The 57,671-nt window shown below is 74.1% G+C and carries 12 protein-coding genes and 1 pseudogene (1 of these 13 only partly in view); 5 read left to right on the top strand and 8 right to left on the bottom strand.

Annotated elements, in window-relative coordinates; translation table 11 throughout:
• From ACWGJM_RS22795 to ACWGJM_RS22780, 4 genes and pseudogenes are all read right to left on the bottom strand, one after another.
• Nucleotides 1-2,496, bottom strand: a pseudogene (locus ACWGJM_RS22795) (type I polyketide synthase); its annotated part reaches 8,718 nt to the left of the window's first position; the annotation flags it as partial.
• Nucleotides 2,497-2,538: 42 nt separating this feature from the next.
• Nucleotides 2,539-13,077: an SDR family NAD(P)-dependent oxidoreductase gene (locus ACWGJM_RS22790; protein WP_453413508.1), complete on the bottom strand. Its 10,539-nt coding sequence runs from the start codon at nucleotides 13,075-13,077 to the stop codon at nucleotides 2,539-2,541.
• 61 nt (nucleotides 13,078-13,138) lie between these two features.
• Nucleotides 13,139-17,983 carry a type I polyketide synthase gene (locus tag ACWGJM_RS22785; protein ID WP_453413507.1) on the bottom strand — a complete coding sequence of 1,615 codons (4,845 nt, stop codon included), beginning with the start codon at nucleotides 17,981-17,983 and terminating at the stop codon, nucleotides 13,139-13,141.
• 62 nt (nucleotides 17,984-18,045) lie between these two features.
• Nucleotides 18,046-28,422 (bottom strand): SDR family NAD(P)-dependent oxidoreductase, encoded by a 10,377-nt coding sequence (locus ACWGJM_RS22780; RefSeq protein WP_453413506.1) that lies wholly within the window; start codon nucleotides 28,420-28,422, stop codon nucleotides 18,046-18,048.
• Nucleotides 28,423-28,969: 547 nt separating this feature from the next.
• On the opposite strand from ACWGJM_RS22780, the gene ACWGJM_RS22775 reads away from it, so the two are divergent.
• Complete coding sequence (locus ACWGJM_RS22775) at nucleotides 28,970-30,613, top strand: MFS transporter (protein WP_453413505.1); 1,644 nt, start codon at nucleotides 28,970-28,972, stop codon at nucleotides 30,611-30,613.
• A 122-nt stretch (nucleotides 30,614-30,735) separates the two neighbouring features.
• On the opposite strand, the gene ACWGJM_RS22770 is transcribed toward ACWGJM_RS22775, so the two are convergent.
• The 3 genes from ACWGJM_RS22770 to ACWGJM_RS22760 form a co-directional block, all read right to left on the bottom strand.
• A complete protein-coding gene (locus tag ACWGJM_RS22770) occupies nucleotides 30,736-31,107 on the bottom strand; it encodes a hypothetical protein (protein WP_453413504.1) in 372 nt (123 codons plus the stop codon).
• Nucleotides 31,104-31,367 carry a hypothetical protein gene (locus ACWGJM_RS22765; protein ID WP_453413503.1) on the bottom strand — a complete coding sequence of 88 codons (264 nt, stop codon included), beginning with the start codon at nucleotides 31,365-31,367 and terminating at the stop codon, nucleotides 31,104-31,106. Before ACWGJM_RS22765 ends, ACWGJM_RS22770 begins: the two co-directional genes overlap by 4 nt.
• A gap of 93 nt (nucleotides 31,368-31,460) precedes the next feature.
• Nucleotides 31,461-32,231, bottom strand: a complete 771-nt coding sequence (locus ACWGJM_RS22760) for a TetR/AcrR family transcriptional regulator (RefSeq protein ID WP_453413502.1) — start codon at nucleotides 32,229-32,231, stop codon at nucleotides 31,461-31,463.
• Nucleotides 32,232-32,710: 479 nt separating this feature from the next.
• Here ACWGJM_RS22760 and ACWGJM_RS22755 point away from each other — a divergent pair, with 479 nt between their 5' ends.
• The 4 genes from ACWGJM_RS22755 (at nucleotide 32,711) to ACWGJM_RS22740 (ending at nucleotide 55,902) form a co-directional block, all read left to right on the top strand.
• Nucleotides 32,711-33,952 (top strand): cytochrome P450, encoded by a 1,242-nt coding sequence (locus ACWGJM_RS22755; protein WP_453413501.1) that lies wholly within the window; start codon nucleotides 32,711-32,713, stop codon nucleotides 33,950-33,952.
• A gap of 14 nt (nucleotides 33,953-33,966) precedes the next feature.
• Nucleotides 33,967-34,179, top strand: coding sequence for a ferredoxin (locus ACWGJM_RS22750; RefSeq protein WP_453413500.1), 213 nt, complete (start codon nucleotides 33,967-33,969; stop codon nucleotides 34,177-34,179).
• A gap of 212 nt (nucleotides 34,180-34,391) precedes the next feature.
• Nucleotides 34,392-50,663 carry an SDR family NAD(P)-dependent oxidoreductase gene (locus ACWGJM_RS22745; protein WP_453413499.1) on the top strand — a complete coding sequence of 5,424 codons (16,272 nt, stop codon included), beginning with the start codon at nucleotides 34,392-34,394 and terminating at the stop codon, nucleotides 50,661-50,663.
• A gap of 7 nt (nucleotides 50,664-50,670) precedes the next feature.
• Nucleotides 50,671-55,902: an SDR family NAD(P)-dependent oxidoreductase gene (locus ACWGJM_RS22740; protein ID WP_453413498.1), complete on the top strand. Its 5,232-nt coding sequence runs from the start codon at nucleotides 50,671-50,673 to the stop codon at nucleotides 55,900-55,902.
• 78 nt (nucleotides 55,903-55,980) lie between these two features.
• On the opposite strand, the gene ACWGJM_RS22735 is transcribed toward ACWGJM_RS22740, so the two are convergent.
• Nucleotides 55,981-57,671, bottom strand: a 1,691-nt coding sequence (locus tag ACWGJM_RS22735) for an NHL repeat-containing protein (RefSeq protein ID WP_453413497.1), incomplete at its 5' end; no start/stop codon positions are given.

The following is a 57,671-nucleotide window of genomic DNA, read 5'->3' as shown; positions in this document are numbered from 1 at the left end:
CAGTGCCGGCACGAAGACGGTTCCCTCGGCGTCGGCGGCCGTCTGTGCGCCGAGCGCGGTGAGGATCGCGTCCGGGCCGAGCTCCAGGAAGGTTTCGACGCCGCGTTCCTGGAGGTGGGTGACCGTGTCGGCGAAGCGGACGGCCTCGCGCAGGTGGCGGGTCCAGTAGTCCGGGGTGCCCCAGTCCTCGGTCACCTCGCCGTGGACGCCCGCGACCACGGGGATGGCGGGCCGCTGGTGGGTGATGCTCTCCGCGACCCGGCGGAACTCGGCGAGGACCGGGTCCATGAGCGGGGAGTGGAAGGCGTGGGAGACACGGAGGCGGGTGGTCTTGCGGCCCTGCTCGGCGAACCGGGCCGCGATCGCGTCCACGTCCGCCTCGACACCCGAAACCACAACGGAGGTGGGGCTGTTGATCGCGGCGATGCCGACCGTGTCGGACAGGACCGGGAGGATCTCCTCCTCCGTCGCCTGGATGGCGGCCATCGCGCCGCCTGCCGGGAGCGCCTGCATCAGACGTCCGCGTGCCGTCACGAGGCGGGCCGCGTCCTCCAGCGAGATCGCACCCGACACATGGGCCGCGGTGATCTCGCCGATGGAGTGCCCGGCGAGGTAGTCGGGGCGGATGCCCCAGGACTCCACCAGCCGGTACAGAGCCGTCTCGACCGCGAACAACGCCGGCTGGGTGTACGCGGTGCTGTTCAGCAGCTCCTCGTCCTCACCCCAGATCACCTCGTACAACGGCCGCTCCAGGTGCGCGTCCACAGCCGCCGCGACCTCGTCCAGCGCGGCAGCGAACACCGGGAACACGGCGCGCAGTTCACGCCCCATCCCCAGCCGCTGCGCACCCTGACCGGTGAACAGGAACGCCGTCCTGCCCTCCCGTACGGAACCCGTGACGACGTCCGGTGACGTCGCGCCCTCGGCGAGCGCGGACAGCCCCGCCAGCAGCTCGGCGCGGGTCTCGCCGACGATCACGGCCCGGTGGTCGAGGCGGGCCCGCCTGGCGGCCAGGCCCCGGCCGGCGGAGGCGATCGCCGTGTCGTCCAGGCCCTCCGCGTACGCGGCCAGGCTCGCCGCCTGTGCCCGCAGGGCGTTCGGGGTACGGCCGGAGACCACCCAGGGCACCAGTGACGGCACGGGCGCGCTGCCCTCGGCGGCGGCCTCCTCGGCGGGTTCCTCGGCCGGCGCCTCCTCGACGATGACGTGGGAGTTCGTACCGCTCAGCCCGAACGAGGACACACCCGCGCGGCGCGGACGCTCCCCCGCCGGCCAGGCCACCGCCTCGGTCAGGAGCCGGACGTTGCCCGCCTCCCAGTCGACGTGCGGGGTGGGCTCGTCCACGTGGAGCGTCTTGGGCAGGACGCCGTTGCGGAGCGCCTGCACCATCTTGATGACGCCGGCGACACCGGCGGCGGCCTGCGAGTGGCCGATGTTGGACTTCAGGGAGCCCAGCCACAGCGGCTTGTCGTCGTCGCGGCCCTGCCCGTAGGTTGCGAGCAGTGCCTGGGCCTCGATCGGGTCACCGAGGGTGGTGCCCGTGCCGTGCGCCTCGACCGCGTCGACGTCGGCGGTGGTGAGGCCGGCGTTCTCCAGGGCGGCGCGGATGACGCGGCGCTGGGAGGGGCCGTTGGGGGCGGTCAGGCCGTTGGAGGCGCCGTCCTGGTTCACGGCGGAGCCCTTGACCACGGCGAGCACGTGGTGGCCGTTGCGCCGGGCGTCGGACAGCCGCTCCAGGAGCAGCACGCCGACGCCCTCCGACCAGCCGGTGCCGTCGGTGGCCGCGGCGAAGGACTTGCAGCGGCCGTCCTTGGACAGCCCGCGCTGGCGGCTGAACTCGACGAACACCTCGGGTGAGGACATCACGGCCACGCCGCCGGCGAGCGCGAGGGTGGACTCGCCGGAGCGCAGCGACTGGGCGGCCAGGTGGATGGCGACGAGGGAGGAGGAGCAGGCGGTGTCGATGGTGACCGACGGGCCCTCGAAGCCGAAGACGTAGGAGACCCGGCCGGAGGCGATGGAGCCGGTGGCGTTGTTGTACGGGTAGTCGTGGTACATCATCCCGGAGTACACGCCGGTCCGGCTGCCCTTGAGCGTGTGCGGGTCGATGCCCGCGCGCTCGAAGACCTCCCAGGACGCCTCCAGCAGCAGCCGCTGCTGGGGGTCCATGATGAGTGCCTCGTTGGGGCTGATGGAGAACAGGGCGGGGTCGAAGCGGTCCGCCTCGTGCAGGAAGCCGCCCTGGTTGACGTACGTCGTGTTCGGGCGTTCGCCGTCGGGGTCGTACAGGCCCTCGGTGTCCCAGCCGCGGTTGCCGGGGAACTCCGTGACGGCGTCGCGCCCTTCGTCGACCAGCCGCCACAGCCCCTCGGGGGAGTCCACGCCGCCCGGGTAGCGGCAGGCCATGCCGATGATGGCGATGGGCTCCCGGGCGGCGGCCGTCAGGTTCCGGTTCTGGGTGCGCAGGCGGGCGGTTTCCTTCATGGACGCCCGGAGTGCGTCGAGGAGCTTCTGGTCTGAATTGGACATCTGCTTCTCTCACATTCCCTGTGTGTCGTCCAGCCCGAAACCGTCGAGCGCCATGCTGATGAGACTCTCGGCGTCCAGGTCGTCGATCGCTTCCTCGTCGGCGACGGCCGTCCCCGGCGCGCTCTCGGCGCCGTCCCCGTCGGCGAGTTGCAGCAGGGTGTCCACGACGCCCAGCTCACGCAGCCGGGCCAGCGGGACGGTCTGCAGCAGCCTGCGGATCCTCGCCTCGTCCTCCGTGCCCGGCCCGTCCGCGCCGTCCGTCCCACTCTCCGGGCGGAGTTCCCCGGCGAAGTACTCGGCGACCGCCGTCGGGTTCGGGTAGTCGAAGACCAGCGTGGGCGGCAGGCGCAGCCCGGTGGCCTCGGCGAGGGTGTTGCGGAACTCGACGGCCGAGAGCGAGTCGAAGCCCAGTTCGTTGAACTCGCGGGTCTTGCCGACGGCGGATGTGGAGGAGTGGCCGAGTACGGCGGCGGCGTGGGCCCGTACCAGGTCGATGAGTTCGTCGGTGCGGGCCTGCTCGGACAGGGCGGCCATGCGGGTGCGGAACGCCGTCGCGTCGGCGGCGGCGGCCTCGGCGCGGCGCCGGGACCGGCTCGGGGCGAGGCCGCGCAGCAGCGGCGGCACGTCCGTGGCGGACCGCAGCGCCCTGAGGTTCAGCCGCAGGGTGACCAGGGCCGCCTCGCCCTCGGTGAGCGCGGCGTCGAAGACCTCGGTGCCGGCCGTCGTGGACAGCGTCTCGATGCCGAGGCGGCCGATCCGGTCGGCGCCGGAGGCGGCCAGGTCGCCCGCCATGCCGCCCGTGCTGTCCTCGCCGGCCCACGGTCCCCACGCCAGGGACTGGGCGGGCAGGCCGGCGGCGCGGCGGTGGGCGGCGAGGGCGTCGAGGAAGGCGTTGGCGGCGGCGTAGTTGGCCTGTCCGGGGTTGCCGAGCACACCGGCCGCCGAGGAGAACAGGACGAACGCCGCCAGGTCGCGGTCGGCCGTCAGCTCGTGCAGGTGCAGGGCCGCCTCGGCCTTCGGGCGCAGCACGGCCGCGACCCGCTCGGGGGTGAGGGAGGCGAGGACACCGTCGTCGATGACACCGGCCAGGTGCAGGACGCCGGTCAGCGGCCGTGCGGCCGGGATGCCGGCCAGCAGCGCCTCCAGGGCCGCGCGGTCGCCGGTGTCGCAGGCGACGATCTCGGCCTCCGCTCCCAACTCCCTGATTTCTTCGGCGAGTTCGGCGGCACCCTCGGCCGCCGGGCCGCGCCGGCTGGTGAGCAGCAGGTGGCGTACGCCGTACCGGGTGACCAGGTGGCGGGCGAAGACCCGGCCCAGCAGACCGGTGCCGCCCGTGATCAGGACCGTGCCGTCGGGGGCGAACTCCGGTGCGGGGGCCTCTGTTTCGGTGGTGGCGCGGGCCAGGCGCGGGACCAGGTGCGCGCCGTCGCGCACGGCGAGCTGCGGCTCCCCGGAGGCGACGGCCACGGCGACGTCGGTGTCCGTGGCGTCCCCGTCCAGCAGGACGATCCGGCCCGGGTTCTCCGACTGCGCGGACCGCACCAGGCCCCACACGGCCGCACCGGCGAGGCCGGGCCGCTCCCCGTCGGCGACGGCGACCGCGCCCCGGGTGCGTACGACCAGGGTCGCGTCCTCGAAGCGGGCGTCCGCGAGCCAGTCCTGGACGGTGCGCAGCGCCGCGTCCACGGACTCCCGTACGGCGGAGGTCTCCGCGTCCCAGACGACGGCGTCCGGTACGGCGGCCTCGGCGGAGGCGGTGACCGACGCCCAGGTACCCACGGTCGGTACGTCGGCGGGCGTGTCGGCGGTCAGCGTCGTCCAGTCCACCCGGAAGAGCGCGTCACGGGCGGCGGACGCGCCGGTGACCTGGTCGGAGGCGGTCAGCGGGCGCAGGACCAGCGAGCCGATCGAGGCGACCGGCGCACCGGAGCCGTCCGCGAGGTCCACGCTCACGGCGCCCTCGCCGTGCGCGGTGACCCGTACCCGCAGCCGCGTGGCCCCCTCGGCGGCCAGGGACACCCCCGACCAGGCGAAGGGCAGCGCGGCCTTGCCGCCCGTCACACCGGACAGCGCCACCGGGTGCAGGGCGGCGTCGAGCAGTGCCGGGTGGACGCCGAACCCGTCGGCGTCGACGCCCTCGGGCAGCGCCACCTCGGCGTACACGTCGTCGCCCGCGCGCCAGGCGGCACGCAGCCCGCGGAACACCGGCCCGTACGCCAGCCCAGCCTCCGCCACCTCGTCGTAGAACCCGTCCAGGTCGATCGGCTCGGCACCCTGCGGCGGCCACACCACGGCGTCGAACTCCCGGGTGGGCTCCGCGACTTCGGCGAGCGTGCCGGTCGCGTGCCGCAGCCACGGCTCGTCCTCGTCACCGCGCGAGAAGAACACCACGGGGCGCCGCCCGGCCTCGTCGTAAGCCCCGACCGACACGCGCACCGCCACACCGCCGCGCTCCGGCAGCACCAGCGGCGCCTCCAGCGTCAGCTCCTCCACCACCGGGCAGCCGACCTCGTCGCCGGCGCGGATCGCCAGCTCGGCGAACCCGGTGCCCGGGAAGACGGCCGCCTCCCCGATCCGGTGGTCGGCCAGCCACGGCTGCACGGCCGCCGACAGCCGCCCGGTCAGCACCACCCCGTCCGTCTCCGGCGAGGAGATGACCGCGCCGATCAGCGGGTGGTCGAGCGTGGTCAGACCGAACGAGGCCGCGTCGCCGGCACCCTGGTTGTCCAGGATCCAGTACCGCTGGTGCTGGAAGGCGTAGGTGGGCAGATCGACGCGCCGGGCTCCCGTGCCCTCGTAGAACGCCGTCCAGTCGACCCCGACGCCCGCGGTGAACAGGCCGGCCACGGCGGTCAGGAGGGTGCGCGGTTCCGGGCGGTTCTTGCGTACGGCCGCCTCGACCACGGTGTCGTCGAGTGTGGCCCGGGTGAGGGCGGACAGGATGGCGTCGGGGCCCAGTTCGAGGAAGCGGGTGACTCCGCGTTCGTTGAGGTGGGTGACGGTGTCGGCGAAGCGGACGGCTTCGCGCAGGTGGCGGGTCCAGTAGTCGGGGGTGCCCCAGTCGTCGCTGATCTCGCCGTGGACGCCCGCGACCACCGGGATGCGCGGGGCGTCGACCGTGATGCTCTGCGCGACCAGGTGGAACTCCGACAGGGCCGGGTCCATGAGCGGGGAGTGGAAGGCGTGGGAGACACGGAGGCGGGTGGTCTTGCGGCCCTGCTCGGCGAACCGGGCGACGATCGCCTCGACATCGGCCTCGACACCCGAAACCACCACGGACGTGGGGCTGTTGATCGCGGCGATGCCGACCGTGTCGGACAGGACCGGGAGGATCTCCTCCTCCGTCGCCTGGATGGCCGCCATCGCACCGCCCGCCGGGAGCGCCTGCATCAGACGGCCACGGGCGGTGACCAGCCGGGCCGCGTCCTCCAGCGAGATCGCACCCGACACATGGGCCGCGGTGATCTCACCGATGGAGTGCCCGGCCAGGTAGTCCGGGCGGATGCCCCACGACTCCACCAGCCGGTACAGGGCCGTCTCCACCGCGAACAACGCCGGCTGGGTGTAGGCGGTGCTGTTCAGCAACTCCTCGTCCTCACCCCAGATCACCTCGTACAACGGCCGCTCAAGATAGGCGTCGACAGCGGAGGCGACCTCGTCCAAGGCTTGAGCGAACACCGGGAACACGGCGTGCAGTTCACGCCCCATGCCCAGCCGCTGCGCGCCCTGACCGGTGAACAGGAACGCCGTCTTCCCGTCCACCCGGCCACCACTGACCGCCGGAGCCGAAAGCCCCTCCAGCAGCTCCTCCCGCGACTCAGCGACCACCACCGCCCGCTGTTCGTGCAGGGTGCGACTGGTCACCGTCGAGAACGCGAGGTCCGTCAGCGACAGCTCCTCGTCGGCCTCCACCAGAGCGCGCAGCCGCGCCGCCTGCTCGGCGAGGGCCTGGGGCGTACGGGCCGTCACCACCACCGGGACCAAGGGCAGTTCGGCGCGCTCCTCGGCCGCCGCAGGCTCCCCGGCGGGCGCCTCCTCCAGGATGACGTGGGCGTTCGTACCGCTCAGACCGAAGGACGACACACCCGCGCGGCGCGGACGCTCTCCGGCGGGCCACTCCACCGCCTCGGTCAGGAGCCGGACGTTGCCCGCCTCCCAGTCGACGTGCGGGGTCGGCTCGTCCACGTGCAGCGTCTTCGGCAGGACGCCCTTGCGCAGGGCCTGCACCATCTTGATGACACCGGCGACACCGGCGGCGGCCTGTGCGTGGCCGATGTTGGACTTGAGGGAGCCGAGCCAGAGTGGCTTGTCGTCGTCACGGTCCTGCCCGTACGTCGCCAGGACGGCCTGGGCCTCGATCGGGTCGCCCAGCGTCGTGCCCGTGCCGTGTGCCTCCAGGGCGTCGACGTCGGCCGTGGTGAGGCCGGCCGAGGCGAGGGCGCTGTGGATGACGCGCTGCTGGGAGGGGCCGTTGGGGGCGGTCAGGCCGTTGCTCGCGCCGTCCTGGTTGACGGCCGAGCCCTTGACCACGGCGAGCACACGGTGGCCGCTCCGGCGGGCGTCGGACAGCCGTTCCACCACCAGGACGCCCACGCCCTCCGACCAGGCGGCGCCGTCGGCCGCGCCCGCGAAGGACTTGCAGCGGCCGTCGCGGGCCATGCCGCGCTGGCGGCTGAACTCGACGAAGATCTCCGGGTCGGACATGACGGTGACGCCGCCGACCAGGGCGAGGGTGCATTCGCCGGAGTTCAGGGCCTGGGCGGCGAGGTGGAGGGAGACCAGGGAGGAGGAGCAGGCCGTGTCGACGGTCATCGAGGGGCCCTCGACGCCGAGGACGTAGGAGATGCGGCCGGAGGCGATGCCGCCGGTGGACGCGTTGTGCGCGTAGTCGTGGTACATCATCCCGGCGTAGACGCCGGTGCGGCTGCCCTTGAGGGTGCGCGGGTCGATCCCGGCGTCCTCGAACGCCTCCCAGGACGCCTCCAGCAGCAGCCGCTGCTGCGGGTCCATGAGGAGTGCCTCGTTGGGGCTGATGCCGAAGAAGCCGGGGTCGAAGTCGCCCGCGTCGTAGAGGAATCCGCCCTGGTCGGTGTAGCTGGTGTCGGGGCGCAGTCCCTCGGGGTCGTGGATGCGGGCGATGTCCCAGCCGCGGTCGGTGGGGAACGCGGAGATGGCGTCGACCTCGTTCGCCACCGCCTGCCACAGGTCCTCCGGGGAGGAGATGCCGCCGGGGTAGCGGCAGGCCATGCCGACGATGACGATCGGGTCGTCGGTGCCCGCGCCGGCGGACGGGGCGGGGGCTGCCGGGGTGGCCGGGGCGGGGGCGGCGCCGGTCTCGGCGAGGAGGTGGCGGGCCAGCCCGAGCGGGTTGGGGTAGTCGAAGACGATGGTGGCGGGCAGGCGCAGGCCGGTGGCCTCGGCGAGGCCGTTGCGGAACTCCACGGCCCGCAGCGAGTCGAAGCCCAGCTCCTTGAAGGCCCGTTCGGGTTCGATGGCCTGGGTGGAGCCGAAGCCGAGGACGTCCGCGATCTGCTGGAGGACGATCTCCAGGACGGCGCTCTCCCGGTCGGCCTCGCCGAGCGAGGCCAGCCGCTGCTGGAGTCCGCCCGCGGCGACCTTGCCGCCGGCCTTGCGGCGGGCGGTGACCGGGGCGAGGGCGCGGAAGACCTCGCGGGCGCCGGCACCCTGGGCGCGGATGGCGGCGAGGTTGAGCTTGACGGGGACGAGCGTGGCGTCGCCGGACCGGCGGGCGGCGTCGAAGAGGATCACGCCCTCGTCGTTGGCGATGGGCAGGACGCCGCCCTGTGCGGCGATGCGGGTGCGCTCGGCGTCGGTGAGGGCGCCGGTCATGCCGCTGGCCTCGCCCCAGAAGCCCCAGGCGAGGGACTGGGCGGGCAGGCCGGTGGCGCGGCGGTGGGCGGCGAGGGCGTCGAGGTAGGCGTTGGCGGCGGCGTAGTTGGCCTGGCCGGGGTTGCCGAAGGTGCCGGCGACCGAGGAGAACAGCACGAACGCGGCGAGCTCCCGGTCGCGGGTGAGGTCGTGCAGGTTGGCCGCCGCGTCCACCTTGGGGCGCAGGACGGCGTCGACGCGCTCGGGGGTGAGGGAGGCGAGGATGCCGTCGTCGAGGACGCCGGCGAGGTGGATGACGCCGGTGAGGGGGTGTGCGGCGGGGATGCCGTCGAGGAGGGCGGCCAGGGCGTCGCGGTCGGCGGCGTCGCAGGCCGCGATCTCCACCTCCGCTCCCAACTCGTTTATCTCCGCGATGAGTTCGCTGGCGCCCTCGGCCGCGGTGCCGCGGCGGCTGGTGAGCAGCAAGTGGCGTACGCCGAGCTCGGTGACCAGGTGGCGGGCGAAGACGCGGCCCAGGACTCCGGTGCCGCCGACGAGCAGCACCGTGCCGTCGGGGGTGAACTCGGGTGCCTGGCCGTCGGGTTCGGGGGCGCGGACCAGACGCGGGACGAGGAGGGCGCCGTCGCGCAGGGCGAGCTGGGACTCGCCGGTGGCTACGGCCGCGGCGAGGTCGGTGTCCGTCGCGTCGCCGTCGAGCAGGACGATCCGGCCCGGGTTCTCGGACTGGGCGGACCGTACCAGGCCCCAGACGGCCGCGCCGGCGAGGTCGGTGACGTCGTCGCCGGGGCCGGCGGCGACCGCGCCGGTGGTGCCGACGACCAGGGTGGCGGCCGTGTACCGCTCCCCGGCCAGCCATTCCCGTACGACGTCCAGGGTGTGGTGGACGGCGGTGCGGGCGTCCTCGGCCGAGGTGCCGGGGGCGGGGCGGTGGACGACCACATCGGGGACGGTGTCCCCGAGGGAGTCCCAGGTGCCGACGGTGAGGGCGTCGGCGGTGGCGGGCGGCACGGGCTGCCAGTCGACGCGGAAGAGGGCGTCGCGGGCGAGGGAGCGGGCGGTGTCGGCCTGTTCGCCGGTCAGGGGGCGCAGCACGAGGGAGCCGACGGCGGCCACGGGGGCGCCGGCGGCGTCGGCGAGGTCGACCGAGACCTCGCCCTCGCCCAGGGCGCGGACCCGGACCCGGACGGCGGTGGCGCCCTCGGCGGCGAGCGAGACGCCGGTCCAGGCGAACGGCAGGGCGGCCTGGTCGCCGGTGACGCCGGTGAGGGCGACGGTGTGCAGGGCGGCGTCCAGGAGGGCGGGGTGCAGGCCGTAGGCGGAGCCGTCGACGCCCTCGGGCAGCTGGGCCTCGGCGTAGAGGTCGTCGCCGGCGCGCCAGGCGGCCTTCAGGCCCTGGAAGACGGGGCCGTAGCCGAGGCCCTCGGCGGCGACGGAGGCGTAGAAGTCCGCCAGGTCGACGGGTTCGGCGCCGGCCGGGGGCCACTGGGCGGTGTCGAAGGGGCGCGGCTCGGCGGCGGCGCGGCTGAGGGTGCCGACGGCGTGCCGGGTCCAGGCGCCGGAGGCGTCCTCGGCGCGGGAGTGGACGGTGACCGCGCGCCGGCCCGCCGGGTCGGGGGCGTCGACGGTGACGCGCAGGGCGACACCGCCGCGCTCGGGCAGGATCATCGGGGCTTCGAGGGTGAGTTCGTCGAGGGTGGTGCAGCCGGCCTGGTCACCGGCGCGGACGGCGAGTTCGACGAAGCCGGTGCCGGGGAAGAAGGCGCTGTCGCCGACGCGGTGGTCGCCGAGCCAGCCGTGGGTGGCCAGGGCGAGCCGGCCGGTGAGGGTGAAGCCGTCGCCGTCAGGGACGGTGACGACCGCGCCGAGCAGCGGGTGGTCGGCGGACTCCAGGCCGGCGGCGGCGACGTCGCCGCGGACGGCGGGCGCCTCGGCCCAGTAGTGCTCGCGCTGGAAGGCGTACGTGGGCAGGTCGACCGGGGTGGTGGGGCTGCCGAAGAACTGGGCCCAGTCGACCGGGGCGCCGGCCACGTGGGCCTCCGCGAGGGAGGTGACGAAGCGGTCCAGGCCACCCTCGCCGCGGCGCAGGGAGCCGACGCCCGCGGCGCCGGCGCCGGTGGAGGTGACGGTCTCGGCGAGTCCGACGAGCAGCCCGGGGTGCGGGCTGGCCTCGACGAACACGGTGAAGCCGTCGTCGAGGAGGGCGCGGGTGGTCTCCTCGAAGCGGACGGTCTGGCGCAGGTTGCGGTACCAGTAGCCGGCGTCCAGGCCGGAGGTGTCGACGGGGGCGCCGTCGACCGTGGAGTAGAAGGCGATGGGCGCGGAGCGCGGGGCGACATCGGCCAGGGCGGGGATCACCCGGTCGCGGATCTCCTCGACGAACACCGAGTGCGAGGCGTAGTCCACGGGGATCTTGCGGGCCTGGACGTCGCGGGCGGTGAGGTCGTCGTACAGCTCGTCGAGGGCGTCGAAGGCGCCGCAGACCACCACCGAGGTGGGGCTGTTGATGACGGCCAGCTGGAGCCGGCCGTCGAAGCGGGGCAGCAGCTCCTCCGCCTCGGCGGCGGGCAGCCGTACGGACATCATGCCGCCGAGCCCGGCCAGCCCGTCGCGGATGATCTGGGCGCGCAGGGCGACGACGCGGGCGCCGTCCTGGAGGGTGAGGGCGCCGGCGGCGGTGGCCGCGGCAATCTCGCCCTGGGAGTGGCCGACGACGGCGTCGGGTTCGACGCCGAAGGAGCGCCACAGCTCGGCCAGGGAGACCATCACCGCCCACAGCACCGGCTGGACGACGTCGACCTCCGCGAAGGTGGGGGCGCCGTCCCGCTCGTACAGGACATCGAAGAGGTCCCAGTCGACGAACTCAGCGAGGGCCTCGCCGCAGGCGCGCAGCTTCTCGGCGAACACCGGGTGGGACTCCAGGAGTTCGATGGCCATGCCGGCCCACTGGGAGCCCTGGCCGGGGAAGACGAAGGCGATACGGGGGTTGGCGACGGCGGTGCCACGGACCACGTGGGCCGCCTTGTCGCCGGTGGCGAGCGCGTCCAGGCCGGTCAGCAGGCCCTCGCGGTCGCCGGCGAGGACGACGGCCCGCTGGTCGAAGGGGGTGCGCCGGGTCAGCAGGGAGTGGCCGAGGTCGGGCAGGCCGGTCTCGGGGTGCTCGCGGACGAAAGCGGCCAGCTTGGCCGCCTGGCCCTTGAGTGCCTGGGCGCCGCGCGCGGAGACCAGGTGCGGCAGCACCGGCGAGGCGACGGCGGGCGGCACGGGCTCGGCGGGCGCGTCGGCGTCGCCGGCGGTGTCGGCGGACTCGGGGGCGGGGGCCTCTTCGAGGATGAGGTGGGCGTTGGTGCCGCTGAGGCCGAAGGCGGAGACGGCCGCGGTGCGCGGGTGGTCCTCGGCGCGTTCCCAGGGCACGGGCTCGGTGAGGAGTTCGACGTGGCCGGCGTTCCAGTCGACGTGGCTGGAGGGCCGGCCGACGTGCAGGGTGCGCGGCATCAGGCCGTTGCGCATGGCCATCACGGTCTTGATGACGCCGCCCACGCCGGCCGCGGCCTGGGCGTGCCCGATGTTGGACTTGAAGGAGCCCAGGCGCAGCGGCCGTTCGGCGGTGTGGTCCTGGCCGTAGGTGGCGAGCAGGGCCTGTGCCTCGATGGGGTCGCCGAGGGTGGTGCCGGTGCCGTGCGCCTCGACCAGGTCGACGTGGGAGCCGGGGATCCGGGCGTTGGCCAGCGCCTGCCGGATGACCCGCTGCTGGGCGGGGCCGCTGGGCGCGGTGAGGCCGTTGGAGGCGCCGTCGGAGTTGAGGGCGGAGCCGCGGATGACGGCGAGGACCTGGTGGCCGTTGCGGCGGGCGTCGGACAGCCGTTCCAGCAGGACGACGGCGGCGCCCTCGGCCCAGCCGGTGCCGTCGGCGGAGTCGGAGAACGCCTTGCAGCGGCCGTCGGGCGAGAGGCCCTTCTGCTTGCTGAACGCGACGAACGGCGACGCCGTCGACATGATCATCACACCGCCGGCCAGGGCGAGTCCGCACTCGTGGTTGCGCAGTGCCTGCGCCGCGAGGTGGAGGGAGACCAGCGAGGAGGAGCAGGCGGTGTCGACGGTGAGGGAGGGCCCCTCGAAGCCGAGGACGTAGGAGACGCGGCCGGAGATCACCGAGGAGGCGCGGGAGGTCGCCATGTAGGCCTGGACGGCCTCGGGGACGCCTTCCTCGTTGTCGCCGTAGTCCTGGATGCCGGAGCCCATGTAGACGCCGACCCGGCCGCCGCGCAGGGTCTCCGGGTCGATGCCGGCGCGTTCGAACGCCTCCCAGGACACCTCCAGGATGAGCCGCTGCTGCGGGTCGGTGCCCTCGGCCTCCATGGGGCTGATGCCGAAGAAGCCGGGGTCGAACCGGCCGGCGTCCTGAAGGAATCCGCCTTCGTGGACATAGCTGGAGCCGGGGGCGTCGGGGTCGGGGTCCATGAGGGCCTCGAGGTCCCAGCCGCGGTCGGTGGGCATGCCGGTGACCGCGTCGCGGCCCTCGGCGACCAGCTCCCACAGCTCCTCGGGCGTGGTGATGCCACCCGGGTAGCGGCAGCTCATGGCCACGATCGCGATCGGTTCCCGGGCCTGGGCCTCGGCGTCCTGCAGCCGCTGGCGGGTCTGGTGCAGGTCGGCCGTGACCTTCTTCAGGTAGTCGAGGATCTTCTCGTCGTTTGCCATGTCGGGTCCCACCGAGTCCTTTGCCGCGTCCTTTGGTGAATGGGTCGAGAGGTGTGCTCGGTCAGGCCAGGCCGAGTTCTTGGTCGATGAAGGCGAACACGTCGTCCGCGGAGGCGGTTTCGAGCTGGTCGCGGACGTTCTCGCCGCCGCCCTGGAGGTCGGTGAGCCTGCCGACCAGGGCCTGGAGCCGGGAGGTGAGATGGCTGCCGCGGATCTCCTCCGGGTCGAGGGAGGCCGCGAGCTGTTCGAAGCGGTCCAGTTCGGCGAGTACGTCCGTGCCGCCGGAGCCGTCCGGGAACAGCTCGGTGCGCAGGAAGCCGGCCAGGGCGGCCGGGGTGGCGTAGTCGAACACCATGGTGCTGGGCAGGCTGACGCCGGTGGCCTCGCTGAGCCGGCTGCGCAGTTCGACCGCGGCGACGGAGTCGAACCCCAGGTCCTCGAAGGGCCGGGTGGGTTCGAGGTCGGCCGGGGAGTCGTAGCCGAGCAGGCCGGCGACCTTGCCGCGGACCAGGTCCAGCAGGGCCCGGGTCTGTTCCGCCTCCGGCTTGCCGGCCAGGTCGGCGACGAGGCCGGTGCCGCCCGCCGCGGCGGGGGCGGCCGAGGCGCCGGTGAGGATGTCGCGGACCTCGGGCAGGGCGTCGAGCAGCGGGCGGGGGCGGGCGAGCGTGTAGGTGGGGACGAAGCGCTCCCACTCGAACTCGGCGACCACCAGGTGGCTCTCCTCGTGCTCGACGACCTGGCGGAGCGCGCCGACCGCGATGGACGGCCGCATGGCGGGGGCGCCGATGCGCCGCATCATGGCGGCCAGTTCGGCGTCGACCATGCCGCCTTCCCAGGAGCTCCACGCGACGGAGGTGACGGTGCGGCCCTGGGCGCGGCGGCGGTGGGCGAGCCCGTCGAGGTGCGCGTTGGCGGCGGCGTAGGCGCCCTGTCCGGCGCTGCCCCACACGGCGGCGCCGGAGGAGAACAGCACGAAGGCGTCCAGCGGCCGGTCGCCGAGCAGGTCGTCCAGGTGCAGGGCGCCGGTGACCTTGGCGTCGGCGACCTCGGCGAACTCCGGCAGCGGCAGGTCGGCCAGGGGGGCGATGCGCTGCATGGCGCCGGCCGCGTGCACGACCGCGGTCAGCGGCAGTTCCTCCGGTACGGAGTCCAGGACCCGGGCGAGGGCGGCGCGGTCGGTGACGTCGCAGGCCTCGACGGTGACCCTGGCGCCGAGCGCCTCGAGTTCGGCGGTGAGTTCGTCGGTGCCGGCGGCGGCCCGGCCGCGGCGGCTGGTGAGCAGCAGGTGTTCGGCGCCCTCGGCGGCGAGGGTGCGGGCGACGTGCGCGCCGAGGCCGCCGGTGCCGCCGGTGATGAGCACGGTGCCGTGCGGCCGCCAGCTGCGGCGGGGGGCGGTGGTACCGATCGGGGCGCGCACCAGGCGGCGTACGAACACGCCCTGGGGGCGCAGGGCGACGGCGTCCTCGCCGGTGGTGCCGGTGAGCCAGGCGGCGAGGTGGCGGGCGCCGCGGTCGTCGAGTTCGGCGGGCAGGTCGGCGATGCCGCCGTAGGTGTCGGGCAGGTCCAGGGCGAGCGCGCCGGCCAGTCCCCACAGCGGGGTCTGCGGTACGGCGGTGACCTCGTGGGCGCCGGCCACGGCGGCGGCCTGGGAGGTGACCAGCCACAGCGGCGCGGTGACCCCGGCGTCGCCGAGGGCCTGGACCAGGGTCACGGTGGCGGCGAGACCGCGGCTGAGGACGGGGTGCCCGGGGTGCGGGCGCTCGTCCAGGGCGAGCAGGGACAGCACGCCCGCCGCGGTGCGCTCGCGCAGGGTGGCGGCGAGGGTCGTGCGGTCCTCGCCGTCGGTCTCCAGGACGTCGGGGGTGGCGCCGTGCGCGGCGAGCGCGGCGACCACGGCCGTCACCCGCGGGTCGGCGGCCGACTGCTCCGGTACGAGGACCAGCCAGTTCCCCGACAGCGCCGGTTCGGCGGACGCCGCCTCGGGGGAGGGCTGGAAGACGATCCGGTAGCGCCAGGAGTCCAGGGTGTGCAGGTCGTGGTGGACGCGCCGCCAGCGGGCGAGCGCGGGCAGCACCTCGGCGAGGGGCCCTTCCTCGATCTCCAGCCGGCCGGCGAGGGTGGCGGTGTCGGCCTGTTCGACGGCGTTCCAGAAGGCGGTGTCGGCGGCGCCGTCGACCGTGCCGGGGGCGGCGGCCATGCCCGGGGTGGCGGGGGCGGCGTCGGCCCAGAAGGTGCGGTGCTGGAAGGGGTACGTCGGCAGGTCCACGCGCCGGCCGCCGCGCCCGGCGAAGAACGCCGCCCAGTCGGTCCGGCCGCCGCGCGCGAAGACTCGGCCGACGGCGTCGAGCAGGGTGCGCTCCTCGTCGCGGCCGCGGCGCAGCACCGGGGCGACGCTCGCGCCGGCGGACAGGGAGTCGCCGGCCATCGGGGTGAGCGCGGCGTCGGGGCCGAGTTCGAGGAACACGCGGACGCCGGCGGCGTCCAGGGCGCGCAGCGCGTCGGAGAAGCGGACGGCCTCGCGGACGTGCCGCACCCAGTAGTCGGGGTCCTGTAGTTCGCCCGGTCCGGCGGCCCGGCCGGTGAGGTTGGAGACGACCGGGATACGGGCCTCGTGCCAGGTGACGCTCGCGGCGACGGCCCGGAAGTCGTCCAGCATCGGCTCCATCAGCGGGGAGTGGAAGGCGTGCGAGACGCGCAGTTCGCGGGTCTTGCGGCCCTGCTCCTTGAAGTGGGCGGCGATGGCGAGGACGGTGTCGCGGGCGCCGGAGACGACGACGGAGGACGGTCCGTTGACGGCGGCGATGCCGGTGTCGTCGGTGAGGTGGGGGCGGACCTCGTCCTCGGTGGCCTGGACCGCGGCCATCGTGCCGCCCGCCGGCAGGGCCTGCATCAGCCGCCCGCGGGCGGTGACCAGCCGGGCCGCGTCGGCCAGGTCGAGGACGCCGGAGACGTGGGCGGCGGTGATCTCGCCGATGGAGTGCCCGGCCAGGAAGTCGGGGCGGATGCCCCAGGACTCCACCAGCCGGTACAGGGCGGTCTCGACGGCGAACAGGGCGGGCTGGGTGTACGCGGTGCTGTTGAGCAGCTCCTCGTCCGCACCCCACATGACGTCCTTCAGCGGGAGGTCGAGGTGCGGGTCGAGCGCTGCCACCGCCTCGTCCAGGGCGGCCCCGAACACCGGGAAAGCGGCGTGCAGTTCGCGCCCCATGCCCAGGCGCTGGGCGCCCTGCCCGGAGAAGAGGAAGGCGACCTGTACGTCGGGTTCGGCGACCCCGTGCGCCACCGAGTCCGGGATGTCCCCGCCGGCCAGCGCGGTCAGCTCCCGGGTCAGTTCCTCGGTGCCGGCGGCGAGGAGCACCGCCCGGTGTTCGAGGGCGGCGCGGGTGGTGGCGAGGGACAGGCCGAGGTCGGTGACGGACGCGGGGTGCTCGGTGAGGTGGGCGAGCAGCCGGGCTGCCTGGGCGCGCAGGGCGTCGGGGGACTTGGCGGACAGCGGCAGCGGTACGACGGCGGCCGGGACCGGGGTGGCCTGGTCCTCGGCGGCGGTCTCCGGCTCCGGGGCCTGCTCGATGATGACGTGGGCGTTGGTGCCGCTCAGGCCGAACGCCGAGACGGCGGCGCGGCGGGGGTGGCCGCGGTCGGGCCACGGCACGGCCTCGGTGAGCAGGGCGATGTTGCCCGCCGACCAGTCGACCTCGGGGCTGGGCTCGTCGACGTGCAGGGTCTTGGGCAGCAGGCCGTGCCGGATCGCCTCGACCATCTTGATGACGCCGCCGACACCCGCCGCGGCCTGCGCGTGCCCGATGTTGGACTTGATGGAGCCCAGCCACAGCGGCTGGTCGGCGGGGCGCCCCTGCCCGTAGGTGGCGAGCAGCGCCTGGGCCTCGATCGGGTCGCCGAGGGTGGTGCCCGTGCCGTGCGCCTCCACGGCGTCGACCTGGTCGGCGGTGAGCTGGGCGCCGGCCAGGGTCTGCCGGATCAGCCGCTGCTGGGCGGGCCCGTTGGGGGCGGTCAGGCCGTTGGAGGCGCCGTCCTGGTTGATCCCGGAGCCGCGTACGACGGCGAGCACGGGGTGGCCCTTGGCACGGGCGTCGGCGAGCCGCTCCAGGACGAGCATGCCGGCGCCCTCGCCCCAGCCGGTGCCGTCGGCGGCGGCGGCGAAGGACTTGCAGCGGCCGTTCGGTGCCAGGCCCCGCTCCTGGCTGAAGCCGACGAAGGAGGTGGGTGTGGCCATCACGGTGACCCCGCCGGCCAGCGCGAGGGTGCACTCCCCCGCGCGCAGCGCCTTGACCGCCCAGTGCAGTGCGACCAGCGAGGAGGAGCAGGCGGTGTCGACGGTGACCGCCGGGCCCTCCAGGCCGAGGTTGTAGGAGATGCGGCCGGAGGCCACGCTGCCCAGGCCGCCGGTGCCGCCGTCGGAGGGGTAGTCGTGGTAGACGACGCCGGCGAAGACGCCGGTGCGGCTGCCCTTGAGGGACAGCGGGTCGATCGAGGCGCGCTCCAGGGCCTCCCAGGAGGTCTCCAGGAGCAGCCGCTGCTGCGGGTCGGTCTCCCGCGCCTCCTTCGGGCTGATCTTGAAGAAGTCGGCGTCGAAGGCGTCCGCCTCGTGCAGGAAGCCGCCTTCGCGTGCGTAGGACTTGCCGGGCGTGCCGGGCTCGGGGTCGTACAGGTTGTCCACGTCCCAGCCCCGGTTGAGGGGGAAGCCGGTGATGCCGTCCCCGCCGGAGGCCACCAGGTTCCACAGGTCCTCGGGGGAGTCGACCCCGCCGGGGTAGCGGCAGCTCATCCCGACGATCGCGATCGGCTCGTGCTCGCGCGCCTCGGCCTCGCGCAGGCGCCGCTTGGCGCTCTGGAGGTCGGCCGTGGCGCGCTTGAGGTAGTCGCGGAGCTTGTCCTGGTCAGGCATCTGAGGTCAACCAATCTGAAGCGGGCGGTGGTACGTGCCGGTCGGGGCTGGGGCGGGGCATGTCAGGACAGCCCCAGTTCCCGGTCCAGTGCCGCGAACAGTTCGTCGTCGGAAGCCCCTTCCAGGTCCTGCTCGGGGGCGTCGGGTTGCGTGTCGTGCGAGTCCTGCCAGCGGCGCAGCACCGCTTCGAGCCGTGCGGTGACTCCGTCCGGGTCCGCCGCGCCGGCGCCGACGGCGGCGAGGGCCGCGTCGAGCTGGTCCAGTGCGGCCGTCAGGGCCCGGGTGCCGTCGTCGGTGTCGGGCTCCAGTACGGAGTCCAGGTAGCCGGCGACGGCGCGCGAGGTCGGGAAGTCGAAGGCGAGGCTGGCGGGCAGGGCCAGTCCGGTGGCGGCGCCGAGCCGGGCGCGCAGTTCGACGACGGCCAGCGAGTCGAAGCCGAGTTCCTGGAAGGAGCGGTCGGCGGGGACGGCGTCGGCGCCGGCGTGCCCGAGGAGTCCGGCGACGTGCGAGCGGACCACCTCCACCAGCGCCCGCTCCCGGCCTTCCGCGTCCAGCCCGGCGAGCCTGCGGCGCAGCTGCTTGGCCTCGTCGGCGCCGCCCCGGCCCTGCTGTCCGGGGACCCGCACCAGCCCGGCCAGGACGGCGGGCAGCCGGCCGGCGGACGGGCCGCGCAGGACGGCCCGGTCGAGGTCGAACGCGGCGAGGTCGCTCTCGCCGCTGCGCAGCGCCTCGTCGAGCAGGGCGAGACCCCGGTCGGTGTCGAGGGCGGGCAGGCCGAGGGAGGCCAGCAGCCCCCGCTGCTCGTCGCTCTCCGGGCCGGCCTGCCAGGGGCCGAGGGCGAGCGCGGTGCCGGGCAGGCCCAGGGTGCGGCGGTGGCGGGCCAGGGCGGCCAGGCGGGCGGCGCTCGCGGCGAGGGCCGCCTGTCCGGCGCCGTGCATCAGTCCGGCGGTCGAGGTCAGCAGCAGGAACGCGGCGAGGTCCCGGTCCCGGGTGAGCTCGTCGACGATGCGTGCGCCCTCGGTGCCCTCGCGCAGGGCTGCCTCGAACTCCGCCGGGTCGACGCCGTCGACGAGGGCGGCTTCGGGAGCGGGGGCGAGGTGCACGGCGGCCACGAGGGGGTGCTCGGCGGGGATGTTCGCCAGGAGGTCCGCGAGGACGGCGCGGTGGTCGTCTTGCGGTGTCCCGCCGGCCACGACCAGCGTCCGTACCCCGTACTTCGCGGCGAGGTGCTCGGCGATCAGGGTGACGGTCGGCTCGGGGGCGCCCGTGATCAGCACCGTGCCCCCGGTCAGGGCGGGCGCGGCGTCCACGGCGGTGACCCGGGTCAGGCGCGGGGTGAACACCGTGCCCGCGCGGACGGCGAGTTCGGTCTGCCCGGTGCCGAGCGCGGCGTACAGGCTCTCCTGGGAGGCGTCGGTGTCGTCGAGGTCCACCAGCAGGAACCGGCCCGGGTGTTCGCCCTGCGCGGCCCGCACCAGGCCCCGGACGGCGGCCTGCCGCGGATCGGCGTCCGCGTCGGGCCGTACGGCGACGGCACCGCGGGTGACGACGGCGAGCGGCGGCCGGTTCTCGGCACCGAGGTGACCGGCGATCCGCCGCAGCACGGCGGCCACCGCGTCCTCGTCCCCGGGTGTCTCGAACACCTCGACGGCGTCCGGCGCCACGGGCGTGCCCCCGGCCGTCTGTTCCCAGGCGAGCCGGTACAGGGCGCCGGCCGGGGCGCCGCCGCGCAGTTCGGCGGAGGTCACCGGCCGGCGGCGCACCGCGCCCGCCGACAGCACCGGTGTGCCGTCCTCGTCGGCGGCCTCCAGGGTCCAGGCGCCGGGCTCGTCCTCGGTGAGCCGCACCCGCAGGCCGGTGGCGCCGGTCCGGTGGATCCGGACGTCGGACCAGGCCGAGGCGGTCAGCGGCCCGTCGGCGCCGGCGTCGAGCAGGCCGAGGTGCAGGGCGGCGTCCAGCAGGACCGGGTGCAGCGCGCAGCGGGCGGCGACGGTCTCGCTCTCCTCGGGCAGGGCGATCTCGGCGAAGAGTTCGCCGCCGCGCCGCCAGGCGGAGGCGAGGCCCTGGAAGACGGGCCCGTAGCCGTGGCCGCGGGCGAGCAGCCGCTCGTAGGCGTCGTCGACGTCGACCGGCTCGGCGCCGGGCGGCGGCCAGGCGGTGAGGTCGTACGACGGTGCCGTGTCCGCGCGGTCGAGGACGCCCTCGGCGTGCCGGACCCAGGCGTCCTCGGTGCCCTCGGTGCCTTCGGCGCCGCGCGCGTACACGGTCACCGGGCGGCGGCCGTCCTCGCCGGCGGCGCCGACGACCACGTGCAGCGGGACGCCGCCCTCCTCGGGCAGCACCACCGGGGCGTCCAGGGCGAGTTCGGCCAGCCGGTCGCAGCCGAACTCGGCTCCGGCCCTGAGGGCGGCCTCCACCAGGGCGGCGGCGGGCAGCGTGCTGGTGCCGAGCAGGTCGTGGTCGGCCAGCCAGGGCTGCGTGGTGCGCGCCGGGCGGCCGGTCAGCGTGGCGCCGCCACCCGGTCCGGGGGCGGGCACCACGGCGCCCAGCAGGGGGTGGTCGAGGGCGTCGAGGCCGAGCGTGCCGGCGTCGCCGCCCGCGCTCTCGGGCAGCGCCCAGAACCGCTCGTGGCGGAAGGCGTACGTCGGCAGGTCCACGCGGCGGGCGTCGCGCCCGGCGAAGAACGCCTCCCAGTCGACGCCGACGCCCGCGGTGTGGGCGCGGGCGAGACCGGCCACCAGGGTGTGCTCCTCGTCGCGGTCGCGGCGGGCCAGCGCGACGAACTCGGCTTCCCGGTCGGCCTGTTCCGCGTCGGCGAGGCAGGCCGGGCCGAGGCCGGACAGGACGGCGTCCGGGCCGACCTCGACGTAGGCGGTGACACCGGCCTCGCCGAGGGTGCGGATGCCGTCGGCGAACCGCACGGCCTGGCGGACGTGGCGCACCCAGTAGCCGGGGTCGGCGATCTCCTCGGCGGTCAGCAGGCGGCCGGTGACGTTGGAGACGACCGGGGTGTGCGGCGCGGCGGCGGTCAGGCCGGCGGCGATCTCGGCGAACTCGGCGAGCATCGGCTCCATCAGCGGTGAGTGGAAGGCGTGGGAGACCCGCAGCCGGGAGGTCTTGCGGCCCTGCTCGGCGAAGTGCCCGGCGACCGCCTGTACGGCGTCCTCGGCGCCGGAGAGCACCACCGAGCGCGGGCCGTTGAGGGCGCCGATGCTCACCTCGCCGGTCAGCAGCGGCAGCACTTCCTCCTCGGTGGCCTGGACGGCGGTCATCGCGCCGCCCGCGGGCAGCGCCTGCATCAGCCGGCCGCGGGCGGCGACCAGCCGGGCCGCGTCCGCCAGGGACAGTGCGCCGGAGACGTGCGCGGCGACGAGTTCGCCGATGGAGTGCCCGGCCAGGTGGTCCGGTCGTACGCCCCACGACTCCAGCAGCCGGAACAGCGCGGTCTCGTAGGCGAACAGGGCGGTCTGGGTGTAGCCGGTGCGGCTGAGCAGTTCGGCGTCCTCGCCCCAGACGACCTCGCGCAGCGGGCGGTCCAGGTGCCGGTCCAGTTCGGCGAGGGCCGCGTCGAAGGCCTCGGCGAACACCGGGAACGCGGCGTGCAGTTCGCGGCCCATGCCGGGACGCTGGGCGCCCTGCCCGGAGAACAGGAACGCGGTCACCGCGCCGGCCTCCGCCCGTCCGGCCGGTACCGCCCCGGGCGTACCACCGGCCAGCGCGGCCAGCTCCCGCCGGGCCTCGTCGAGGCCGGTGACGGTCAGCGCGGCCCGGTGTTCCATCGGGGTGCGGCCGGTCGCCAGCGAGTAGGCGACGTCGGCCGGGCCGGCCGCGGCCGGCCCGTCGAGGTGCGCGAGCAGTCGCCGGGCCTGGTCGCGCAGGCCCTCGGGGTCACGGGCGTTGAGGATCCACGGGACGGGACGGCCGGGGGTGGTCGCGGCGGGCTCGATGGGCTCGGCGGGCTCCGGTTCGGCGGACGCGCCGTCGGTGCCGGGGGCCTCCAGGATGACGTGGGCGTTGGTGCCGCTGATGCCGAAGGAGGAGACGCCGGCGCGGCGCGGGCGGCCGGTCTCGGGCCACGGGCGGCTCTCGTCGAGGAGGGCGACCGCGCCCGCCGTCCAGTCCACCTTGGTCGACGGCTCGTCCAGGTGCAGGGACTTGGGCAGCACCCCGGCCCGGATGGCGTGCACCATCTTGATCACACCGGCGACACCGGCGGCGGCCTGGGTGTGCCCGATGTTGGACTTGACGGAGCCGAGCCACAGCGGCTGTTCGGCGTCCCGGTCCTGGCCGTAGGTGGCCAGCAGGGCCTGCGCCTCGATCGGGTCGCCGAGCGCGGTGCCGGTGCCGTGCGCCTCGACGGTGTCGACGTCGGCGGTGGTCAGGCCCGCGTTGGCGAGGGCCTGGCGGATGACGCGTTCCTGGGAGGGGCCGTTGGGTGCCATCAGCCCGTTGCTCGCACCGTCCTGGTTGACGGCCGAGCCGCGGATCACGGCGAGCACCTGGTGCCCGTTGCGGCGGGCGTCGGAGAGCCGTTCGACGACGAGGACGCCGACGCCCTCGGACCAGGCGGCGCCGTCGGCCGCGTCGGAGAACGACTTGCAGCGGCCGTCCGGGGACAGCCCGCGCTGCCGGGAGAACTCCACGAACGTCTCGGTCGACGCCATCACGGTCACCCCGCCGACCAGCGCCAGCGGGCACTCGCCCGACCTCAGCGCCTGGGCGGCCAGGTGCAGCGCGACCAGCGAGGAGGAGCAGGCGGTGTCGACGGTCACCGAGGGGCCCTCCAGGCCGAAGGTGTACGACACCCGGCCCGAGCCCAGCGATCCGGCGGCGCTGTTGCCCGCGTAGTCGTGGTACATGATCCCGGCGAACACGCCGGTCGGCGTGCCCTTGAGGGCGGCCGGGTCGATCGCCGCGCGCTCCAGCGCCTCCCAGGCGACCTCGAGGAGCAGCCGGTGCTGCGGGTCGGTGGTCAGGGCGTCGTTGGGGGCGATGCCGAAGAAGGACGCGTCGAAGCCGTCGGCGTCGTGCAGGAAGCCGCCGTGCCGGACGTACACCTTGCCGGGGGTGCCGGGCTCGGGGTCGTAGAGGCCCGCCAGGTCCCAGCCGCGGTTGTCGGGGAACTCGGTGATGGCGTCGGTCCCGTCGGTGACCAGGCGCCACAGGTCCTCGGGCGAGTTGGCACCGCCCGGGTAGCGGCAGGCCATGCCGACGATGGCGATCGGGTCGTCGGCGTCCGCCGAGGCGACCGCCGTCGGCGCCACGGCCGCCGCGCTGGAACCGGCGAGCAGCGTGTTCAGGTGGTCGGCGACGGCGCTCGCGCTCGGGTGGTCGAAGACCAGGGTGGGCGTCAGCCGGAGCCCGGTCGCGGCGGTGAGCTGGTTGCGCAGCTCCAGCGCGGTCAGCGAGTCGAAGCCGAGTTCGTTGAACGCCCGGTCCGGGCCGACCTCGGCGGCCGACCGGTGCCCGAGGATGGCCGCCACCTGGTTGCGGACCAGCTCCAGCAGGGTGCGGCGCCGCTCCTTGTCGTCCAGCGCGGCGAGCCGGGCCGCCGTGTCCCCGGTGCCCTGGGCGCCGGTGCGGGCGGCGGCCCGGGCGCGGCGCCGGACCAGCGCGCCGAACTGGGCGGGTACGTCGTCGGCGGCGCGCAGCGCGGCCAGGTCCAGGGCGAGCGGCAGCAGCAGGGACTCGCCGGAGGCCGCGGCGGTGTCGAACAGGGCGAGGCCCCGTTCGGCGGACAGCGCGCCGATGCCGGAGCGGCGCATGCGCTCCAGGTCGGCGCGGGCGAGTTCGTCGGCCATGCCGTCGCCGCTGACCGTGCCGTCGGCGCTCTCGGTGGCCCACAGGCCCCAGGCCAGCGACTGGCCGGGCAGGCCGGCGGCCCGGCGGTGCGCGGCGAGCGCGTCCAGGAAGGCGTTGCCCGCCGCGTAGTTGCCCTGGCCGGGGTTGCCGAGGACACCGGCGACCGAGGAGAACAGCACGAACGCGGTGAGGTCCGTGTCCCGGGTCAGGGTGTGCAGGTTCCAGGCCGCGTCGGCCTTCGGGCGCAGCGACCGGTCGAGCAGTTCGGGGGTGAGGGAGCCGATGGTGACGTCCTCGAGCACACCGGCCAGGTGGACGACCGCGCGGACGTCGTGCCCGGCGAGCAGGTCGCGGGCGGCGGCCGGGTCCGCCAGGTCGCAGGCGGCGAAGGTGACGTCGGCGCCCGCCTCCTCCAGCTCGGCGCGCAGCTCGTCGGCGCCCGGAGCGGCCGGGCCGCGGCGGCTGACCAGCAGCAGCCGGCGCACGCCGTGCGCGGTGACCAGGTGCCGGGTCACGAGGCGGCCCAGGGTGCCGGTGGCACCGGTGACGAGGGTGGTGCCGTCCCCGTCGAAGCGAATCGTTTCGTCCTCGCCGGCGCTCTCCGCGCGCACCAGCCGGGGCGCGTACAGCTTGCCGTCCCGTACGACGAGCTCGGGTTCCTCGGCGGCGACGGCGGCGGGCAGCTGCGGCTCGGGATCGCCCGTGACGTCCAGGAGGACGATCCGGCCGGGGTTCTCGGCCTGCGCGGAACGCAGCAGACCGCGGACGGCGGCACCCGGCAGGTCGGTGACCCGCTCGTCGGGCACGGCGCCATGGGTGACCACGACCAGTCGCGAGTCGGCGAACCGTTCGTCGGCGAGCCACTCCTGAACCGCCGTCAGCACGCGCCTGGTGGCGGAGCGGACCTGCGCGGGAACGTCGTCGTCCGCCGCCACGGCGGTGTCGAGGACGAAGACGCCGGGCACCGGCTGCGAGGGGTCGTACTCCTCCCAGCGGCGGAAGTCCACGGCGGCCGGGGCGGACACGGCGGCCGCCGGTCGCAGCTCGACGGCGTACAGCGCCCCGCCGGACGAGTCCTCGGCGGCGGCGACGGGCGCCGCCGGCCGCGACAGCAGCGTCTCGACGGAGAACACCGGGCGTCCCTCGCCGTCCGCGCCGTGCACGGCGATACCGTCGCCGCCGACGGGTGCGATCCGTACCCGCAGCTGGGTGGCGCCGACCGCGTGGACCTGGACGCCCCGCCAGGCGAACGGCAGCAGCACCGCGCCCGTCGGCTCGTCGTCCAGCAGCGATCCGTGCAGGGCCGCGTCGAGCAGGGCGGGGTGCAGACCGAAGCGGGTGGCGTCCTCGTGGGCCTGCTCGGCCAGTTCGACCTCGGCGAAGACCGTGTCGCCGTCCCGCCAGGCGGCCGTCAGCCCCTGGAAGACCGGCCCGTACGCGTAACCCCGCTCGTGCAGCAGCCCGTACGCGTCCTCGACCGCGACCGGCGTCGCGGACCGCGGCGGCCAGGCGGTCAGGTCCGGGCCCGTGCTCACCGGCCCGGTGCCGAGGAGACCCTCGGCGTGCAGCAGCCAGGGCGTCTCCGGGAGGGCGTCCTGCGCGCGCGAGTGCACGCGGACGGGACGGCGGCCCAGCTCGTCCACGGCGCCGACGGACACCCGCAGCGCGACACCGCCCCGCTCGGGCAGCACCAGCGGAGCCTGAAGGACCAGTTCCTCCAGGGTGGGGTGGCCGGTCTGTTCGCCTGCGTAGAGGGCGAGTTCGACGAAGCCGGTGCCGGGCAGCAGCACGGTGCCGAGGACGTCGTGGTCGGCCAGCCAGGGGTGGGTGTCGAGCGCGAGGCGGCCGGTGTACGTCACGCCGTCGTCGTCCGGGGCGGAGACGACCGCGCCGAGCAGCGGATGGTCGGCCGCTTCCACACCGAGCGCGGCGGCGTCCGCTCCCCCGGTGAGCTCGCCGAACATCCAGTACCGCTCGTGCTGGAAGGGGTACGTCGGCAGGTCGACGCGCCGGGCGCCCGTGCCCTCGTAGAACGCCGCCCAGTCGACGGCCGTACCGGTGGCGTGCAGGCGGGACAGCGCGGCGAGCAGGGTGCGGGCCTCGGGACGGTTCCTGCGTACGGCCGCCTCGACCACCGCGTCCTCGACGGTGGCCCGGGTGAGCGCGGTGAGGACGGCGTCCGGACCGAGCTCGAGGAAGGTCTCGACGCCCTTGGAGTGGAGGTGGGTGACGGTGTCGGCGAAGCGGACGGCTTCGCGCAGGTGGCGGGTCCAGTACTCCGGGGTGCCCCAGTCGTCGGTCACCTCGCCGTGGACGCCCGCGACCACCGGGATCTGGGGGCGGGTGTGCGTGATGCTCTCGGCGACCTGGCGGAACTCGGCGAGGGCCGGGTCCATCAGGGGGGAGTGGAAGGCGTGGGAGACACGGAGGCGGGTGGTCTTGCGGCCCTGCTCGGAGAACTGGGCGACGATCGCTTCCACGTCCGCCTCGACACCTGAAACCACTACGGAGGTGGGGCTGTTGATGGCTGCGATGCCGACCGTGTCGGACAGCAGCGGGACGATTTCGTCCTCGGTCGCCTGGATGGCGGCCATCGCGCCGCCTGCCGGGAGGGCCTGCATCAGGCGTCCGCGTGCGGTGACCAGTCGGGCCGCGTCCTCCAGGGAGATCGCCCCGGACACGTGGGCCGCGGTGATCTCGCCGATGGAGTGCCCGGCGAGGTAGTCGGGGCGGATGCCCCAGGACTCCACCAGCCGGTACAGAGCCGTCTCGACCGCGAACAGGGCGGGCTGGGTGTAGGCAGTGCTGTTCAGCAGCTCCTCGTCCTCGCCCCAGATGACCTCGTACAACGGCCGGTCCAGGTGGGCGTCCACGGCCGCCACGACCTCGTCCAGCGCGGCAGCGAACACCGGGAACGCGGCGTGCAGTTCACGCCCCATGCCCAGCCTCTGCGCACCCTGCCCGGTGAACAGGAACGCCGTCCTGCCGTCGCGGACCGTCCCGGTGACGACGTCCGCCGACACCGAGCCCTCGGACAGTGCGGACAGGCCCGTGAGGAGTTCCTCGCGTGACTCGGCGACGACCACGGCCCGGTGTTCGTGCGGGGTGCGGGTCGTCGCGGCCGCGTGGGAGAGGTCGGTCAGGGACAGGTCCTGCTGGGCCGTCGCGTGGGCGTGCAGCCGGGCGGCCTGCTCGGCCAGCGCCTGGGGGGTACGGCCCGACAACACCACGGGAACCAGAGGGAGTTCACGCTGCTCGACGGGCTCCTCGTCCTCGGCGGCGGGTGCCTCCTCGACGATGATGTGGGCGTTGGTGCCGCTGAGACCGAAGGAGGAGACGCCGGCGCGGCGGGGCCGGTCCGTGGCCGGCCAGGGCACGGCCTCGGTCAGCAGCCGTACGTGTCCGGCTTCCCAGTCGACGTGCGGGGTGGGCTCGTCGAGGTGGAGGGTCCGGGGCAGGAGTTCGTGGTGCAGGGCGAGGATCATCTTGATGACGCCGCCGACGCCCGCCGCGGCCTGGGTGTGGGCCAGGTTCGACTTCAGCGAACCCAGGTACAGGGGCTTCGAGTCGGTGTCCCTGCGGCCGTAGGTCGCCAGGACGGCCTGGGCTTCGATGGGGTCGCCGAGTTTGGTGCCGGTGCCGTGGGCCTCGACGGCGTCGACGTCGGCGATGGTCAGGCCGGCGTTGTCCAGGGCGGCGCGGATCACGCGCTGCTGGGAGGGGCCGTTGGGGGCGGTCATGCTGCTGGAGGCACCGTCCTGGTTGACGGCGGAGCCCCGGATCACCGCCAGCACGGGATGCCCGTTGCGGCGGGCGTCCGACAGCCGCTCCAGGACGACGACACCGACGCCCTCCGAGCAGCCGGTGCCGTCGGCCGACGCCGCGAACGGCTTGCAGCGGCCGTCGGAGGCGAGGCCGCGCTGGTGGTTGAAGTACAGGAACATGTCCGGCTCGGACATGACGGTGACGCCGCCGGCGAGGGCGAGGGTGGACTCGCCGGAGCGCAGGGACTGGGCGGCGAGGTGGATGGCGACCAGGGAGGAGGAGCAGGCGGTGTCGATGGTGACCGCCGGGCCCTCCAGGCCCAGGCTGAACGCGACCCGGCCGGTGACCAGGCTGCCTCCGGTGGTGCCGGACGCCTCGGTGCCCTGGGCGTAGTCGTGGTACATCAGCCCGCCGAAGACGCCGGTCCTGCTGCCGCGCAGGGTGTGCGGCGCGATGCCGGCGCGTTCGATCGCCTCGTGGGACATCTCCAGGAGCAGACGCTGCTGCGGGTCGAGCGCGAGCGCCTCGCGCGGGGAGATGCCGAACAGGCCGGCGTCGAAGTCACCGGCGTCGTAGAGGAATCCGCCCTCGGTGGTGATCGTGCGGCCCGGTTTGCCGGGCTCGGGATCGTAGAGGTCCGTGGCCCAGCCGCGGTCGGTCGGGAACGCGGAGACGCCGTCGCGGCCCTGGGCCAGCAACTCCCAGAGATCTTCCGGGGAGTCGACCCCGCCGGGGTAGCGGCAGGCCATGCCGACCACCGCGACCGGCTCGCCGGAGACCTTCCGCTCCGCCTCGGCCAGCCGGGCGCGGGTGTCGCGCAGATCGGCGGTAGCCCGGCGTAGGTATTCGAGAAGCTTCTCCTCGTTGCTCACCGAGCACACCCCTCCTATGTCTTTCGAGCGCGCCGAGGCGAGCCGGAAAACGGCACACGCATTTGACGAACTCACGTCGGACCGAGATACCTGGCAAATTACTTCGCCGCCCGTGGCGGGCCCACCCCTGAGCGCCACCGTGGGACCCCTAGAACCCGATAGAACCCGCACCCGGCCCGTCCCGGACCTCGTCGGCGGCGCGATTTCGGGGTCAGGTTAGGGGGTATACAGGGGTGGCCCGTGCCGGTACCACACCGCTACCTTCACGAAGGGGCTTTCTCGAGTCGATCTTTTCCGCTCGGCAAGCGAATCCCGATCCTGAATGCACTTGCGGTCAGGGATTAAAGGAAATGTCTCACACCACCGCATCACACAGGGTTTCTCTCATAACGCATCGGCCGAGCGCCGTGGGGCCGCACCCCACGGCGCTCGACGGACGTGTGCCTGCCCCCCGGACCCCCCACAGCCCCAATGAGTACGTGACACGCGGATGCGTACCTGATACGCTCTGCGTACCACGTACACCGAGAGGATTTGGACGATTGCCATGTCGGAACTGAAGCCCAAGGCAGGAATGAAGGAGTGGTGCGGCCTCGTGGTGATCGTCCTGGTCACCCTGCTGGTCGCCGTCGACGTATCGGTCCTCGGATTCGCCATCGCCCCGCTCAGCGAGGACCTCTCGCCCAGCGCGACCCAGCTGCTGTGGATCATGGACGTCTACAGCTTCGTGCTGGCCGGCACCCTGGTCACGGTCGGCTGGCTCGGTGACCGCGTGGGCCGCCGCAAGCTGCTGCTGATCGGTGCCGCCATGTTCGGCGTCGCGTCGGCGGCGGCCGCCTTCTCGACCAGCCCCGAGATGCTGATCGCGTCGCGGGCGCTGCTGGGTCTGGCCGCGTCGACGCTGACGCCGACCTCCCTGGCGCTGATCCGGAACATGTTCCACGACTCCAAGGAGCGCAAGGCCGCCATCGCCGCCTGGGGCGGCACCCTCACCTCGGGTGCGGCCGTCGGACCGGTCGTCGGTGGTCTGCTGCTGAACAACTTCTGGTGGGGCTCCGTCTTCCTCATCAACACCCCGGTCATGGTCCTGGTCCTGGTCCTCGGCCCGATCCTGCTGCCGGAGTACCGCGACCCGAACCGCGGCCGCCTCGACCTGCTCAGCACCATCCTGTCCCTGGCCGGCGTGATGACGCTGATCTACGGGTTCAAGGAGCTGGTCATCAACGGCTACAGCCGCAACGCCGCGATCTCCGCCGCGGTCGGCGGTGTGCTGCTCATCGCCTTCGTGATCCGGCAGCGGGTCGCCGACGACCCGATGATCAACGTCCGGCTGTTCCGCAACGGCGGCTTCAGCGGCGCGGTGATCACCAACATGATGGTGGCCTTCGCCCTGATGGGCAGCAGCGTCCTGACCAACCAGTACCTCCAGATGGTCCTCGGCTACTCCCCGCTCAAGGCCTCGCTGTGGTCGCTGGCGCCGATGCCCGCCATCGGTGTCGCGGTCGGCCTCGCCCCGGTCCTGGGCCGGAAGGTCCGCCCCGGCAAGATCATCGGCGTTGCCCTGCTGATCATCGCCGCGGGCTTCGGGGTGCTCACCCAGGTCCAGACGGACTCCAGCGTCGCGGTGGTCCTGGTCGGCGTCGGTCTGCTGGCCGGCGGCATGGTCGCCTGCAAGACGCTGGCCGCCGAGATCGTGGTCACCTCCGCCCCGCCGGAGCAGGCCGGTTCCTCGGTCGCCGTCTCCGAGACCTTCACCGAGTTCGGCATCGCGATGGGCTTCGCCACCCTCGGCAGCATCGGCTCCATGGTCTACCGCAACGACATGTCCGACGTGAGCCCGGCCGGTGTCTCCGGCTCGGCGCTGCACGCCCTGCGCAACACCATCGGCGGCGCCGCCGACGTGGCCTCCCGCCTGCCCGGCAAGTCCGGCGGCCAGCTCATCGCCAGCAGCCGCGACGCCTTCACCCACGGCATGCAGATCGGCTGCCTGGCCGGTGCCGGCCTGCTGGCCTTCACCGCCCTCGTCGCCACCCTGCTGCTGCGCAAGACCCCGATCGAGGCGGCCCTGCCGGGCTCCCTCGAGGCGGTACAGGCCCAGGAGGACGGGGTGGCCCTGCCGTCGACCGCCGCCCGGACCACCGCCCGGACGGACGGATCCCCCGCCGCCGTCCGGCACTCTTCGGCCGTCTAGTCGCTCCCCCGGCGACCGCCCGAAGAGCTCCAGAAAAGGTCCGCTCCCGCCACCCTTCCGGTGCCGGGAGCGGACCGCTCTTTTCTCAGGAGGGCAGGGTGACGAGCCCTGCCTCTCCGGCGTCACGGTTTGCCGATGTCCACCGCCCACACGCCCGTCCCGTCGTAAGCCTCGGGCGTCGCGGTGAGCACCTGGCCCTCCACGGTGCCCGATGCGGCGGCGTACACGGCGTGTCCGAAGGACCACTCCAGCCCGGCGGACACGACCTGCTCGACCGCGGCCGCACCGGCGAAGTCGAGCGGAAGGAACTCCAGGCCAGGCAGGGCTCCGACATGAGCTGCCACGCCTGGACGTTCAAGACTGGCGGCGACGAGACACAGAGCGGGCACATGGGCGCGGTGGGCCGGATCCTCGACCTCCACGACCGCGAGTCCCGAGAGCAGCCGGTGACCGCGGCAGAGGGCGAGGACCGCCGTGTGATCCAGAACGATCACCTGCGACTCCCCGCCTGCCTGGCGACGATCGCCGCCCGCCACTCCTGCGCTTCCCGTACGTCGTCCTCCGTGAAGTCCTCTCGCAGGTGGGTGCGCACGTAGGTCACGGCCCGCGCGGTCCGCTCGGCCCGTTCCTCCTCGAGAGGCGTCGCGGCGACGAAGCGCTCCACATACGCCCGCGTACTCATGCCACGCTCTTCGGCCAGCGTGCGGAGGCGGTCCCTTATCGATTCGCTGATCTTGATCGTCGTGTCACCCATAGCGCGAGAATACAGACGAATACCGCGCCTGTCCGCCACATCGAGGATCCCGCCGACGTGCAGCCGGCGGACCGCCCCGCCACGGGATCGGGTCTATGCCCCTCGACCGGCCCCCAGCGGGCTCTCCCCCGCCCGCTCCCGGACCAGGACCTCGACACCGTCCAGCACCCGCCGCAGGCCGAAGCCGAAGTCGTCGTCGGTGGTCTCGAAGGTGCCCGCGTCGATGAGCTCACGGACCGCGGGGAACGTCTCGGCGTCGACGAACTTGTCCATCGCCTGCCCGTAGTCGGCCATCAGCTCGGCCTCGCTCTGCCCCTGGCTGGCCAGCCCCGAGGACAGCTGCGCGTTGTTGCGCACGTACCCGACCATCAGCAGCATCACCGACAGCTTCTCGTCGGGCGTCAGCCCCGTACGGGCGAGGGTGCGCAGCCCGCGCTCCAGCCAGCTCAGCTGCCCCGGCTCCAGCGGCGGTCCGCCGACCGGGATCTGCAGCATCCACGGGTGCCTGCGGAACACCTCCAGGAACGCCCGCGCCCACTGCTCCAGCCCCGCACGCCAGTCGCCGTCACCGTCGCCGTCGCCGCCGCCCGCCTCGATCTCGGGCGGGCTGCCGTACGCCATGTCGAGCATGAGCGCCTGCAACTCGTCCTTGCTCGACACGTGCCGGTACAGCGACATCGTCGCGAACTCGAGCTTCTCGGCGACCCGGGCCATGGACAGCGCCCCGAGCCCGTGCTCGTCCGCGAACTCGATGGCCGCCGCGACGATGCGCCCCGCGCTCAGTCCGGTCCGCTCGCGCTGCGCGCGCTCACGCAGCTCCCACAGCACGCCGATGCTGCTCGGCAGTCCCGCGCTCTCGGTCATGGCCCGCTCCGCCTTCATACGCTCACTTCCGGAGATCCGCTGCGTATCACGCACGCAAGTGCGTCCATCGTATGCGCCCCGAGCCGTGCGCGGGTATGCGTGGGGCCGGCCCGCGCCTTCACCCCCATATCTTCCGGACGCTTGAATTCCGCTGGAGGACGACTCGAAAGCGTCTGGAGACCGGCCCGAGAATGACTGGAGCCACTCACCTCACGCATTCCATCGAAACCGGCGTCGACCGGAATACGCCATTGCCGCGGCCCCCAGTGCGCACCCTTTCCACCCCCCTAATTCCGGCCCCTTGTTTCAGGACCCTTGCCTCAGGGCCCTGACATGGAGAAGTAGGGGTTTTCCGGACCGGGAATTCGAAGGAGTCTGCACGGGGTGAACTCCGTTTTGGCGGAAGCCCCGACCACGCCTCACACGATCGATCCAGACCGGGACCGCGCACCCCGTGCGGACGGATGAGAGAAGGAACCATGACGGAACTCACCAACGCGCCGTCGGAGACGCAGGTGCGTGCGTTCCCGCTGGAGCGCCGCTGCCCGTTCGCGCCGCCCGAGGAGTACGCCGTCCTGCGCGAGGCCGAGCCGGTCTCGAAGGTGAAGCTCAAGTACAACGGCCGTGAGGCCTGGCTGCTGACCCGCTACGAGGACATGCAGCAGATGCTGCGCGACCCCCGCTTCGAGTCGGACATCGCCGACCCGGGCTACCCCCTTCAGTTCGCCTTCCCGCTGGACCTGCTGGAGCAGGGCATCGTCAGCAAGACGCTGTTCCACATGGACCCGCCGGTGCACACCAAGCACCGCATGATCCTGATGCCGGAGCTGACGGCCAAGCAGGTGGAGGCCATGCGGCCGCGTACCCAGGAGATCGTCGACGAGCTGATCGACGCGGTCCTGGAGCAGGGTCCCGGCCCGGTCGACCTGGTCAAGACGGTGACCGCGCCGCTGCCGTCGATCCAGACCGCCGAGCAGCTGGACCTGCCGCGCGACACGACGGACCTGTTCTACCGCTGGATCTCGCTGCTGGTGACGCAGGGCACCGCGGAGGAGCACGCCTCCGCCAACGCCGAGGTCGAGATGCTGCTGCACCGGCTTATCGCCGAGCGCAAGGAGAACCCCGGTACCGACCTGATCAGCAACATCATCAAGCGCAACGCCGAGCGCGGCGGCGAGCTCAGCGACCTGGACCTCAGCGCCCTGGTCCGCACGATGATCGCGGGTGGCCACGAGAGCACCCTGAACGGCATGACGGTCGGCATCTTCACCCTGCTGACCCACCCGGAGCAGGCCGCGCTGCTGCGCGAGCACCCGGAGCTGGGCGGCCAGGCCGTCGACGAGCTGATGCGCTACTCCACCGTCTCCGACCACGGCACCGTCCGGGTCGCCAAGGAGGACGCCGAGATCGGCGGGGTGCTGATCAAGAAGGGCGAGGGCGTCATCTGCGCGCTCCAGGCCGCCAACCGCGACCCGCGCGCCTTCGCGAACCCCGACACGCTGGACTTCCACCGCAAGGAGGCGTCCGCGAACCTCGCGTTCGGCTCCGGCCACCACCGCTGCGCCGGCCAGACCCTGGTCCGCATGCAGATGGAGGTGCTGTTCACGACGCTGCTGCGGCGCATCCCGGGCCTGCGGCTGGCCGTGCCCGTCGAGGAGCTGCCGTTCAAGGACGAGAAGGCACTGATCGACGGCCTGCACGAGCTGCCGGTCACCTGGTAAAGGAAGGAACGTTCATGCTGCAAGTCGTCATCGACAAGGACGTCTGCGTCGCCTGCGGAGCCTGTGTGCTCGCCGGCCCCGACGTCTTCGACCAGAACGAGGACGGTCAGGCGATCATGATCGTCGACGAGCCGGACGAGTCGCTGCGTGACCAGATCGTCGAGTCCATCGACGCCTGCCCCGTGCAGGCCCTGAGCATCGTCGAGCCCGCGCAGGAAGCGGCCTGACCTCTCCCGGCCCATCGCGGTGACCCCGCGTCAGGGCCTGTCGTCAAATTCCCGTCGTCCGCCCGAACGCCGCCAGGCAGGCGGGAATTTGACGACAGGCCCTGGAAGGCACCCGTCCGCCCGGTGACGCGATGTCACCGGGCGGACCGCGAACGTCCCGGACCACAGAAGTTCCCTCCGTCCGCTGCGGACAACGAAGGTGTGGAGTGCAGATGACTGAGCCCGGAAACCCCGGCACCCACGGCGGTCCGACCGGTGAGACCGCGGCGACCGCGGCGGCGGAGTCCCCGCTCGTACGTGACCTCGCGGCGCTGCCGACCGCCGAGCAGACGTACGTCCTGCTGGGCCTGGTACGCGAGCACACGCTCGCCGTGCTGCGCTCCAAGCACGCCGACGTGCCCGACTCCGTGGCGGGCGCGGGCTCACCACCGCCGGTCGACACGGACCGGTCCTTCAAGGACCTCGGCCTCGACTCCGTGGCCCTGCTGGAGCTTCAGAACCGGCTGAACGAGGCCACCGGTCTGACGCTGCCGCCGACCGTCGCCTTCGACCACCCCTCACCGGCCGAACTCGCCGCGCACCTGCGCACCGAGGTCCTCGGCCTGCCCGAGAGCGAGGCGGCCCCCGCGGTGCGCCCGGCGGTGGCGAACGACGAGCCGATCGCGATCGTCGGCATCGGCTGCCGCTACCCGGGCGGGGTGGCCTCCCCGGAGGACCTGTGGCGGCTGATCGAGGCCGGCGAGCACGTCCGCGACCCCTTCCCCACCGACCGCGGCTGGGACCTCGAGACCCTGTTCTCCGACGACCCCTCCACACCCGGCACCACCTATGTGCGGCACGGCGGATTCCTGCCGGACGCCGCCGAGTTCGACGCGGACTTCTTCGGCATCAGCCCGCGCGAGGCCCTCGCGATGGACCCGCAGCAGCGGCTGGTGCTGGAGACGGTGTGGGAGGCCATCGAGCGGGCCGGCATCGACCCGGGCGCGCTGCGCGGCACCGAGGCGGGCGTGTACATCGCGGCCGAGCCGCAGGAGTACGCGATGCGCCTGCACGAGGCCCCGGACGGCCTCGACGGCTATCTGCTCAGCGGTAACGCCCCAAGCGTCATCTCCGGCCGGGTCGCCTACGTCCTCGGGCTGGCCGGGCCCGCCCTGACCGTCGACACCGCCTGCTCCGGTTCCCTGGTCGGCGTCCACCTCGGCGTGCAGGCGCTTCAGCGCGGCGAGTGCTCGCTGGCGCTGGCCGGCGGTGTGGCCGTGATGGGCAGCCCGGGCACGTTCACCGCGTTCAGCCGGCAGCGGGGCCTGGCGCCCGACGGGGTCGTGAAGGCGTTCGCCGCCGCGGCGGACGGCACCGCGTTCGCCGAGGGCGTCGGCGTGTTCGTCCTTGAGCGGCTGTCCGACGCGCGCGCCAACGGCCACCCGGTCGTCGGTGTCATCCGGGGCTCCGCCATCAACCAGGACGGCGCCTCCAACGGCCTGACCGCGCCCAGCGGCCGGGCCCAGCAGCAGGTCATCCGCCAGGCCCTGGCCAACGCGGGCCTGACCGCCGGGCAGGTGGACGCGGTCGAGGCGCACGGCACGGGCACCACGCTGGGCGACCCGGTCGAGGCCCGCGCGATCATCGCCACGTACGGGCGGGACCGCGACGGGGACACGCCGCTGTGGCTCGGCTCGGCGAAGTCGAACATCGGCCACACCCAGGCGGCGGCCGGCGCGGCCGGCGTCATCAAGATGCTCATGGCCATGCGCCACGACACGCTGCCGAAGACCCTGCACATCGACGAGCCCACCCCCAACGTCGACTGGACGGCGGGCGAGGTGCGCCTGCTGACCGAGCCGGTCACCTGGCCGCGCGGCGAGGAGCCGCGCCGCGCGGGCGTGTCCTCGTTCGGTGTGAGCGGCACCAACGCGCACCTCGTCGTGGAAGAGCCGCCGGCCGAGGACACCGACGACCCCGACGACGGCGGGCGCAGCGGGGACACCGAGCCGCGATGCGCCGCGCCCGTGCCGCTCGTGGTCTCCGCCGCCACCGCCGGCGCGCTGCGCGCCCAGGCCGAGCGGCTGCTGGAGCACGCCACCGACGCCGACGCCTCCCCCGCCGATCTCGCCCTGTCGCTGGCCACTTCGCGGGCCGCGCTGCGCCACCGGGGCGTGGTCGTCGCCGAGGACCGCGACGAGGTGCTGGCCGGGCTGCGCGCTCTGGCCTCCGGCCAGGAGTCCGCGGCCGTCCACTCCGGCAGCGCCGACGGCGGCCGGCTGGCGTTCCTGTTCACCGGGCAGGGCAGCCAGCGCCTGGGCATGGGCCGGGAGCTGTACGACACCGAGCCGGTGTTCGCCGCCGCCCTCGACGCCGCGGCCGGCCACCTCGACCTCCAGCTGGAGCGCCCGCTGCGCGAGGTGCTGTTCGCCGCGGAGGGCAGCGACGAGGCCGCGCTCCTCGACGAGACCGCGTACGCCCAGCCCGCCCTGTTCGCCGTGGAAGTGGCCCTGTTCCGGCTGCTGGAGTCCTGGGGGGTGCGCCCCGACCACCTGGCCGGGCACTCCATCGGCGAGCTGGCCGCCGCGCACGTCGCCGGTGTGCTGTCGCTGGAGGACGCGGCGACGCTGGTGGCCGCGCGCGGCCGGCTGATGCAGGAGCTGCCCGCGGGCGGCGCGATGACCGCGATCGAGGCCACCGAGGAGGAGGTGCTGCCGCTGCTGACCGGCGCGGTGAGCATCGCCGCGGTCAACGGCCCGCGCTCGGTGGTCGTCTCCGGCGAGGCGGCCGCGGTCGAGGCGGTCGCCGCCCGGCTGGCGGCGGACGGGCACCGTACCAAGGCGCTGCGGGTCAGCCACGCCTTCCACTCCCCGCTGATGGAGCCGATGCTCGCGGAGTTCCGGCAGCTCGCGGAGATCCTGGACTACCACGCGCCGCGCATCCCGATCGTGTCCACGCTGACCGGGCGGGCCGCCACCGCCGAGGAGCTGTGCTCCCCCGAGTACTGGGTGCGGCACGTCCGCGAGGCCGTGCGCTTCCACGACGGCGTGCGCGCCCTGACCGGCCTCGGCGTCACCACCTTCCTCGAACTCGGCCCCGACCCGGTCCTGTCGGGCATGGGCCGCGAGATCCTCGACGGCGCGCCGGACGCGGAGTTCGCCGCCGCGCTGCGCCGCGGCCATGCCGAGCGCCGGCAGCTGACGGCCGCGCTGGCCCGGGTGCACGCGCGCGGCACCCGAGTGGACTGGACGGCGTACTTCGCCGGAAGCGGTGCGCGCCGCGTCCAGCTGCCCACGTACGCCTTCCAGCGCGAGCGCTACTGGCTGTCCGCGCCGGCCGGGCGCGGCGAGGCGTCCGGGCTCGGCCAGATCGCCGTGGACCATCCGCTGCTGGGCGCGGTGGTGCCCCTCGCGGACACCGGCGCGACGGTGCTGACCGGGCGGATCTCGACGCGCTCCCAGGAGTGGCTCGCCGACCATGTGATCGCGGGCACCACGCTGCTGCCGGGCACCGCGTTCGTGGAACTCGCGCTGCGCGCGGGCGAGGAGACCGGACTCACCCGCCTCGACGAGCTGATCATGGAGGCGCCGCTGGTCCTGCCGGCCACCGGCGCCGTCGCCCTCCAGATCGTGGTGGACCCGCCGGCCGCCGGCGGCCGCCGTACGATCGCCTTCCACTCCCGCGACGAGGACGCCCCCGCCGACGCGCCCTGGACCCGCAACGCCTCCGGTGTGCTGGCCGCCGAGGACACCACCGGTGAGCGGTTCGAGGCGACGGTGTGGCCGCCGCGCGGCGCCGAGGCCGTCGACCTGGCCGGCCTCTACGAGGAACTCGCCGGGCAGGGCTACGAGTACGGCCCGTCCTTCCACGGCCTGAAGGCCGTCTGGCGCGGCTCGGGCGAGGCGTTCGCCGAGGTCGCGCTGCCGGCCGGGGTGGCCGGGCAGGCGGGCGGGTTCGGCCTGCACCCGGCGCTGCTGGACGCGGTCCTCCAGGCCACCGACTTCGCCGCGCCCGAGCAGGCCGGCGACGGCCCCCGGCTGCCGTTCGCCTGGTCGGGCGTGAGCCTGCGCGCCGCCGGTGCGGCCGCGCTGCGGGTGCGGATCACGCCGGCAGGCAACGACTCGGTGACGCTGGACCTGGCGGGCCCCGACGGGCGCTTCGTCGGCCGGGTCGAGTCCTTCACGGTACGGCCGGTGGACACCGAGCGGCTGCGCGGCGCGGGCCGCGAAGCGCTCTTCCACCTCACCTGGACGCCGCACCCCGTGCCCGTCCCGGGCGCGGACGCGCCGCTCACCGTCGCCCACCCCGTCCCGGCGGCCCCGGCAGACCTGGCGGACACAGCCGTGCCCGAGCGGGTACGGGCCGCGACCGGCGATGTGCTGGCCGCACTCCAGGCCTGGCTCGCCGACGAACGCTCCGCGAACGGGCGGCTGGTCGTCCTCACCCGGGGCGCGGTCGCCGCCGCACCGGGCGAGGAGCCGGACCTCGCCCAGGCGCCGGTGTGGGGCCTGGTGCGCTCCGCTCAGGCCGAACACCCCGGCCGGTTCGTGCTGGTGGACTCCGACGGTTCGATCGAGGACTCCGAACTGATGCGGCTGGTGGCCGGTCTGACGGAGAGTGAGGCGGCCGTCCGGGACGGCGCGTTCCTCGTGCCGCGACTGGCCACCGTGTCCGACGCGCCGGCGGGAGCCGCCCCGTGGGGTCCGGACGGCACGGTCCTGATCACCGGCGGCACCGGCGGCGTCGGCGCCGCGGTGGCCCGCCACCTCGTCACCGAGCACGGCGTACGCCACCTGCTGCTGACCGGCCGACGGGGCCCCGACGCCCCCGGTGCCGGCGAACTCGCCGCCGAACTGGGCGAGTCGGGCGCCGAGGTCACGGTCGCCGCCGTCGACGTCGCCGACCGGGCCGCGCTCGCCGCCGTCCTCGACGCCATCCCCGCCGACCGGCCGCTGACGGCGGTCGTGCACGCGGCCGGTGTGATCGACGACGGTCTCGTGGAGTCCCTCGACGCCGGGCGGCTGGACACCGTACTGCGGCCCAAGGCCGACGGTGCCTGGCACCTGCACGAGCTGACCCGCGAGACGGACCTGACGGCGTTCGTGCTGTTCTCGTCCACGGCGACCTTCCTCGACGGCGCCGGCCAGGCCAACTACGCCGCCGCCAACGTCTTCCTCGACGCGCTCGCCGCCCACCGCCGCGCCGCCGGGCTGCCCGCGACCTCGCTCGCCTGGGGCCTGTGGACCGGCGTCGGCGGCATGGGCGCGGCACTGGACGAGGCCGCGCTGCGCCGCATCGACCGGCTGGGCCTCCAGGTGCTGACCCCGGCCGAGAACCTGGCCCTGCTGGACGGGGGCGTCACCACCGACGCCGCGGCCCTGGTGCCCGTACGGTTCAACCTGCGCACCCTCCAGGCCCGCGCCGACCTGCCGGACGTGCTGCGCGGCCTGGTCCGCCCGGCCCGCCGCAGCGCGGCCACGGGCACGGCGGACGTGGAGGAGTCGCTGGCCCGCCAGCTGGCCGGACTGTCCCGGGCCGAGCGCGGGGAGGCCCTGCTCGACCTGGTGCGCACCCAGGTCGCGGCGGTCCTCGGCCACGACGGCGCCGACCGCGTCAACGCCACGCGTGCCTTCAACGAGATGGGCTTCGACTCGCTCGCCGCCGTCGAACTGCGCAACCGGCTCGGCGCGGCCATCGGCGTCCCCCTCGCGGCCACCCTCATCTTCGACTACCCCTCCCCCACCGCGCTCGCCGACCATCTCGCGGCCCGCCTCGGGGACACCGACCGGGACACCCGCGGCGCCTCCCCTGCCGTGGCCGTCGCCGCCACGGACGACGACCCGATCGCCATCGTCGGCATGGCCTGCCGCTATCCGGGCGGTGTCGGCTCGCCCGAGGAGCTGTGGGAGCTGGTCCGCGAGGGCCGGGACGCGATCTCCGCGTTCCCCACCGACCGCGGCTGGGACTCCGACGTCTTCGACCCCGAGCCCGGCAAGACCGGCAAGAGCCTCACCGACCAGGGCGGATTCCTCTACGAAGCGGCCGAGTTCGACGCCGAGTTCTTCGGCATCAGCCCCCGCGAGGCCCAGGCCATGGACCCGCAGCAGCGGCTCCTGCTGGAGACCGCCTGGGAGACCTTCGAACGCGCGGGCATCGACCCGCACACCCTGCACGGCAGCGACACCGGCGTCTTCGCCGGCGTGATGTACCACGACTGGGGCCTGCGCCTCGGCCCGCTGCCCGAGCAGCTCGCGGGCTACCACGGCAACGGCAGCCTGGCCAGCGTCGTCTCCGGCCGCGTCGCCTACGCCCTGGGCCTGGAGGGCCCGGCGGTCACCGTCGACACCGCCTGCTCCTCCTCCCTGGTCGCGATGCACTGGGCCGCGCAGGCCCTGCGGCGCGGCGAGTGCGGCCTCGCCCTCGCGGGTGGCGTCACCGTCATGTCCACCCCTGACACGTTCGTGGACATGAGCCGGCAGGGCGGTCTCGCCGCCGACGGCCGCTGCAAGTCCTTCGGCAGCGGCGCCGACGGCACCGGCTGGGGCGAGGGCGTGGGCCTGCTGCTCCTGGAGCGGCTGTCCGACGCCGAGGCCAACGGCCACCGCGTCCTCGGCCTGCTGCGCGGCTCCGCCGTCAACTCCGACGGCGCCTCCAACGGCCTCACCGCCCCCAACGGCCCCTCCCAGCAGCGGGTCATCCGGCGCGCCCTCCAGGACGCCGGCCTCACCACCGACGACGTCGACGTCGTCGAGGGCCACGGCACGGGCACCACCCTGGGCGACCCGATCGAGGCGCAGGCGCTGATCGCGACGTACGGCCAGGACCGCGACGCGGACAAGCCGCTGTGGCTGGGCTCCCTGAAGTCCAACATCGGCCACACCCAGGCCGCCGCCGGTGTCGCCGGTGTCATCAAGATGGTCCAGGCCCTCCAGCACGACGTCATGCCGCGCACCCTGCACGCCGGCGAGCCCTCCCCGCAGGTCTCCTGGGAACTCGGAGCGGTCGAGCTGCTGAACGAGGAGGTCGCCTGGCCCGCCGGGGACCGCCCGCGCCGCGCGGGCATCTCCTCCTTCGGCATCAGCGGTACGAACGCCCACGTCATCCTGGAGGAGGCCCCGACCGCGGCCGAACCGGGCCCGGAATCCGACGGGTTCGTGCCGTCGCTGGTGCCGTGGGTGGTCTCCGGCCGCACCCCGGAGGCCGTCCGCGCGCAGGCGGCACGCCTGGCCGCCTACGCCGAGGACCTCGACGACACGGCCGTCGCCTCCGCCGGACGCGCGCTGGCCACCCGCCGCGCCCGGCTCGACCACCGGGCCGTGGTCGCCGGCGAGACCCGCGCCGAGCTGCTGGCGGGGCTGTCCGCGCTGGCCGAGGGCGCGGTGTCGGCGGACGTCGTCACCGGATCCGTACGCGAAGGAAAGACCGCCTTCCTGTTCACCGGTCAGGGCGCGCAGCGGCTGGGCATGGGGCGTGAACTGCACGCCGCGTTCCCGGTGTTCGCCGCCGCGCTGGACGAGGTCGTGGCGGCCGTGGACGCCTACCTGGAGCGGCCGTTGTACGAGGTGATCTGGGGTGAGGACGAGGAGCTGCTGAACAGCACCGCGTACACCCAGCCCGCCCTGTTCGCGGTGGAGACGGCTCTGTACCGGCTGGTGGAGTCCTGGGGCATCCGCCCCGACTACCTCGCCGGGCACTCCATCGGCGAGATCACCGCGGCCCACGTCTCCGGAGCGATCTCCCTGGAGGACGCGGCCCGCCTGGTGACCGCACGCGGACGCCTGATGCAGGCCCTCCCGGCAGGCGGCGCGATGGCCGCCATCCAGGCGACCGAGGACGAGATCCTCCCGGTCCTGTCCGACACGGTCGGCATCGCCGCCATCAACAGCCCCACCTCCGTGGTGGTTTCGGGTGTCGAGGCCGACGTGGAAGCGATCGTCGCCCAGTTCTCCGAGCAGGGCCGCAAGACCACCCGCCTCCGTGTCTCCCACGCCTTCCACTCCCCCCTGATGGACCCGGCCCTCGCCGACTTCCACCAGGTCGCGGAGACCATCACGGTCGAAGCGCCCCGGATCCCGGTCGTCTCCGGCGTCCATGGCGAGGTGACCGACGACTGGGGCACCCCCGACTACTGGACTCGCCACCTCCGCGAAGCCGTCCGCTTCGCCGACACCGTCACCCACCTCAACGAACGCGGAGTCACCCGCTTCCTCGAACTGGGCCCCGACGCGATCCTGACCGCCCTCACCCAGGCCACACTCGACGACACCGTGGTCGAAGCGGCCGTACGCAAGAACCGCCCGGAACCGCGCACCCTCCTGACCGCCGTGGCCGGCCTGTTCACCGCGGGCGTCGGGGTCGACTGGACGGCGTACTTCGGTGCGGCGGAGGACCGTTGGGAGGATCTGCCGACCTACGTCTTCCAGCACCAGCGGTACTGGCTGGAGGGTGCGGCGATTGGCGGGGCCGGGCTGGGTTCGGCCGGTCTTGAGGCGGTGGAGCACCCGCTGCTGAGCGCGGTCGTGGACGCCGCCGACTCCGGTGACGTGGTCCTGACGGGCCGGCTGTCGGTGGACACGCAGCCGTGGCTGGCCGACCACGACGTCCTGGGGACCGTGCTGCTGCCGGGCACCGGCTTCGTCGAGCTCGCCGTCCGGGCGGGCGACCAGGTCGGCTGCGAGAAGATCGAGGAGCTGCTGCTGGAGGCGCCGCTGATCGTCCCCGCGCGGGGCGGAGTGGCCCTTCAGGTGCGGGTGGGCGCCCCGGACGCCTCGGGCGCCCGCGCGATCGGCATCCACTCGCGCGGCTCCGACCCGGACGCGCCGTGGACCCGGCACGCTTACGGCACGCTGGTGCCGGGCGGTCAGGCACCCGCGTTCGACCTGGTCCAGTGGCCGCCGGCCGACGCCACCGCGCTGGAGGTCTCCGGCGCGTACGAGCGGCTGCTGGAGCGGGGTTACGTCTACGGGCCGGTGTTCCAGGGGCTGAAGGCCGCCTGGGTGCGCGGCGACGACGTGTTCGCCGAGGTGGCCCTGCCGGAGCAGGCCCACGGTGATGCCGCCCGCTTCGGTCTGCACCCGGCGCTGCTGGATGCCGCCATGCACGCCGACCTGCTCGGCGGGGACGGGGCGGCCGAGGGTGACACGCTGCTGCCGTTCTCCTGGAACGGGGTGACGCTGCACGCGGCCGGTACGTCCGTGCTGCGCGTGCAGATCCGCCGGCTCAGGGGTGACGAGCTCTCGGAGATCCTGGTCGCGGACGAGACCGGGGCACCGGTGGCGACCGTGGAGTCGCTGGTGTCGCGCCCGGTGTCCGAGGAGCAGCTGGCGGCGGCGGCCGACGGCACGGGCGCGGCCCTGCACCGCGTCGAGTGGCTGCGGGCCGGTGCCCCGGCGGAGGCCGGGGACGCGGAGGGCGTCACGGTGTACGCGGTGCCGGTGCCGGACGGCGGGGACGCCGCCGCTCGGGCCCGTACGGCCGTGCGCGAGGTGCTCGCGCGGGTCCAGGAGTGGCCGGCCGGTGACGCGTCCGCGACGGCCCGGCTCGCCGTGGTCACCCGTGGCGCGCAGGCCGTCCTGCCCGGCGAGGACGCCGATCCGGCGCAGACCGCCGTGTGGGGTCTGGTGCGGGCGGCCGAGGCCGAGAACCCGGGGCGTTTCGTCCTGGTGGACGTGGCGGCCGACGCCGCCGACGTGAACGCGGACGTCGCCGCGGCGGTGGCCGTCGGCGAGAGCGAGTCGGCGGTGCGCGGTGGTGAGGTGCGGGTGCCGCGCCTGACCCGGGTCACCGGGCCGGCCGGGACGCCGGTGTGGAGCTCCACCGGCACGGTGCTGATCACCGGCGGGACGAGCGGTCTGGGTGCGCTGGTGGCCCGCCGGCTGGTCACCGAACACGGCGTACGGCACCTGCTGCTGACCAGCCGGCGCGGCCCCGACGCCCCGGCGGCCCGTGAACTGGTCGCGGAGCTCGGCGAGTTCGGTGCCTCGGTCGCGGTGGCCGCGGTCGACGTCACCGACCGGGAGGCGCTGGCGGCCGTACTGGCCGGGATGGACCCGGCGCACCCGCTCAGCGGTGTGGTGCACGCCGCCGCGGTGGCCGGGGGCGGCCTTGTGGGCTCGCTGACGGCCGACGGGGTCGAGACGGTGCTGCGGCCGAAGACCGACGGCGCCTGGCACCTGCACGAGCTGACCCGCGAGCTGGAGCTGACGGCGTTCGTGCTGTTCTCCTCGGCGGGCGGCTCGGTGCTGGCGGCCGGGCAGGCCGACTACGCCGCCGCGAACGCCTTCCTCGACGGCCTCGCCGTGCATCGCCGGGCGCTCGGACTGCCCGCGTCGGCACCGGCGTTCGGCATGTGGGAGCTCAGCACGGGTCTGGGCGGCGACCTCACCGACGCCGACCTGGACAGGATGCGTCGCCTGGGCCTGCCCGCCCTGACGGTCGCGGAGGGCCTGGCCCTGTTCGACGCGGCCGTGGCCGGCGAGGACGCCGTGGTGCTGCCGCTGAAGCTGGACGCGGCGGCGCTCGCCGCCCGGGGCGACGACCTGCCGGCGCTGCTGCGCGGCAAGGTGCGCGGCCCGGTCCGCCGTACCGCCCGTACGGAGGCGGCGGAGGTCGGCGAGCTCGAGCGGCGGCTGGCCGGAGTGCCGACGCAGGAGCGGGACCGTATCGTCCTGGACCTGGTGCGCACCCATGTGGCGACGGTGCTCGGGCACCCGTCGGCGGACGCGGTGGGCCCGGAGACGGCCTTCCGCGAGCAGGGCTTCGACTCGCTGGCCGCGGTCGAGCTGCGCAACCAGCTGGGTGCGGCCACCGGGCTGAGGCTGCCCGCCACGCTGGTCTTCGACTACCCCAACTCCCGTGCGGTGGCGGGCTTCATCGTGGAGAAGCTGTCGGCCTCGGCGCCGACGGCCGCCCCGGCGCCCGCCGTCCGTACCGCCGCCCCGGCCGGCGCGGACGACCCGATCGCGATCGTCGCGGTCAGCTGCCGCTTCCCCGGCGGGGTGCGCTCCGCCGACGACCTGTGGCGGCTGGTCGCCGAGGGCCGGGACGCCATCGGCGGCTTCCCCGCCGACCGCGGCTGGGACGTCGGCGCCCTGTACGACCCGGAGCCGGGCACGCCCGGCAAGACGTACGCCAAGGACGGCGGTTTCCTGTACGACGCTGCCGAGTTCGACGCCGACTTCTTCGGGATCATGCCGAAGGAGGCCCTGGCCATGGACCCGCAGCAGCGGCTGCTCCTCGAGGCCGCGTGGGAGACGTTCGAGCGGGCGGGCATCGACCCGCACACCCTGCGCGGCAGCCGCACCGGCGTGTACGCGGGCATCATGTACCACGAGTACGGCAGCAGGGTGAGCGACGTCCCGGAGGACCTGGCCGCGTACCTCGGCAACGGCAGCGCGGGCAGCATCGCCTCCGGCCGGGTGGCGTACACACTGGGCCTGGAGGGCCCGGCCGTCACGGTCGACACCGCGTGCTCCTCGTCCCTGGTGAGCCTGCACATGGCCTGCCAGGCACTGCGCACGGGTGAGATCACGATGGCGCTGGCCGGCGGTGTCACCGTGATGCCGACGCCGGACCTGTTCGTCGACTTCAGCCAGCAGCGCGGGCTGGCCGCCGACGGCCGCTCGAAGGCGTTCGCGGGTGCCGCGGACGGCACCAGCTGGTCGGAGGGCATCGGCCTGCTGCTGGTGGAGCGCCTCTCCGATGCGGAGCGGCTCGGCCACCCGGTGCTCGCGGTGATCCGCGGCTCGGCCGTCAACCAGGACGGCGCGAGCAACGGCCTCACCGCCCCCAACGGCCCCTCCCAGCAGCGGGTCATCCAGCAGGCACTGGCCGCCGCCGGCCTGAGCACCGCGGATGTCGACGCGGTCGAGGGCCACGGCACCGGCACCAAGCTCGGCGACCCGATCGAGGCCCAGGCACTGCTGGCGACCTACGGGCAGGGCCGCGACGCGGACAAGCCGCTGTGGCTCGGCTCGATCAAGTCGAACATCGGTCACGCGCAGGCGGCGGCCGGTGTCAGCGGCGTCATCAAGATGGTGATGGCCCTGCGCAACGGGGTGCTGCCCAAGACGCTGCACGTGGACCAGCCGTCCCCGCACGTCGACTGGGAGGCCGGCGACGTCAGGCTGCTGACGGAGGCCAGGGAGTGGCCCTCCGCCGGCCGTCCGCGCCGGGCGGGCGTCTCGTCCTTCGGCCTCAGCGGCACCAACGCCCACGTCATCCTGGAGGAGGCGCCGAACCGCACGGAGGAGGCCGCCCCCGCTCAGGAGCCGGCCGCGCCGGCGCCGGTGCTGCTGCCGGTGTCCGCGAAGAACGCCAAGTCCCTGCCCCGGCAGGCCGAGGCCCTGCGCGCCCACCTGGAGGCCCACCCCGAGCAGTCCCTGCGCGACGTCGGCCGCTCCCTGGCCGTCTCGCGCGCGGACCTCGACCACCGCGCGGTGATCATCGCCGACGACCGGGCAGCCGCCGTACGGGAGTTGGCGAAGCTCGCCGAGGAGACGGAGTCCGCGGACGTCGTCACCGGCGGCCCGGTGGACGGGGCGACCGCGTTCCTGTTCACCGGTCAGGGCGCGCAGCGGCTGGGCATGGGGCGTGAACTGCACGCCGTGTTCCCGGTGTTCGCCGCCGCGCTGGACGAGGTCGCGGCGGCCGTGGACGCCTACCTGGAGCGGCCGTTGTACGAGGTGATCTGGGGCGAGGACGAGGAGCTGCTGAACAGCACCGCGTACACCCAGCCCGCCCTGTTCGCGGTCGAGACGGCTCTGTACCGGCTGGTGGAGTCCTGGGGCATCCGCCCCGACTACCTCGCCGGACACTCCATCGGCGAGATCACCGCGGCCCACGTCTCCGGAGCCATCTCCCTGGAGGACGCGGCCCGGCTCGTGACCGCGCGCGGACGCCTGATGCAGGCCCTCCCGGCAGGCGGCGCGATGGCCGCCATCCAGGCGACGGAGGACGAGATCCTCCCGGTCCTGTCCGACACGGTCGGCATCGCCGCGATCAACAGCCCCACCTCCGTGGTGGTTTCGGGTGTCGAGGCCGATGTCGAGGCGATCGTCGCCGACTTCGCGTCACGTGGCCGCAAGACCACCCGTCTCCGCGTCTCCCACGCCTTCCACTCCCCGCTCATGGACCCGGCCCTGTCGGAGTTCCACCTGGTCGCGGAGAGCGTGGCCGTCGGTGCACCGCGGATCCCGGTCGTGGCCGGTGTCCACGGCACCATCAGCGAGGACTGGGGCACCCCGGACTACTGGACCCGCCACCTGCGCGAAGCCGTCCGCTTCGCCGACACCGTCACCCACCTCGACGAACGCGGAGTGACCCGCTTCCTGGAGCTGGGCCCGGACGCCGTCCTGTCCGCGCTCACCCGGGCCACCGTCGACGACGCCGTGGTCGAGGCGGCCGTACGCAAGAACCGCCCCGAGGCCGGCACCCTGCTGGCCGCCGTGGCCCGGCTGCACGTGACCGGCGCTCCGGTCGACTGGGCGGCGTTCTACCCGGGCGCGAGCCGGGTCGAGTTGCCGACGTACGCCTTCGAACGGCGGACGTACTGGCTCGACGGTCCGGCGGGGGCGCCCACGGGTGACGTCACCAGCCTGGGGCAGCGGCCGGCCGAGCACCCGCTGCTGGGGGCGGTGGTGGTGTCGCCGGAGGGCGGCGGTGTGGTGCTCACCAGCAATCTGTCGGTGCGCACCCACCCGTGGCTGGCCGACCACGACGTCCTCGGCACCGTGCTGCTGCCCGGTACTGGGTACATCGAACTGGCCATCCGCGCCGGTGAGGAAGTCGGCTGCGACGTGGTCGAGGAGCTCACCATCGAGGCGCTGATGCCGATGCGGGAGGACGGCGGCGGGCTCGCCGTGCAGGTCGTCGTCGACCCCGCCGACGGCACCGGGCGGCGGTCGCTGAGCGTGTACTCGCGGCCCGACGACGCCGACGCGGACACCCCCTGGACCCGGCACGCCAGTGGTGTGCTGGCGCCGGGCGCGCAGCCCGCGCCGGCCGCCGAGTCGTTCGCCGGGAACGCCGCCGTCTGGCCGCCGGAGGGCGCCGAGGCGGTCGACATCTCCGACGTGTACGACTACCTGACCGGCCAGGGCTACGGGTACGGGCCCATGTTCCGCTGCCTGCGCGGTATCTGGACGCGCGGCAAGGAGACCTTCGTCGAGGTGTCGCTGCCGGAGGACAACCTCGCGGTGGGCTCCGAGTACCGGATCCACCCGTCGATCCTGGACGGCTCGCTGAGCGCGACGGACTTCATGGACGGGCGCAAGCCGCAGGACGTCGGCGGCACCCAGCTGCCGTTCGCCTGGGAGGGCGTGACGCTGCACGCGGCCGGCGCCTCGCAGCTGCGCGGCCGGATCACCGCCGTCGAGGGTCACAAGTCGCAGGGCTCCGACGCCGTCCGGCTGGAGCTGGCCGACCCGAACGGCACCCCGGTGGCCACCATCGAGTCCCTGGTCGTACGGCCCGTCACGGCGGCCCGGGTCAACGCCGCCGCGGCGGCCGGACGCAGCGAGCGGACGTCGATGTTCCACCTGGAGTGGAACCAGCTGCCGCTGGGCGCGAGCCACACGGCGACCGCCGACGGCTGGGCGGTGCTCGGCGACGCCGGCCATGCGCCCGAGGGCGTCGCCGCCTACCCGGACCTGGCCGCCCTGACCGGCGCGCTGGACGCGGGCGGCGCGGTGCCCGAGGTGGTGCTGCTGCCGGTGACCGGCGCCGGCGGCGACGTCCCGGACTCCGTACGGCAGGTGTCGGGCGGTGTCCTGGAGGTACTCCGGGGCTGGCTCGACGACCACCGCTTCGGGCGGTCCCGGCTGGTCGTCCTTACCCGGGGCGCGGTCACCGCGAGGGACACCGACACCGTGGACCTGGCGCAGGCGCCGGTGTGGGGCCTGCTGCGGTCGGCCGCGGAGGAGAACCCGGGCCGGTTCGTCCTGGTGGACACCGACGGCTCGGACGCCGCCCGCCAGGCGCTGCCCGCCATCCTCGCCACCGGTGAGCCGGAGTGCGCCGTGCGCGGCGGCGAGGTCAAGGTGCCGCGGCTGGCCCGGGTGCCCGCCGGACAGGTCACCACCGCGCTGCCGTGGAACGGCGACGGTACGGTCCTCGTCACCGGCGGCACCAGCGGCCTGGGCGCCATCGTCGCCCGCCACCTGGTCACCGAGCACGGCGTACGGCACCTGCTGCTGACCAGCAGGCGGGGCGCCGAGGCGCCGGGCGCGGCCGAACTCGCCGCCGAACTCCTGGAGTCGGGCGCCGAGGTCACGCTGGCCGCCTGCGACGTGTCGGACCCCGCGGCGATCGACGCGCTGCTCGCCGCCGTGCCCGCCGACCGCCCGCTGACCGCGGTGGTGCACGCGGCGGCCCTGATGGACAACGCGCTCATCGCCCAGCTCACGCCCGAGCAGCTGGACACGGTGCTGCGGCCCAAGGCGGACGCGGCCTGGTACCTGCACGAGGCGACCCGCGAGCTGGACCTGGCTGCGTTCGTGCTGTTCTCCTCCTGCGCCGGACTGGTCGTCGGCGCCGGTCAGGGCAACTACGCGGCGGCCAACCGCTTCCTGGACGCCCTCGCCGCGCACCGCCGGGAGCAGGGCCTGCCCGGCACGGCGCTGGCGTTCGGCCTGTGGGAGACGAAGACCGGTCTGGGCGGCGGCGTCAACGACGCCGACCTCGGCCGGATGCGCTCGCTGGGTCTGCCGGCGCTGCCCACCGCCGAGGGCCTGGAGCTGTTCGACGAGGCGCTGACCCTCGACGAGGCGATGATCGCGCCCATCCGGGTCGACGCCGCCGCGCGGGGCGCCAACCCCGGCGAGCCGCCCGTACTGCTGCGGGACGTGCTGCGGCAGGAGCAGCCCGCGCCGAAGCGCCAGGAGGTGCGCGCCCCGTCGGTCACGGCCGCCGCGGCGGCCACCGGCGGGCAGTCCCTGGAGGAGCGGCTGGCGCGGATGCGGCCGATGGACCGGGAGGCGGCGGTGCTCGACCTCATCCGGACCGAGGTGGCGGCCGTCAGCCACGCCGACCCCGAGGGACTCGACGTCAACAAGGGCTTCACGGACCTCGGTCTGGACTCCCTGGCGGCGATCGACCTGCGCAACCGGCTCCAGTCGGCGACCGGGATGCGGCTGCCGGCGACGATGATGTTCGACTATCCCAGCCCGGTCGTGATGGCGGAGTTCCTGCTGGAGGAGCTCATGCCGGGCATCGAGGAGTACGAGGAGGAGGCCGGGCCCGCCGAGCCGCAGACCGCCGCCCCGGCAACGCAGGACGACGAGTCGATCCGCGACCTGCTCACGTCGATCCCGGTCGCCGCGCTGCGCGAGGCGGGCCTCCTCGACGCGCTGCTCGCCCTCGCCCCGGCCGACCCTGCCGCGTCGGGCGGCGGTGCGGCCCCGGCGGACCAGGGGGCCGACCGCAGCGACGAGATCAAGAGCATGGACATCGACGACCTGGTGCGCGCCGCGCTTGCGTCCGCCGAACCGAACCAGACCGAGGACTGAGGTCATCGTGGAAGCATCAGTCGAACAACTAGTAGCCGCCCTGCGGCAGTCGATGCTGGACAACGAGAAGCTTCGCCGGCAGAACGGCGAACTCGCCGAGCAGGCCGCCAAGGTGAGCGAGCCGGTCGCGGTGGTCGGCATGGCCTGCCGCTACCCCGGCGGGGTCGACTCCCCGGAGGGCCTGTGGGAGTTGCTGGCCGAGGGGCGCGACGGGGTCTCCCAGTTCCCCACCGACCGCGGCTGGGCCACGGAGGAGATGTACGACCCCGAGCCGGGCAAGCTCAACCGTACGATCACCACCGAGGGCGGATTCCTCTACGACGCCGGTGACTTCGACGCCACGCTGTTCGGCATCTCGCCGCGCGAGGCGCTCGGTCTGGACCCGCAGCAGCGTCTGCTCCTGGAGACCGCGCACGAGGCGATCGAACGGGCGGGCATCGCCCCGCACACCCTGCGCAAGAGCAAGACGGGTGTGTTCGGCGGCGTGATGTACCACGACTACGGCCCCGGCACGAGCGACGGCAGCCTGGTCACCGGCCGGGTCGCGTTCAGCCTGGGCCTGGAGGGCCCGGCGCTCACCATCGACACCGCCTGCTCCTCCTCCCTGGTAGCCATCCACCTCGCCGCCCAGTCCCTGCGCTCCGGCGAGTCCACGCTCGCCCTGGCGGGTGGCGTCACGGTGATGACCGAGCCGGACATGTTCCTGTACTTCAGTCACCAGCGGGGCATGGCGTCGGACGGCCGCTGCAAGTCCTTCGCGGCGTCGGCCGACGGCACCGGCTGCTCCGAAGGTGTCGGTGTCATCGTCCTGGAGCGGCTGGCGGACGCCCGCCGCAACGGCCACCCCGTGCTGGCGGTGATCCGGGGCTCCGCCGTCAACCAGGACGGCGCCTCCAGCAGCATGACCGCCCCCAACGGCCCCTCCCAGCAACGCGTGATCCGCGCCGCCCTGGACAACGCCGGCCTGACCATCGCCGACGTCGACGCCGTCGAGGCCCACGGCACCGGCACCAAACTCGGCGACCCCATCGAAGCCCAGGCCGTCCTGGCGACGTACGGCCGCCGGGACTCCGACTCGAAGCCCCTGTACCTGGGTTCGCTGAAGTCGAACCTGGCCCACACCCAGGCCGCGGCGGGCGTCGGCGGGGTCATCAAGATGATCCTCGCCCTGCACCACGAAGTCCTGCCCCGGACCCTCCACCTCGACGAGCCCACCCCGCACGTCGACTGGGAAGCCGGACACGTACGGCTGCTGACCGAGGCCGTGCCCTGGCCGGCCGGGGAGCGTCCGCGCCGCGCGGGGGTGTCGTCGTTCGGCCTGAGCGGCACCAACGCCCACATCATCGTCGAGGAGGCGCCCGCCGAGGACACCACGGAGGCCCCCGAGCACCGGGAGCTGCCCGCGGTGCCGGTGGTGGTCACGGCCCGCAGCACCAAGGCCCTCACCGAGCAGGCCGCCCGGCTGCACGCGCGCGTGGCGGCCCAGCAGGACCTGTCCCTGACCGACCTCGCCCACGCGACCGCGACGACCCGCACCCCGCACGAACACCGGGCCGTGGTCGTCGCCGAGTCACGCGAGGAACTCCTCACGGGTCTCTCCGCCCTGGCCGAGGGCGACACCGCGAGCGGCCCCGGGGTGATCCAGGGGCTCACGCGGGAGGGCAGGACGGCGTTCCTGTTCACGGGGCAGGGTGCGCAGCGGCTGGGGATGGGGCGTGAACTGCACGCCGCGTTCCCGGTGTTCGCGCAGGCGCTGGACGAGGTCGTGGCGGCCGTGGACGCCCACCTGGACCGGCCGTTGTACGAGGTGATCTGGGGCGAGGACGAGGAGCTGCTGAACAGCACTGCCTACACCCAGCCCGCCCTGTTCGCGGTGGAGACGGCTCTGTACCGGCTGGTGGAGTCCTGGGGCATCCGCCCCGACTACCTCGCCGGGCACTCCATCGGCGAGATCACCGCGGCCCACGTGTCCGGGGCGATCTCCCTGGAGGACGCGGCCCGACTGGTCACCGCACGCGGACGCCTGATGCAGGCCCTCCCGACAGGCGGCGCGATGGCCGCCATCCAGGCGACCGAGGACGAAATCGTCCCGCTGCTGTCCGACACGGTCGGCATCGCAGCCATCAACAGCCCCACCTCCGTAGTGGTTTCAGGTGTCGAGGCGGACGTGGACGCGATCGTCGCCGATTTCTCGGAGCGCGGCCGCAAGACCACCCGCCTCCGCGTCTCCCACGCCTTCCACTCCCCCCTGATGGACCCGGCCCTCGCCGAGTTCCGCCAGGTCGCCGAGACCGTCACCGTCAACGCACCGCGCATCCCGGTGGTCGCGGGCGTCCACGGCGAGGTGACCGACGACTGGGGCACCCCCGACTACTGGACCCGCCACCTGCGCGAAGCCGTCCGCTTCGCCGACACCGTCACCTTCCTGCACGGCAAGGGCATCACCCGCTTCCTGGAGCTGGGCCCGGACGCGATCCTGTCCGCGCTCGCCCAGGCCACGCTCGATGCCGAGGACACGGTCGTCATCGCCCCGGCCCTGCGCCGGAACCGGCCCGAGAACGCGACGCTCGTCGCCGGGCTGGCCCGCCTGTTCGCGGTGGGTGCCCGGGTCGACTGGGCGGCGTTCTACGAGGGCACGGGCGCCCGGCGCGTCGACCTGCCGACGTACCCCTTCCAGCGGGAACGGTTCTGGATCATCGAGAACCAGGGCGGCGGGGACCCGGCCTCCCTCGGTCTCGCCGCCGCCGACCATCCGCTGCTCGGCGCGGTCGTCTCCGCCCCGGACGACGACGGCGTGACGTTCACCGGCCGCCTCGCGCTCGACACCCACCCCTGGCTGGCCGACCACGACGTCCTCGGCACCGTGCTGCTGCCCGGCACCGGCTTCGTCGAACTCGCCCTCTACGCAGGCGAACAGACCGGCCACCCCACCCTGGAAGAGCTGATTCTCCAGGCCCCGCTCGTCCTGCCCGAGCAGGGCGGGGTGGCGATCCGGGTCACGGTCGGCGCCGAGGAGGCGGGCGAGCGTGCGATCCGTATCCACTCGCGGCACGAGCAGGCCGCCCCGGAGGCCCCGTGGCTGCTGCACGCCGAGGGCGTCCTCGGCGCCGGTACGGTCGCGCCCGCCGCCGACCTCACGGCCTGGCCCCCGGCCGGTGCCACCGAGGTGACGGTGGACAACGCCTACGAGCTGCTCTTCCAGCAGGGTTACGACTACGGTCCCGTCTTCCAGGGGCTCAAGGCCGTCTGGCGGGACGGCGACACGGTCTTCGCCGAGGTCGCCCTGCCCGAGGAGACCCACGAGGAGGCCGCCGGGTTCGGCGTGCACCCCGCCCTGCTCGACGCGACCATGCACGCCCTAGGCGTCGGCGAGCACATCACCGGCGAGGAGCCCACGGAACTCCCCTTCTCCTGGTCCGGCGTCACCCTGCACGCGGTCGGCGCCGCCGCCCTGCGCGTCCGTATCACCAAGGACGAGGTCGGCAACCTGTCCCTGACCCTCGCCGACCGGGACGGCAGCCCGGTCGCCTCGGTCGGCTCGCTGGCGTTCCGGCCGGTGTCGCAGGAGCAGTTGGCCGGCGGGCGGCAGGAGTCGCTGTACGAGATCGGCTGGCGTCCGGTGCCGGTCGTCTCCGGCGGTGAGGGCGCCCACCGGTCGTGGGAGGACGTGTCCGGTGCCGACGAGCTGGTCTCGGGGGCGGTCGTGTACGTGGTCCCGCAGACCGAGGGACCGGTCCCCGAGGCCGTACGCATCACCACAGGCCGGGCCCTGACAGTCATTCAGCAGTGGCTGTCCGACGCCCGTTTCACCGACTCCACCCTCGTCGTGGTCACCCGTGGCGCCGTGGCCGTGGCCGACGACGAGACCGTGGACCTCGGCCAGGCGCCCGTGTGGGGCCTGATCCGCGCCGCCCAGGCCGAGAACCCCGGCCGCATCCAGATCACGGACATCGCCGAGGGCCTCGACGGCATCGCGGCGGTGCTCACCTCCGGCGAGCCGGAGAGCGCCGTGCGCGCGGGCGAGGTGTGGGTGCCCCGGCTGGCTCCGGTCACCACGGCCACCGGCGACAGGCCGGCGCTCGACCCCGAGGGCACCGTGCTGATCACCGGCGGTACGGGGGGCATCGGCGCACATCTGGCCCGCCACCTCGTCACCGAGTACGGGGCGCAGCACCTGCTGCTGACCAGCCGCCGCGGCCCCGCGGCCGAGGGAGCCGCCGAACTCGCCGCGGAACTGCGCGAGTCGGGCGCGGAGGTGACCATCGCGGCGTGTGACGTCTCCGACCGCCGGGCGCTGGAACAGCTCCTGTCAGGCGTCCGTCTGACCGGCGTGGTCCACGCGGCGGGGACGGGCGACAACGGCCTGATCCCCACCATGACCCCCGACCGCCTGGACGCCGTCCTCGCCCCCAAGGCGGACGCGGCCTGGCACCTGCACGAACTCACCACCGAGCAGCCTCTCGCCCTGTTCACCCTCATCTCCTCCGCCGGCGGCCTCACCCTCGCCGCCGGACAGGCCAACTACGCCGCCGCCAACACCTTCCTCGACGCCCTCGCCACCCGCCGGCACGCCGAGGGGAAGACCGCCAACGCCCTCGCCTACGGCCTGTGGAACGCGCGGACCGGCCTGATGGAGGCGGTGGAGGAGGACGTACGGCTGATGGCGGCCCGGGGTCTGCCCGCGCTGGAGGTCGCCGAGGCGCTCGCGCTGTTCGACGCGGCGCACGCCTCCGGGCGGGCCGCCACCGTACCGCTGCGGGTCGACACCGGCACACTACGCTCGCGGGCCGACGAACTGCCAGCGCTGCTGAAGGGATTGCTGCCGCAGGCCTCGCGGTCCCTGGAGCGGGCCGACGGACGCGGTTCCGACCCGGCGGCACTGGTCGCACGGCTGTCGGGACTCTCCCCGAAGGAGCGCGAGCAGGAGCTGCTGGACCTGGTCCGCGCCCAGGCGGCCGCCGTACTCGGCCACGCCGGACAGGACGCGGTCCGGCCGGACCGCGGCTTCCTGGACCTCGGCTTCGACTCACTGACCGCGCTGGAGCTGCGCAACCGGCTGGGCGGGCTCACCGGCTGCCGGCTGACGCCGACGCTGATCTTCGACTACCCGTCACCGGACAAGCTCGCCGCGCACCTGCGTGAGCTGCTGTTCGGCCCGGACGACGCGGCCGACGACCTGAGCGGCGCCAGCGCCGAGGAACTCTTCGACATCCTGGACGGGGAGGGCCTGCTGAACTGACGGCCGAACTGACGGCGAGACGCCGAGAAGAAGCCGCCCGGGCGCCGTGCTCCCGGGCGGCTCTGAGCGTCTGCTGGTTCAGCTGGCCAAGGTCGTCGGCTGTGCGGTGTCGTTGGCGGTCTGGGGGAGGATGGTGCCGGTCAGGGGTACGGGTGCGTGGCGTCCGATGACGGCGCGGCCGTCGGTGCGGGTGCCGGGCTGGGCCTTGTCGAGGGCGCGCAGGGGGAAGGTGTAGGTGAGGGTGCCCCGGTCGCTGCTGGTGGTGTTGACGTGGGGGTTGCCGGTGACCACGACGGTGGTGCCGTTGTTTTGGATGTTGCTTTCCAGGTGGCCGGTCACGACGCCGTCGGGGGAGTCGTAGTAGCCGTAGAAGGGCTGGCCGGTGAAGGCGAAGCCGGTGGGGGCGGTGAACGTCTGGGTGATCACTCCCGGGTTGACGGGCTGGCCGGAGGCTGAGCTGATCTCCATGAGGAGCAGGGTGGGGGTGCCGGGCTTGGCCTGTGGGGGGAAGGCCTGCTTGATGGTCAGGTCGGTCTCGTCGGAGACCGGGGCGGGGACGACGACGTTGACCGGGATGGTGAAGACGTTGTCGACCAGTCGGGTGTCGCCGGCGTAGTCGATGCGCACGGTGGCCCAGTAGGTGCCCGGGGCGGCGTTGGGCCGGGCGATGACCTGGAAGACGCCGTCGAGGGATCCCTGGTTGGGCAGCAGGTGGGCGCCGGGGAAGCTGCGCGTGCACTGCTGCGCGGAGCAGCCCGGCTCCACACCGACCAGCTGCGAGGGGAGGGTGAGGGTGACGGTGACCTTGCCGCCTTCGACCATGGCCGGGCCCCAGCTGCGCACCCGCACGCCCAGGCCGAACAGCTGGCCCTGCTGTACCGTGCCGGGCGCGACCGGCTCCCCGTACAGATCCGCGCTCGGCGTCTCCGGCTGATCGGGCGTGCTCTGCCCGGCGGTGCGCACCTGGCGGATGCGGTGGTTGTAGCGGTCGGCGATGCAGACGTTGCCGGAGGCGTCCACAGCCACGTCGAAGGGGTGGTACAGGTAGCTGGAGGTGGCCGTCCCGTCGCCGTTCCAGCCGGCCGTGCCGCTCCCGGCGACCGTCTGGATCCACCCGTCGGGCGTCACCTTGCGGATGCGGTGGTTGTTCTGGTCGGCGATACAGACGTTGCCCGCAGCGTCCACCGCCACACCGGCGGGGTAGTTCAGCCGGGAGGATGTCGCGCGGTTGTCGCCGTTGAAGCCGGCCGTGCCGTCGCCGGCGATGGTGGAGATCCTGCCGGTGTTCTGATCGACCTTGCGGATGCGGTGGTTGTGGGGGTCGGCGATGTAGACGTTGCCGGAGGAATCCACCGCCACACCAGTGGGGTAGTGCAGCCGGGAGGAGGTGGCCTGACCGTCATTGTCGAACCCGGCGGTCCCGTTCCCCGCGACCGTCCGGATCCGCCCGTCGGGTGACACCTTGCGGATGCGGTGGTTGTGGTAGTCGGCGATGTAGACGTTGCCGGAGGAATCCACCGCCACACCAGTGGGGTAGTGCAGCTGGGAGGAGGTGGCCTGACCGTCACCGTTGAAGCCCGCCTGCCCGTTCCCCGCGATCGTCCACACCTGTCCCTCGGGCGAAACCTTGCGCACCCGGTGGTTGTGCTGGTCGGCGATGTAGACGTTGCCCGAGGAATCCACCGCCACACCAGTGGGGTAGTGCAGCTGGGAGGAGGTGGCCTGACCGTCACCGTTGAAGCCCGCCTGCCCGTTCCCCGCGATCGTCC

Source organism: Streptomyces sp. NPDC054834, from assembly GCF_053611185.1.
This window is presented reverse-complemented; position numbering and strand designations above follow the sequence as displayed.

What these genes read in the sequence shown, in the direction of transcription:
- ACWGJM_RS22750 (WP_453413500.1), top strand. Translation starts at nt 33,967, where the DNA reads ATGCTGCAAGTCGTCATCGACAAGGACGTCTGCGTCGCCTGCGGAGCC.
- ACWGJM_RS22745 (WP_453413499.1), top strand. Translation starts at nt 34,392, where the DNA reads ATGACTGAGCCCGGAAACCCCGGCACCCACGGCGGTCCGACCGGTGAG.
- ACWGJM_RS22775 (WP_453413505.1), top strand. Translation starts at nt 28,970, where the DNA reads ATGTCGGAACTGAAGCCCAAGGCAGGAATGAAGGAGTGGTGCGGCCTC.
- ACWGJM_RS22760 (WP_453413502.1), bottom strand. Translation starts at nt 32,231, where the DNA reads ATGACCGAGAGCGCGGGACTGCCGAGCAGCATCGGCGTGCTGTGGGAG.
- ACWGJM_RS22755 (WP_453413501.1), top strand. Translation starts at nt 32,711, where the DNA reads ATGACGGAACTCACCAACGCGCCGTCGGAGACGCAGGTGCGTGCGTTC.
- ACWGJM_RS22765 (WP_453413503.1), bottom strand. Translation starts at nt 31,367, where the DNA reads ATGGGTGACACGACGATCAAGATCAGCGAATCGATAAGGGACCGCCTC.
- ACWGJM_RS22785 (WP_453413507.1), bottom strand. Translation starts at nt 17,983, where the DNA reads ATGCCTGACCAGGACAAGCTCCGCGACTACCTCAAGCGCGCCACGGCC.
- ACWGJM_RS22790 (WP_453413508.1), bottom strand. Translation starts at nt 13,077, where the DNA reads ATGGCAAACGACGAGAAGATCCTCGACTACCTGAAGAAGGTCACGGCC.